We start from the raw sequence: 40,982 nt of genomic DNA, 5'->3' as shown, positions 1-40,982 counted from the left end.
CCAGGCGGGCTCAGGCGCGGGCGCTCGCCTCGTGCACGTAGGACACCAGATCCGTCAGGGCCTGCGGATCGGTGTCCGGCAGGACACCGTGGCCGAGGTTGAAGATGTGGCCCTCCAGCCCGCGCGCCGCCTCCAGCACCCGGCCGGCCGCACGCTCGACGGCGCCCCTGGGGGCGAAGAGGACCGCGGGGTCGAGGTTGCCCTGGATCGCCTTGCCGGGGCCGACGCGCCGGGCCGCCTCGTCCACGGGCACCCGCCAGTCGGCGCCGACCACATCGGCGCCCGCCTCGCCCATGAGCCGCAGCAGCTCGCCGGTGCCCACCCCGAAGTGGATACGGGGCACGCCGTAGGGGGCGACGGCCTCGAAGACCTTCGCCGAGGCGGGCAGCACGCTGCGGCGGTAGTCCTCGGGAGCGAGCGCGCCGGCCCAGGAGTCGAAGAGCTGCACGGCGCTCGCCCCGGCCTCGATCTGCACCTTGAGGAAGGCGGCGGTGATACCGGCGAGCCGGTCCAGCAGCTCGGCCCACAGCTCGGGGTCGCCGTACATGAGCGCCTTGGTGTGCTCATGGTTCTTGGAGGGGCCGCCCTCGACGAGATAGCTGGCCAGGGTGAAGGGCGCGCCCGCGAAGCCGATCAGCGGAGTGGGCCCCAGCTCGCGGGTGAGGATGCCGACGGCCTCCGTCACGTACGCGACGTCCTCGGGGTCGAGCGGGCGCAGGCGCTCCAGGTCGGCGCGGCAGCGGATCGGCTTCTCGACGACGGGGCCGACGCCCGGCTTGATGTCGAGGTCGACGCCGATGGCCTTGAGCGGAACGACGATGTCGCTGTAGTAGACGGCGGCGTCCACCTTGTGGCGGCGCACCGGCTGGAGGGTGATCTCGGCGACGAGGTCGGGCCGCGTGCACGAGTCCAGCATGCCGATGCCCTCGCGCACCTTGCGGTACTCGGGCAGCGAGCGGCCCGCCTGCCGCATGAACCACACCGGCGTGTGCGGCACCGGTTCGCGGCGGCACGCGCGCAGGAACGCCGAGTCGTGGGCGGCGTTCGGCGCGGCGGCACCGCTCGGCGCGGCGTCGTGGGTCTGCGTAGGCTGGATCGGCTTGCCCGTAGGGCGGTCGTTTCCACTCACGCGGAGAAGTCTCCCACGGCCGAACGGGGTGTCCCTACCGGCCTGAAGCGCGGCCTCCGCCTACTCTTCGGGCCATGACTGCGGCGCGGGCGGCGAAGGCGGGAGGCTTCGACGGAGTGGGAGGCACCGGCGGAACGGGCGGCTCAGGTGGCGGCGGCGGGGACTCCTTCCCGCCCCCTTTCCAGGCGGCCGTGACCGCCCTGAGCGAGACGCGGCCGCGTCCGGAGGTCCGCCTCACACCGCTGCCGCCGCCCAAGCGGCTGGCACCGTTCGCCTTCGCCCTGGAGGCGACCGTGAACGAGCCGGAGGACGAGGCGGTCGAGCTGGCCGACGGACGGTTCGTGCTGCTGCACGACCCGCAGGGCCAGGACGGCTGGCGCGGCACCTTCCGGGTCGTCACGCTGTGCCGGGCCGAGCTGGAGCCGGAGATCGCGGGCGATCCGCTGCTGCCCGAGGTGACCTGGTCGTGGCTGACCGGGGCGCTGGAGGCGCGGAGCGCCGGTTACACGGAGCCGAGCGGGACGGTGACCCGGTCCAGCTCGGCGTTCTTCGGCGGGCTCGCCGAGCGTGCCGCCGAGGAGGTGCTGGAGATCCGCGCGAGCTGGACCCCCGAGGGCACCGCCCCGGACGCCGCGGCACATCTGACGGCCTGGTGCGAACTGCTCTGCCAGTGCGCGGGGTTGCCGCCGGAGACGGGCGAGGGCACCTCGGTCGTGCAGCTGCCCCAGCGCCGGGGGCCGCGCTGACCCCGGCGGCCCGGCCGCCCGCCTGATCCCTCCGCGCTCCCCTCCCTCTCCCCTTCTCCCCTCCCCAGCCCCCTCGTCTCCCTCTTCCTCCACCGCACCGACGGGACCGGATCCCGCCGGTGCGGTGTTTTGTCTACAAAGAACCTCACTCAATTCACCCGGCCGCCCGGCCGGTCTCCGTGTAGACAAAGGAATGTTTTCCTCCGGAGGAAAATGCCGGAAACGGGATTGTGGAAATTCGGGTCACTAATTCGTGATCTTTCTCTAAAGAGGTGCGGAGAAGGTGCCGAAGGAGTCTGTGACCCTTCACACGGAATACCCGACTCGTTCGGTTCCGTCCCCCACAGCCACTCCCTGCAGGAGGCCCGGTGTCTGTTCTCCTCGAGCACCCCACAAGCCTGGTCGCCTACCGCCCGAACAAGCCGACGGCCATGGTCGTCGTGGCCGACCCCCGCGTCCGCTCCACCGTGACCCGCCATCTGTGGGCTCTCGGTGTCCGGGACGTGATCGAGGCGTCGTCCATCGCGGAGGCCCGTCCCCGCGTCGGAAACCCGCGCGACATCTGCGTGGCCGACGTGCACCTGCCCGACGGCTCCGGCCTGAGCCTGCTGTCGGAGACCAGAGCGGCGGGCTGGCCCAACGGGCTCGCCCTGTCCGCCGCCGACGACATCGGCGCCGTACGCAACGCACTGGCCGGCGGCGTCAAGGGCTACGTCGTCACCGGCACCCGTACCAACCTGGGCGGCCCGCTGCCGACCCGGCACGGTGCGGCCCCGATCGGTGCCGCCGCGGCGGCACGGATGCACCGCAGGCCGGGCGGCGGACCCGGCGGACCGGGGCACCCGGGCGGGTACCGGGAGCTGTCGGGCCGCGAGGTGGAGGTCCTGCGGCTGGTGGCCGAGGGGCAGTCCAACAAGGCCATCGGCGTGTCGATGGGCCTCTCGGCGCTCACCGTCAAGAGCCACCTCGCCCGCATCGCCCGCAAGCTGGGCACCGGCGACCGTGCGGGAATGGTGGCCGTCGCCCTGCGCACGGGCATCATCCACTGACCGCTCCCCCTCCCCTCCCGCCTCCTTCTCCCTCCGTCCGCCGTCCTCCGCTCCACTCCCCGTCCCCTCCGCGCCGTTCGGCTCCCGCACCGTTCGGCTTTCCGGGCGCCCGTCGAGGTAACGTTCCCTCGGCGGGCGCCCGGCTTCGTGCGCGCGCGGCTACTCTTGACTGGTGACCGACGCCCAAGAGACCGCATCAGCCCCCGCAGCTCAGGCCCCTGTCCAGGACTCCGCCCCGGCGCCGGTCCCACTCCTGGAACCGCGCGAGGGCATCCCGCCCGTCACCGCCACGGCCGAGCAGCTGGCCCGGGTGACCGAGGCGTTCGCGGCGGGCAGCGGGCCGGTGGCGGTGGACGCCGAGCGCGCCTCCGGTTACCGCTACGGACAGCGCGCCTATCTGGTGCAGCTGCGCCGCGCCGGCGCGGGCACCGCGCTGATCGACCCTGTCGCCTGCCCTGATCTGTCGGGCCTGGACGCGGCGCTGGCGGGCAGCGAGTGGGTGCTGCACGCGGCCACCCAGGACCTGCCGTGCCTGCGCGAGATAGGCATGCGGCCCACGCGGCTCTTCGACACCGAGCTGGCCGGGCGGCTCGCCGGGTTCGCCCGGGTGGGGCTCGGCGCGATGGTGGAGAACGTGCTCGGCTACGCCCTGGAGAAGGGGCACTCCGCCGTCGACTGGTCCACCCGCCCGCTGCCCGAGCCGTGGCTGCGCTACGCGGCGCTCGACGTCGAGCTGCTGGTGGACCTGCGGGACGCGCTGGAGGTGGAGCTGTCGCGGCAGGGCAAGCTGGAGTGGGCCCAGGAGGAGTTCGCGGCGATCGCCGCCGCCGCCCCGCCGCCGCCCCGCAAGGACCCGTGGCGCCGCACCTCGGGTATGCACAAGGTGCGGCGGCGCCGTCAGATGGCCGTCGTTCGGGAGTTGTGGCAGGCGCGGGACGCGGTGGCGCGCAAGCGGGACGTCTCGCCGGGCAAGGTGCTCTCGGACGCGGCGATCGTGGAGGCCGCGCTGGCCATGCCGACCAGCGCCCGGGCCCTGGCGGCGCTGCCCGGGTTCGGCCAGCGGATGGGCCGCCGGCAGCTCGACCAGTGGCACGCGGCGGTCGAGCGGGCGCGTGCCCTGCCCGAGGAGGAGCTGCCGCAGCAGAGCCAGGCCACCCACGGCCCGCCGCCGCCCCGCGCCTGGGCCGACAAGGACCCGGCGGCCGCGGCCCGGCTGTCGGCGGCCCGTGCCGCGGTGACCGAGCGCGCCGAGGAGCTGAATCTGCCGCAGGAGAACCTGCTGACCCCGGACACGGTGCGCCGGCTGTGCTGGGAGCCGCCTGCCGAGATCACGCTCGAGTCGGTCTCCGGGGCGCTGCGCGCGCTGGGGGCGCGCGAGTGGCAGATCGGGCAGACGGCTCAGCTGCTGCGGGCGGCGCTGACGGTCTCCGCGTAGACGTTCCGGTGTGACGTGCGCCCCTGCCCCAGGTCGGCCCTTGCCAGGTGGTTACCGGCAAGTAGCATGGGGGTCGACCGACCCCCGGCCGCACCTGGAGGAGAGCCAACGTGCCTCGTACCGCAAGGGACGTCGTCTTCGTCGACGGCGTTCGCACACCGTTCGGCAAGGCGGGCCCCAAGGGCATCTACCACGAGACCCGCGCGGACGACCTGGTCGTCAAGTGCATCCGCGAGCTGCTCCGCCGCAACCCCGACCTGCCTCCGGAGCGCATCGACGAGGTCGCCATCGCCGCGACCACGCAGATCGGCGACCAGGGCCTGACACTGGGCCGGACCGCCGGGATCCTGGCGGGGCTGCCGCCGACCGTGCCCGGCTACTCCATCGACCGGATGTGCGCGGGCGCGATGACGGCCGTCACGACGACCTCCGGGTCGATCGCCTTCGGCGCCTACGACCTGGTCGTCGCCGGCGGCGTCGAGCACATGGGCCGGCACCCGATGGGTGAGGGCGTGGACCCCAACCCGCGCTTCGTGTCGGAGAAGCTGGTCGACGAGTCCGCGATGTTCATGGGCATGACCGCCGAGAACCTGCACGACCGCTTCCCGCACCTGACCAAGGAGCGCGCCGACGCCTACGCGGTGCGCAGCCAGGAGAAGGCGGCCAAGGCGTACGCCAACGACAAGATCCAGCCGGATCTGGTGCCGATCTCCATCCGCCGCACCTCCCCCGAGGGCGGGGAGACGGGCTGGGGCCTGGCCACCGCCGACGAGCCGATGCGGCCGGGCACCACGCTGGAGAACCTCGCCGGGCTCAAGACGCCCTTCCGTGCGCACGGCCGCGTCACCCCGGGCAACGCCGCGGGCCTGAACGACGGTGCCACCGCCTCCCTCATCGCCGCCGAGGACGTGGCCCGCGAGCTGGGGCTGCCGGTCAAGATGCGGCTGGTCTCCTACGCGTTCGCCGGTGTGGAGCCGGAGGTCATGGGCATCGGCCCGGTCCCGGCCACCGAGAAGGCGCTGGCCAAGGCCGGTCTGTCCATCGACGACATCGGCCTGTTCGAGATCAACGAGGCGTTCGCCGTCCAGGTGCTCGCGCTGCTGGACCACTACGGCATCGCCGACGACGACCCGCGCGTCAACCAGTACGGCGGCGCCATCGCCTTCGGCCACCCGCTGGCCTCCTCCGGTGTGCGGCTGATGACTCAGCTCGCCCGCCAGTTCGAGGAGCAGCCGCACGTCCGCTACGGCCTGACCACCATGTGCGTCGGCTTCGGCATGGGCGGGACCGTCATCTGGGAGAACCCCCACTGGGAGGGCAAGTGAGCATGAGCACCGCTGAGCTGCTGAAGGGCGCGGCCGCGCTCTTCCCGGACGAGGTCGTCACGCAGGCGCACGTACGCCACCTCGACCTGCCCGGCGGGGCGGGGCGCTTCGCCCTCATCACGCTGGACAACGGGCTGGACCACACCAAGCCCACCACCTTCGGCCCGCAGTCGCTGGCCAACCTGGACGCGGCCCTCGACCAGGTGGAGAAGGAGGCCGCGGACGGCGAGATCAAGGGCGTCGGGCTCACCGGCAAGCCGTTCATCTTCGCCGTCGGTGCCGACCTCAAGGGCGTCGAGCTGCTGAAGCGGCACGAGGACGCGGTCGCCATCGGCAAGGGCGGCCACGACGTCTTCGTCCGGCTGGCCAACCTGGCCGTGCCCACGTTCGCGTACTACAACGGCGCGGCGATGGGCGGCGGCGTCGAGGTGGGTCTGCACTGCACCTACCGCACCGTCTCCGCCGCGCTGCCGGCCTTCTCACTGCCCGAGGTCTTCCTCGGCCTGGTGCCCGGCTGGGGCGGCTGCGCGCTGCTGCCGAATCTGATCGGCGCCGAGCGCGCGGTCAGCGTCATCATCGAGAACTCGCTCAACCAGAACCGGCAGCTCAAGGGCGAGCAGGTCTACGAACTGGGTATCGCCGACGCCCTGTTCGAGGGCGCCGACTTCCTGGAGGAGTCGCTGCGCTGGACGGCGGCCGTCCTCAAGGGCGAGATCGAGGTCGTGCGCGCCGAGGTGGACCGCGGCGAGGCGTGGGACGCGGCCGTCGAGCGCGGCAGGCAGATCGCCGACAGCAAGGTGCACGGCGCCGCCCCGGCCGCCTACCGGGCCCTCGACATCATCGCCGCCGCCAAGAACGGCGACCTGCGGCAGGGCTTCGAGGCCGAGACCCAGGCGCTGGCCGACCTGATCATGGGCGGCGAGCTGCGCAGCGGACTGTACGCCTTCAACCTGGTGCAGAAGCGCGCCAAGCGCCCGGCGGGTGCCCCGTCCAAGGACCTGGCGCGGCCGGTCACCAAGGTCGGGGTCGTCGGCGCCGGGCTGATGGCCTCGCAGCTCGGTCTGCTGTTCGCGCGCCGTCTGGAAGTGCCGGTCGTGCTGACCGACATCGACCAGGAGCGCGTCGACAAGGGCGTGGCCTACTGCCACGAGGAGATCGACAAACTGCTGCTCAAGGGCCGCATCAACCAGGACAAGGCCAACCGCCTCAAGGCGCTGGTGACCGGCTCGCTGGACAAGGCCGCCGCCTTCTCGGACGCCGACTTCGTGATCGAGGCCGTCTTCGAGGAGATGGGCGTCAAGCAGAAGGTGTTCGCCGAGGTCGAGGCGGTCGTGCCGGAGCACGCCATCCTCGCCACCAACACCTCCTCGCTGTCGGTCGGCGAGATGGCCTCGCAGCTCAAGCACCCCGAGCGGGTCGTGGGCTTCCACTTCTTCAACCCCGTCGCCGTCCTCCCGCTGCTGGAGATCGTGCGGGGCGTCAAGACCGACGACGCGGCGCTGGCCACCGCGTTCGGTGTCGCCAAGAAGCTGAAGAAGACCGCCGTGCTGGTCAAGGACGCGCCCGCGTTCGTCGTCAACCGGGTGCTGACCCGGTTCCTGGGCGAGGTGCTGCGCTCCATCGACGAGGGCACGCCGGTGGAGGTCGCCGACCGGGCGCTGGCCCCGCTGGGCCTGCCGATGTCGCCGATCCAGCTGCTGGAACTGGTCGGCCCGGCCGTCGCGCACCACGTCGCGGGCACTCTGCACGCCGCCTTCCCCGACCGGTTCGCCGTCTCGGAGAACCTCGGCCGCGTCGTCGAGGCGGGCAAGCGCAACCTGTACGTGCCCGGCACGCAGGAGCTGGATCCGGAGGTCGCCGGGCTCTTCCGGACCGGGGAGACGGTGCTGACCGAGGAGCAGGTGCGCGAGCGGGCGCTGAACGCCATCGCGGAAGAGATCCGGCTGATGCTGGACGACGGTGTGGTCGCCGAGGCGCAGGACATCGACCTGTGCCTGATCACCGGCGCCGGGTGGCCCTTCCACCTCGGCGGGGTGACGCCGTACCTGGACCGTGAGGGCGTCAGCGAGCGCGTCACCGGCCGCCGCTTCCTGGAGCCGGGCCTGGCGAGCGTCCCGGCGTGAGGAATCCCGGTCCCGCCCGTCCCGGCAGGAGACGGGACGGGCGGGGCACGGGTGGCGCTCACTTCACCTACGGTTCACGGCCCTCGTAGGCGTTGCCCTGGGGGCCGACGGCCAGGTATGTGCTCTTGATGTCGTCGGCGAGATCACCCGTCACGTCACCGCCGTGCCGGGAATCGATGAGGTACTTCTGTGCGGTGGCGCCCAAATCCCGCTCGCCGCGGGCGAAGAACTGGTCCTTGTTCTGCGGCGGGTCGGGATTTCGCGGTCCGCCGAAGACGGCGTCGTCGTGGAAGAGCTTCGCGAATTCCACCCCGCTCGCCTGCGCGATGGGGATCACCACTCCCCACGGCCCGCTCTTTCCCACCACATTGAGCACCCCATTGGCAATCGCCGGCGCCGAGGCGCTCATCCCGACCCGGGTCCAGTTCGCCGACTGCCGGTAGGAGTCCTGCGCGGCGGCGGACTCGGCGTCGTACCGGGCCTCGATCTGCCGGACGCGCGCGTGGTCGAGCGTCCCGCGCACCTCGGCCTCCGTCAGCAGCACGCGCCGTCCCGCCGTCCAGTTCTCCTCGCTCTCGGACGGCGGTTTTTCCGCCAACCGGTCGAGCGTGTAGAGGTGTTCGGCCTGGTTCATCAGCCCGTGCGAGGTCTCGTGCCGGCCGAGGACGCTGAGGAAGTCCACGGCCTGGTCGCGGCCGAAGCCGGCCGCGCCCCGGTACGCCGGCGGGAAGGCGCCGGTGTTCCGCAGCGAGTCGCCCACGCCGGAGACGCCGCGGTTGAGGTCGTCCACATAGGAGCCGCCCATCGCGCCGAGAGCCGGCGCCAGGGCGGCCTGCTCGTGCAGCAGCCGGGGGCCGTCCTCGCCGCCGTAGACGTGCACGACCTGCTCCATCACTCCCGCCGTCGCGGCGGTGCGCCGGTCCCCGCCGTGCGCGAAGATCTCCGGCTTCTCTCCGGTGAGCAGCGGATCGTCCCACGCGTAGCCGGTCGTCGCCGCGGTGAGCGCGTGGCCCAGCGCCTCGTGGCCCGCCAGTTCGCGGGGGCCGGCCCGGGTGTTGCCGTCGAAGACCCAGTTGCGCTCGCTCGTCAGACAGGCGAGGTGGCCGTTGAGTTCGCTGCCGCGGTCGACGGCACCGCTGACGCCGGCCGGCCGGGCGAAGAAGGTGGTCGCCGCCTCGGGGTTGCGGCCCAGCGCCTCCAGGAACCCGATGGCGGCGTCGTGGCCGGTGTCGCCTGCTCCCCGGCCGCCGCCGAGCAGGTCGAGGGTGTCGGAGTCGGCCGTGTTGGCCCAGTAGGCGTAGCCGTCACGGGTGTTGAGCTTCTCGTCCCAGGCGAGGAGCGTGTCGCCGTACCGGTTGAGGAAGCCCGCATCCCAGGTGCCCGAGCGCATCAGGTTGCTCATCAGCTGGAAGCCGAAGGGGTGGGTGGTTGCGAAGGTCGCCACGCGCCGGTCCCCCAGGGCGATGACCTCCTGCTGCCAGCGCCGTATCGCGGGGCTGTCGGCGTGCGAGGCGGTGGCCAGGGTGGTGCCGAGGGTTTTCTGGAGCGTGCAGGCCGACTTCCACCACTCCGTCTCGTCGATCTCGGTGTCCGGGTGGTCGAGGCTGCGCGGGTGGGTGGCGTTGTACCAGAGCTTCAGGGTGCGTTCGGCCCCGAGCGTGGTGGCGAACCGCTCGGCGAACTCGGCGTCACCGCTGTGCCGCGTCACCAGCATGGTGAGCCGCCCCAGCTGGTCGGAGGTCATCGTGCCCTGCTCGGCGCCGGCCAGGCGCAGTGCCTCCCTCAGATCGGCGGCCACCTGTGCGCGGGCCGCCTCCAGGCTGCCGTACGCGCGGTCGTTGAAGCCGCGTGCCGTACCGTTCACATCGGCGGTCAGCGCGTGGGCCAGGTCCCGGTCGGCGGTGTCGGCGCTCTCGAGGGCGGCGCGGGTGCGGTCCCGGTAGGAGGCGAGGGCCTCCTGGTACGCCTTGGTGCAGGCGGTGCGCTTCGGCTCCTCCTCGGCGGTCAGCTCCAGCCGCACCGAGCCGTCGCGCTGGTCGAGCTTCAGGTGCGCGTGCCCCTCCAGTTCGTCCTCGATGGCCTTGAGGTCCTCCTGGGCCGCCCGGAACTTCTCCAGCGCCTGGGAGAGCACCGTGTGGACCCGGCGGGCCTCCTCCTGGGCCGCCAGCAGCTGCGCCTTGACGAGACGGAATCTGCGCCACGCCGCCCGGGCCGTCTCGCCCTCCCAGCCGGAGTCGGCCAGGCCCTTGGTGACCTCGGTGCCGAAGTCGGTGGCGACCTGGGAGAGAGTGCCCGGTGCGTTCTTCCACTTGGTGACGGCCTCGTCCAGCGGGGTCAGGTTCGCGTGCCGGACGTCGGTGTAGCCGGGACCCCCGCTCATGGGCGGGCTCCGCGGTCGTCGCCGGATGCGCGGCCGTCACGGAGGGCGTCGATGTCCCGCTCGCGCCCGTGGTCCTCGGTGGTGAACAGCCTCGCGGCGTCCCGCAGCGCCGTGGCCGTGCCGGTGAACTGGTCCCTGACGTAGGCCATCTGGTCGCGCCAGCGCTCCTGGAAGACGGCGACGGCCGCGTCGGTGCGGAAGCCCTTGAGGCTGCCGGTGACCTGCCCGGTCTCGCGCATCACCTCGTCGTCGGCCTTGAGGAACCGCCCGCGGACGGCCTCCGTCCGGCCGGCGCGCCCCCGCAGCACGCCGGCCGTCACGTCGAGCTTCTTCCGCGGGCCCGGCACCCCGCCTCCCCCGCGGCGGCCCGCTCCGGCCGGCCGCATGCGGGCCGTACTGTCGGGCGCGTACGCGGCCTTGAGCCCGGCCCACTCCTCGTCGAACGACACGCTGTCCTCCTGCGGTTCGTGCTGTGCTGGGGCGCCGGCCGTGTGCGGAGTCCGGCGCACCCACGCGGAACGGCGACCGTAGCGGGCCCGGGAGAACAGCGGGCGAGCAGCCGGGGAGCGGAATCTTGACAGCCGGGGGCCGCGACGGGGCCCGGCGGGACGGCCGGTGGACGCGGACAGCAGCGGGAGGGGCGGCCACCATGGCGCGCGGCGGCCGGGGACGGCGCGACCGGAACGCTCAGCGCACGGCGGGGTCCGGGGTGCGCGGCGCCGGGGTGCGGGGCGTGGACGTACGCGGCGTGGACGTACGCGGGGACGGGGTGCGCTCCGTCGGCCGGGAGAGCAGATAGAACTCGGAGCCGTCGATGGTCGCCACCTTCTCGTAGTGGCGGCCCAGATGGCGGCGGAGAGTGGGGGTGCGCCGGACGCCGTACTCCTTGCCGCGCGAGTCGTCGACGATCAGCTCGGGCGGGCGGCGGCGCAGTTCCCTCTCGAACTGCGGCCAGGCGCCCTCCATCGCGTACCGCTCCCCCACCCGCGCCTCGCCCCGGCCGCCGCTGAAGTTGGTGAGGAACCCCGCCGTCAGGAAGCGGGAGGCGGGGGTGCGCCCGGCCAGCCAGTAGCCCTCCGGGTGCATGCCCCACAGCAGCACCCGGTCGCCGCGCTGGGTGTAGGAGCGCACCGTGTCGGCCAGCCGGTGCGCGTGGTCCAGCTCGGTGCGGCCGGCCGTGAAGCCCCAGCCGACGTAGCCGCAGGCCACCAGGGTGGTGGCGGCGAGCGCGGCGGTCGCGGCGCGGGCCGACAGCTCGTTCACGGCGGCGGCGCCCAGCACGGCCAGCGGCGGCACCAGCTGGAGGAAGTAGTGCCCGAAGAACTGGAGGCCGACGGTGGCGGCGGCGAGCGAGGCGGCGAGCCAGATCCACAGGTCGGCGGTGCCGGCGAGCGGGAGCCGGTCCTTGGAGCCGTCGCCCGGGTGCCCGCCTCCGGCGCGGTCCCCGTCGCCGTACCCGCTCCCGGGGGTGGCCCGCCCGGCCGAGCGGCGGCGTACGGCGTGGACGAGGGCCACGACGAGGGGCAGCGCGGACAGGGTGAGCAGGCCGAGCCCGCCGAGTGCGCGCAGCAGGGGCTTGAGCCCGGCTCCGTCGGCGGACAGGTAGGCGCCGGAGCCGGTGGCGATCCAGTACAGGAACCGCCCGGGGCCGAAGGCGAGGGCGGTGGCCACCAGGGGGAGCGCCGCGGCGCCGCAGACCCGCGCCAGCGCACCCCAGCCTGCCCGCTGCTGCCACAGCAGTACGAGCACCGGCAGCAGGACGGCTCCACCGGTCTGCTTCGAGAGCATCGCCGCGGCCACGGCGAGCCCGGCCCCCAGCCAGCGCGACCGCTCGGCGCACCAGAAGGCCGCCACCGTCCAGGGCAGCATGAAGACCTCGAACGTCGCCGCCTGGGTGTCCTCCGGATCGAGCCCCACCGACAGGAAGACGTAGCAGATGCCCGCCGTCCACGCCGCGCGCTCTCCCCAGCGGCGCGCCGCGACGGAGGCGGCCAGCAGCGCGCCGGCCAGCACCGCGAGGATCGCCACGACGCGCACCGGCCACAGCGAGTCGTCCCCGAAGGCGGCGAACGCGCCCCGGTAGAGCCAGGGGACCAGCGGCGGCTTCCGGTCGACGACGGTGTGGTACAGCTCGCCGCCGTCCGCGAGCTGCCGCGCCTGCGTGGCGAGGAACCCCTCGTCGGGGTTCCAGGGGGTGCGCACGAAGGAGGGCAGCCGGGTGAGCACCGTCAGCGCCGCCACGATGGCGACCAGCCGCGTCCAGTTCGGCTGTGTCACGGGCGCCGCGGTGCGTCGCTCGGCGGTACGGGACTGCGGCATGGGTCTCAATGTAGCGAGGGCCGCCACCGCGCCCGCGGCGGCCTCCCCTCCGCTCGTCGTGCGGCGGCGGAAGGGAGGCGCCGGCGAGGTGTCAGGAGGGTGTGGCGCCTTCCCAGGCGGACACCTGGGGGCCGCTCGGGCCGGTCCCGCGGCCGTCCAGCTTGGCGACTAGCCCCGTCACCTGGCGCGCGATGTCGGGCGCGGTGAGCCCGATCTCCGTCATGATCTCCTGGCGGGACCCGTGGTCCAGGAAGCGCTCGGGGATGCCGAAGTCCCGCAGCGGCACATCGACACCCGCGTCCCGCAGCGCCTGCGCGACGGCCGAACCGACGCCGCCCGCCCGGCTGTTGTCCTCGACCGTGACGACGACCCGGTGCTGCTCGGCCAGTGGCGGCAGCGCCTCGTCGACGGGCTTGACCCAGCGCGGGTCCACGACCGTGGTGGTGATGCCCTGCTTGTCGAGGAGGCCGGCGATCTCCAGGCACATCGGGGCGAGGGCGCCCACCGACACCAGCAGGACGTCCGCGCCCGCGTCGGCCGCCGGCTCCCGCAGCACGTCCATGCCGCCCACCCGGCGCACCGCGGGGACGGCCGGGCCCACGGCGCCCTTGGAGTAGCGCACCACCGTGGGCGCGTCGTCCACCTCGACGGCCTCGCGGAGCTGGGCGCGGACCTGGTCGGCGTCCCGGGGCGCGGCCAGCCGCAGTCCGGGCACGCACTGGAGGATGGACATGTCCCACATGCCGTTGTGGGAGGCGCCGTCGGAGCCGGTGACCCCGGCGCGGTCCAGCACGAAGGTGACGCCGCACCTGTGCAGGGCGACGTCCATCAGCAGCTGGTCGAAGGCGCGGTTGAGGAAGGTCGCGTAGACGGCGAAGACCGGGTGCAGCCCGCCGGTGGCCAGCCCGGCGGCGGAGACCGCGCCGTGCTGCTCGGCGATGCCGACGTCGTAGACGCGGTCGGGGAACTCCTGGGCGAAGGCGTGGAGTCCGACGGGCCGCATCATCGCCGCGGTGATGGCGACGATGTCCTCGCGTTCCCGGCCGAGCTTGACCATCTCGTCGCTGAAGACGGAAGTCCAGTCGGCGCCCGAGGTCTTGACGGGCAGGCCGGTGTCGGGGTGGATGACGCCGACGGCGTGGAACTGGTCGGCCTCGTCCTGGCGCGCGGGCTGGTAGCCGCGGCCCTTCTCGGTGAGGCAGTGCACCAGCACCGGCCCCCCGAACCGCTTCGCCCGCTGCAACGCCGACTCCACCGCCGCGATGTCATGCCCGTCGATCGGGCCCACATACTTCAGCCCCAGATCCTCGAACATCCCCTGCGGCGCGATGAAATCCTTCAACCCCTTCTTCGCCCCGTGCAACGTCTCATACAACGGCCTGCCCACCACCGGCGTCCGGTGCAGCACATCCTTCCCCCGCGCCAGAAACCGCTCATACCCGTCCGTCGTACGCAACGTCGCCAGATGATTCGCCAGACCCCCGATCGTCGGCGAATACGACCGCTCGTTGTCATTCACCACGATCACCAGCGGACGGTCCTTCGCCGCCGCGATGTTGTTCAACGCCTCCCACGCCATCCCACCGGTCAGCGCACCATCACCGATCACCGCCACCACATGGTCACCACGGCCCAGCACCTCATTCGCCTTCGCCAGACCATCCGCCCACCCCAGCACCGTCGACGCATGCGAATTCTCGATCACATCATGCGCCGACTCCGCCCGCGACGGATACCCCGACAACCCACCCCGCGCCCGCAACCGCGAAAAATCCTGCCGCCCCGTAAGCAGCTTGTGCACATACGACTGATGCCCCGTATCCCACAGAATCCGGTCCACCGGCGAATCGAAAACACGATGCAGGGCAATGGTCAGCTCGACCACACCGAGGTTCGGCCCCAGGTGACCGCCGGTCTTGGAGACCGCCTCCACCAGGAAGGTGCGGATCTCCTCGGCCAGCTCCTCCAGCTGCTCCGGGGTGAGCCGGTCCAGATCGCGTGGTCCCCTGATGCGGGTCAGCAACGCCACCCGTACCTCCTTGCTTCGAGCGTGATCGAACGCTATCGAGCCGTCGTTGTCGGACCGAGCCGATTCCTCCCCCGACCCTCGGCCTGGGGTACCACCCGGACGGAGTCTGGGGGCAGTGCCTCACGAGTCTAATGTTCCGCTGCCATCCGGACTCACCGACCGGTGCCTTCTCAGTCACACGAATGCCGTGCCCCGCCGGGGCGGGCGGGACTGGTACGGCGTTCCCCCGGACGGGGCGTTCCACACGTTCGCGGCGGCAGCTGCCACGTATCTCACACCGTCTCTACCGGCGGATACGCACCGTCCCGGCCACTGCGCGGGCGGCGTGGGCAAAGCCACCACGGCAGGTGCCCGGGGCCTGTCCGGGCCCCGGGCACGGGTGGAACGGCTACGGCGTGTGACGAGTCGACGGGCGTTTCCGCCAGGCGTTCGATTCCGCTTACGCCCGGCCCGCGGTCTTCTGAGTCCTCCGCGACACCGAGTCGATCACGACCGCCGCCAGCAGCACCGCGCCGGTGATCATGTCGCGGACGGCGGAGCCGGTCCCCAGCAGGGCCATGCCGGAGTTGATCGACTGGATGACCAGGGCACCCAGCAGTGCGGACCAGGTCTTGCCGCGCCCGCCGAAGAGGCTGGTGCCGCCGATCACGGCGGCGGCGATGCAGTTCATCAGCAGGCTGCCCGCGCCGGAGGACTGGTTGGCGGCGTTGATCTGGGAGGCGAAGAAGAGGCCCCCGACAGCGGCCATCGTCCCGGCGAGCGCGTACACCGTGATCCGCACCATCGGCACGTTGATGCCCGCCCGCGCGGCGGCCTCGCTGCTGCCGCCGACGGCGAAGACCTGCCGGCCGTAGGTGGTGCGGCGCAGCACGAAGTCGCCCGCCACCACGACGCCCACGAAGATGACGACGGCCAGGGGCAGCCCCTTGTAGGAGTTGAAGACGAAGGCGGCGGCGTACGCGGGTACCGCCAGCACCACGGTGCGCAGCACGATCTCGCTGAGCGGGCGGCTGGGCACGTCGGCCGCCTTGCGGCGCCTCGCGTCCAGCAGCGAGAAGCCGAGGAAGGCCAGCACGCAGACGGTGGCCAGGCCCAGGGCGGCGGCCTTGTCGGCGAAGTAGTGGTTGGTGAGCTGCGCGACGATGCCGTCGTCGTCGAGGTTGATGGTGCCGCTGGGCCCGAGGATCTGGAGCATCAGCCCGTTCCAGCCGAGCAGGCCCGCCAGGGTGACCACGAACGCGGGGACGCCGATCTTGGCGAAGAAGAAGCCGTGGACGGCGCCCGCGGCCATACCGGTGAGCACGGCCAGCAGGACGGCCAGCCCCTCGTCCACGCCGTGGTTGATATTGAGGACGGCGAGCACCGCGGCCGACATGCCGCTGACCGAGCCGACCGACAGGTCGATCTCGCCGAGGATCAGCACGAAGACGATGCCGACGGCGATCAGCCCGGTGCCGGCGCTCTGGACGAACAGGTCGCTGAGGTTGTTGGAGCTGAGGAAGGCCGAGTCCTGGAGCTGGAAGACGACGGCGATGATCAGCAGTCCGACGACGACCGGGACGGAGCCGAGTTCGCCGCTGCGCAGCCGGCGCAGCAGGTCGCCGAGGTAGCCGGCGAAGCCGCGCTGGCGCACCAGCAGCCGCGGGTCGACGGTGTCGACAGGGGCCGCCGCGGCGGCGGTGGCGTCCTCCGTCACCGCGGGGGCCTTCTCCACGTCCACCGCCTTGCCGGTGGGCGGCGTGCCTTCGGTGGGCGGCGTGCCGTCGGTGGGGGTGCCGGTGGTCACTGGTGCACCTCCGTGGTGCGCGCGTTGCGTGCGGTACGGGCGTTACGGCGGGTGACGACGTTGTCGGTCGCGCCGGTGATCGCGGAGACGATCTCCTCCTGGGTGGTCTCGCTCACCGTGAAGGTCCCGTTGTTGCGGCCCAGGCGCAGGACGGCGACCCGGTCGCTGACCGCGCGTACGTCGGCCATGTTGTGGCTGATCAGCAGCACCCCCAGCTCCCGCTCCCGGAGCCGCTCGACCAGGTCGAGGACCTGCGCGGTCTGCTCGACACCGAGCGCGGCGGTGGGCTCGTCGAGGATGACGACCCGGGGTTCGCCCAGCAGGGAGCGGGCGATGGCGACGGTCTGCCGCTGGCCGCCGGAGAGCGAGGCGACGGGGATGCGGACGCTGGGGATGCGGATGGAGAGGGTGGCCAGCAGTTCGCGGGCGCGGCGCTCCATCTCGACCTCGTCCAGCACCCCGCGCGCCTTCACCTCGTTGCCGAGGAAGAGGTTGCCGACGACATCGAGGTTGTCGCACAGCGCGAGGTCCTGGTAGACGGTCGCGATGCCCAGCGCCTGGGCGTCGTGCGGCCGTTCGATGCGGACGGGCCTGCCGTCCCACTCCAGGCGCCCCTCGTCGGCCGGGCTGACGCCCGCGATGGCCTTGACGAGCGTGGACTTCCCCGCGCCGTTGTCGCCGACCAGTGCGACGACCTCTCCGGGGTGGATCTCCAGATCGACGTCCGTGAGCGCCTGCACGGCGCCGAACCGCTTGGAGATCCCGCGCAACGCCAGCACGGGCGTAGCGGTCACGTGAATCACTCCTTCACCGCCTGGGGCGGGGTGTTCCTGCCGAGGGGCGGGATTACTTGATGCCCGCCTCGTCACATGCCTTCGCGAACTTGGCGGTGCAGATCTCCTTGGCCGTGAAGAAGCCGGACTTGCCGACGTACTTCTTGATGTCGTCCTTGACGAGCGGGAGCGGGGTGACGATCTTCGTCGGGACGTCCTTGGCGGACTCGCTGTCGGTCGTGGAGGAGGCGATCTTGTCCACCGACTCGCCGCGGGCCAGGGCGACGGCGAACTCGGCCGCCGCGGAGGTCTCGGGCACGTACGGCTTGTAGACGCTCATGAACTGCTCGCCCGACAGGATGCGCTGCACGGCGTTGAGTTCGGCGTCCTGGCCGGTGACCGGGGGCATCTCGTCCTTGCTGAAACCGGCGCCCTTGAGGGCGGTGATGATGCCGCCCGCCATGCCGTCGTTGGCGGAGTAGACGCCGACGATGTTCTTCTTGCCGAGCGAGGAGATGGCGCCCTTCATGTTCTCGTTGGCGTTCTCCGGCTTCCACTCCTTGGTGTCGTACTCCTTGCCGACCTTCACCTTGCCGTCGAGGACGGAGTGGGCGCCGTCCTTGTACATCTTGGCGTTCGGGTCGGTGACCGAGCCGTTCATCATGACGATCTTGCCCTTGCCGGCCTTGTCGCCCATCTCCTTGAGGAGCGAGGTGGCCTGGATCTTGCCGACCCGGGGGTTGTCGACGGACGTGTACGCCTTGATGGGGCCCTCGGCCAGCCGGTCGTAGGCGACGACGGGGATGTCAGCGCCTTCGGCCTTCTTCACCGAGCTGGAGATGGACTTGGCGTCCACCGCGTCCAGGATCAGCGCGTCGACCTTCTTGGTGATCATCGTGTCGACCTGCTGCTGCTGGAGATTGGCGTCCTGCTTGGCGTTGGCGTACAGGATCTTGGTGTCCTCGCCGGCCAGCTCCTTGAGCTTCTTCTCCATCAGCGGCTTGTCGAAGCGTTCGTAACGCGCCGTCTGGTTCTCCGGGAGCAGCAGCCCGATGGTCAGCGGCCCCTTCTTGTCCTTGCCGCTGTCCTTGCCGTCCGCCTGGTCGGCGCTGCCGCAGGCGGCCGTGGTGAGGGCGAGAGAGAGTGTGACGGTGCCGAAGACGATGCCGCGCAGCGCTGCGTGCATGGGGGACCTCCCTGACGGGGCCGGGGCCGGCCGGGTGGCCGGAGTCGCGGGAAGTCAACTCCGCCTCGGTACAGGGGGTCAATAAGCAAACACTTAACGAGATGACAACGATGCCATTCTTTGAAGGCGGGAAGCCAGGGCGCCCCGAAGGGGGCGCGGGGAACGGTGCTCTCAGCCACAGCGGTGGCGTACCCGGGGGCGGCGCGGGCCCTCAGCGGCGGCAGGGCGCAGGAGATGGAGCGGTCCCGCCGCTGTCGGTCGGCAAGGCCGGTGCGCGGGTGCGGCCGCGTGGTGGCTGGGCGCGCCGTTCCCCGCGCTCCTTTCCGGGGGCTCAGGCGGCAGTCGACGTGGCGTCCACCAGGCTGCTGTCGCCCATCTCGTCGAGGACCAGCGCCAGGGCGCCCAGCACCTCGGCGCGGCTGTCGAGTTCGCCGGGCAGGACCGTCAGCCGGCGGGCCGCGCTGGGGATGGCGTACCGGGCCACCGAGTCGCGCACCGGGTCGAGCACCAGGTCACCGGCCTCGGCCAGATCGCCGCCGAGGACGACCCGGGAGGGGTTGAGGAGGTTGCAGAGGCTGGCGACGCCGCTGCCGATGTGGCGTCCGATGTCGGCGATCACCCGTCGGCAGCCCGGGTCGCCCCCGGCGGCCAGCCGCACCACGCGCGCCATCGTCAGATCGGTGCCGTGGCTGGAGTGCAGCAGCGGCAGCACGTACCGCGCGGCGGTGAACGTCTCCAGGCAGCCGCGGTTGCCGCAGCGGCAGACCGGCCCCGACTCGTCCAGGGTGATGTGGCCGATCTCGCCCGCCGTGCCGCCGGGGCCGCGGTAGATCTGGCCGTTGATCACCAGTCCGGCGCCGACGCCGCTGGCTACCTTGATGTAGGCCAGGTCCCGGGCGCCGCGGCCGGCCCCCCACACCTGCTCGCCGAGCGCGCCGAGGTTGGCGTCGTTGTCGACGTAGACGGGGACGCCGAGCCGGGCGGCCAGCTCGTCGCGCGGGTTGGTGCCGGCCCAGCCGGGGAGGATGGCGGTGGAGCCGAGTACTCCCGTCTCGATGTCGATGGGGCCCGGCACGCCCAGCCCGATGCCGATGACCTTGCCGGGGCTGATGCCGCTCTCCGCCACCAGCCGGCGCACCAGGCGTTCGGCGCGGTCGAACCCCTGGTCGGCGGAGGCGTCCACGTCGATGGGCTCGGCGTCCTCGGCCAGCACGGTGTGGGCCAGGTTGCCGACGGCGACGCGCAGGTGGGAGTGGCCGAAGTCGACGCCGACGACGATGCCCGCCTCGGCGCTCAGCGAGACCGCGCGGGCCCGGCGGCCACCGGAGGAGGTCGGGGTGACCTCGACGGTCCCGGCCTCCTTCAGCTCACGGACGATGTTGGAGACGGTCGCGGCCGACAGCCCGGTGGTGCGGGCGATCTCCGCCTGGGTGAGGGACCCGGCCATCCGCACGGCCCGCACGACGCGTTCCAGGTTCGCCCTGTGCAGCGAGGACTGCGACCCCGGAGTCTCCACCACTGTTCACTCCCCGCTTGTCTCCAACATATGAATCCTAAGCAGAGCCCCGGCGGAAGTCCCCGTCAAGTCCCTCGAGCTCGATCGGCGGGGGCTGGTGCTCATTTGTGGCTCATCATACGGAGGTGAGCGGAGCGAACGCGCCAGGTCCCCGGCCCGGGAGGCCGGGGACCCGCACGATGTGCCATGGGCGGTGACCGCCCCGGCCCGCCTCATCCCTCGCGGCTCCGCCTCACTTGACGGAACCCGCCGTCAGGCCGGAGACCACGTGCCGCTCGATGAAGGCGAACAGCACGACCACCGGGATGATGGCGACAACGGACGCGGCGAACAGGTAGTTCCACTGCACCGTGTAGGCACCGATGAAGTTGTTGATCCCGACCGTCAGCGGCTGGCTGGACGGCTCGGTGGAGAGCGTCAGCCCCATCACGAACTCGTTCCAGGCCGAGATGAAGGTGAAGATCACGGCCGTGACGACGCCGGGCAGCGCCAGCGGAAGAGTCACCTTGATCATCGCCCCGAAGCGGCTGGTCCCGTCCACCATCGCCGCCTCCTCCAGCTCGGGAGGGATCGACCCGATGTAGGCGGTGAGGATCCACACGGCGAAGGCGAGGTTGAACGCGGCGTTGGTCAGGATCAGCGTCCAGACCGAGTTGAGCATGTCCAGCTGGTAGAACTCGCGGTAGAGGCCCACCAGCAGCGCCGTCGGCTGGAACATCTGGGTGACCAGCACCAGCAGCAGGAACCATTTGCGACCCTTGAACCGCATCCGTGCCGTGTAGTACGCCGCCGGGAGCGAGACGAGCAGCACCAGGAGCGTGGAGCCGCCCGCGACCAGCAGCGTGACCTGGAGGTTGTCCCCGAGCGAGGACTCCTTCCACACGTCGATGAAGTTCGACCAGTCCAGCTTGTCCGGCAGATAGGTGCGGTCCCGCAGCTCGTCGGCGGGCCGCAGCGCCGTGACGATCATCTCCAGGTACGGGGCCAGGAAGAGGGCGGCGAGCAACCACGCCACGGCGGTGATCACCAGGGTGCGCGGCCGGAAGGTGCGCCTGGGCGCCCGGGCGCCTCGCTTGCTGCCGCCGGCGGGCCCCTCCTTGACGGGGCCGGGCCCGGCGGTCCGGGTTGCGGTCGCCATCAGTCCTCCTCGTTCCAGCGGCTGACCTTCAGGAAGACCAGCACGAGCACGACGACCATCGCGAAGTTGACCACCGACATCGCCGCGGACTCGGCGAGGTCCGTCTCCTTGAGCTTGTACATGAACACGGTGGTCGTCGCGGTGTCGCTGCCCGGGCCGCCCTGCGTCATCGCCCAGATGATCGGGAACGAGTTGAAGACGTTGATCAGGTTGATGACCACACCGACCAGGAACGCCGGCCGCAGCAGCGGCAGCGTGATGCCCGTGTAGGTCTGCCAGGGCCCGGCGCCGTCGATCCGTGCCGCCTCGTACACCTCGCCGGGGATCGTCTGGAGCCCGGCCAGCAGGGTGTAGGTGGTGAAGGGCAGCGAGACGAAGACCGCCACGAACATCATCCAGGGCCAGGCCGTGCCCGCCGAGCCCAGCCAGTCCTTGGACTTGTCGATGATGCCGAGGTCCAGCATCACGGTGTTGAGGATGCCCGCGGTCTGGTTGAGCATCCACTTGAACCCGATGGCGGTCATCAGGACCGAGGCCGCCCAGGGCGCGATGAGGGCCCAGCGGGTGAGGCGGCGGCCGGGGAACTGCTGGTTGAACAGCTGGGCCAGCCCCAGCGAGACGAGCATCGTGACGCCGACCACCACGACCGTCCACAGGACGGTCCAGCCGATGACGTGCCCGAAGTCCGTCTCGTCGAGGAGCTTTCGGTACTTGTCGGTGCCGGCCGACCCGCGCACGATCCCCGCGATGCTGATGTTGAGGAACGAGGTCCTCACCAGCTCGATGACGGGCCAGACGACGACGGCGAGGATGAGCAGGACGACCGGGGCTATCCAGGGGAGCGGGCCGAGCCGGGCCAGCCCGCCGCGCGAGCGGGGGGCCGGCCGGGCGGGCTGCCCGCCCCGCCCCCGGCGCTCGCTGGCCGGGGACGGCGGGGCCTTCAGTGACACGGGGTCTCCTTGCGGTACGGAGGTGCGAAGCAGTGCGGGCCGCGGCTTACTTGGTGTTCGCCGCCGCTTCCTCCGCCTTCTTCTGCAGGTCCCCGAGGACCTTCTTCGGGTCCTCCTTCGCCGCCTTGCCGCCGGTCTTCTTCATCTCGGCGGAGACGACGTCCCAGGACGGGTCGCCCAGCGGGTAGAACTCGGCCTTCGGCAGCTCGTCGAAGAAGGGCTCCAGGTCCTTGTGCTTGCCGTTGGACTTCATCGTGGCGAGCGCGTCCTTGGTGACCGGCATGAAGTTGTACATCTCGTCGAACTTCAGCATCTTCTTCGCGTACACGAAGTCGAGGAAGGTCTTGATCTGCTTCTGCTTGCCGCCGTCCTTGAAGGCCATCATCCAGTCGGCGACGCCCAGCGTGGACTTCAGCGGGCCGTCCTTGCCGGGGATGGTGGTCACCCCGTAGTCGACCTTGCCCGACTTGGCCATCTGGACGAGGCTCGGGTGGCCGTTGAGCATGCCGGCCTTGCCCGCGGCGAAGTCCGCGAAGGCGGTCTTGCGTTCGGTGGTGGCCGGGTTGGAGTAGGTCAGACCGGGCTTGACCAGGTTGTCCTGGAGCCAGTGGAAGGTCTCGACGTTCTTCTTGCTGTCGATGGTGTACTTGCCGCTGCCGTCGGTGTAGCCACCGCCGTTGCCCAGCTCCCAGATCAGGCTCTCGCCCTGCGCCTCCTCGGGGCCCAGCGGAAGCGCGTAGGGGGTGTCGGCGGCCTTGGACTTCTTGATCTTCTCGGCCGCGTCGGCCAGCTCGTCCCAGGTCTTCGGCGGGTTCTTGATCCCCGCCTCCTTGAAGACCTTCTTGTTGTAGAAGAGGACACGGGTGGAGGAGACCCACGGGATGCCGTACTGGGTGCCCTTGACCTCGCCGGCCTTGGCGAACGAGGGTATGAGGTTCTCGCGGGTCTTGGCCGAGAGGACCTCGTCGGCCTTGTAGAGCAGGTCGTCGGCGACCTTGTCGGCGTAGCCGCCGGTCTGCAGCAGGTCCGGCACGTTGCCGGACTGGATCATCGTCTTGACCTGCTTGTCGATGTCGTTCCAGTTGATGACCTGGACGTCGACCTTGATGTCCTTGTGCTGCTTCTCGAAGTCCTTGACGACCGCGTCCCAGTAGATCTTGGACGCGTTGGACTTCTTGTCGCCGTAGTCGGCCGCCACGAGTTTGATGGTGTTCTTGTCCCCGGAGCTCCCGCTGTCACCGCCACAGGCGGTCACACTCAGTGCCATGGCGAGCGCCGCGGCACCGGCCGCCACTGCTCTCTTGTTCATGTTGCTCAACCCTTCGACATCGGTGTCGACTTGCTCGCAGTTGGTGCGTCACTCCGGCGCCACCCGGATCCCCCGCGCACCCCGGCGGAGGTGCTCTCGGCCGCTTCGCGCGGTGGTCCCCGTGCCGCTACGGCGCAGAGACTATCCATGGCACTTTCCGCCTCGACAGGTCTAGGCCACTTTCGTGGCCAACCTGAAATCACCGCTTCCGGCGCCCGGTTCGGCGGCCCGTCGGCCCCTACTTCAGGGCGCCGGCGGTCAGGCCCGCCTGCACCTGGCGCTGGAAGACGGCGTAGACGACGAGCACCGGCACCATGGCGAGGGTCAGCCCGGCGAACAGGGCCCCCCAGTCCCCCGCGTAGCCCTGGGAGACCGTGAGGGCCGCCAGCCCCTGCGGGAGGACGTAGGCGTTCTCGTCGTCGTTGTTGAGCAGCAGCGGCAGCAGGTACTGGTTCCACTGCCCCAGGAAGTTGAAGATCCCGATGCTGACCAGACCCGGCTTGGCCATCGGCAGCATGACCTGGAAGAACGTCCGGGTGTGCGAGGCACCGTCGATCATGGCTGCCTCCTGGACACCGGTGGGCAGTGTCCGGAAGAAGGAGGTCAGGAAGAAGGTGGTGAACGGCAGCGAGTAGGCGATGTACGCGACGATCAGCCCGGGCCTGGTGTCCAGCAGGGACATGTTGTCCATGATCGTGAACAGCGGGATCAGCGCCAGGATGACCGGGAACATCATGCCGCCCGCGAACAGCAGGAAGATGAACCGGTTGCCGGGGAAGGTGAAGCGGGCGATGACATAGGCGGCCATCGAGCCCAGCAGCATCGTCCCGGTCAGCGAGCCGGCCAGGATCACCAGCGAGTTGAGCGCGTACCGGCCGATCTTCGCGTCGGTCCAGGCGTGGACGAAGTTCTCCCAGTGCGGGGAGGTGGGCAGGCCCAGCGGGTCGTCCAGGAAGTCCGCCGTCGGCCGGAAGGCGGTCAGCGCCACCCACACCAGCGGGCCCGCCGCCATGACGACCCACACGAGCAGGAACACGTGCGAGAAGGCGTTCAGTGTTCTGTTCTCGCCGCGTCCGACGGGGGCGGCGCCCGAGGGGGCCGCCTTGCCGGTCACCGCGTCCGCACTCAGGGGTTCGGCACTCATCGCTTCCCGCTTCTCAGTACTCGATCTGGTCACGGCGCCCGATCCTCATCACGAGGAGTGTGAAGACCATGCTCAGCGCGAGGAGCACCACGCCGGTGGCCGTGGCGTAGCCGAACTGGCCCTCGCGGAAACGCTCGTAGAGGTAGACGGGCGTGACCTTCAGCGCGTGCTTGGGCACCATGATCAGCACCACGGCGAAGGCGTCGAGGGCCTGGATACCCATGTAGATCCAGCCGGTGCGCACCGTGTCCCAGATCAGCGGCAGCGTGACCCGGAAGAAGGTGGAGACCCGGCCGGCGCCGTCCAGCAGTGCCGCCTCGTAGATGTCCTTGGGGATGGCGCCCATGGCGGCGGAGAAGAGCACGACGTAGAAGCCGACGAAGCTCCAGGCGATCACCGCCATGGTGGAGAACAGCGCCAGCTTGTAGTCGCCGCCCAGCCACCGCTGCTCCAGCCCGTCGAGCCCCACCGCGCCGAGCGCCCCGTTCAGCAGGCCGCTGCGGGAGCTGTAGACCTGCTGCCACACCACCGCGATCAGCGCGATGGACAGCACCTGGGGGAAGAAGTAGACGATCTTGTAGAAGGAGGAGCCGGCGACTCCGGAGATCGCCTCCCCCCTGCGGTGCCGTCCGCCCGCGGTGATCATGTAGGCGAGGAAGACACCGAGCGCGAGGGTGATCAGCGGGACGATCACCAGCAGCAGGAGGCTGGACTTGAGCGACTCCCAGAACCGCTCGTCGTTCCACATCTTCACGTAGTTGTCGCCGCCGACGAAGTTCGCCGTCGCGCCGCCCGCCCAGTCCGTGAAGGAGTAGTAGATCGCCTGGAGGAACGGGGAGACGACGAAGACCGCGTAGAAGAGCAGCGGCAGGATCAGAAATCCGAGGATGAACCGATAGGTGTCCAGCGTCCGGTATCTGCGGTCGCAGCGAACGCGCGCCGGGGTGAACCGGGGCGGCAGCAGGACCGCGACCGTGAAGGCCAGTTTGTCGCGCGCCGGGAGTTTCCGCCACGGGACCATTCTCTGTGTCACCGGCCCGCCCCGGGCCGGCCGTTTGTCAGTCTTCACGCCGCTCCGCTTCTCCCCGGATCGCCCGCGTACGCCGTGCTGGTGGTCAGGACTTCTTGATCTTCTGGATGTCGAGGTCCTTGGCAACCCGGTCGGCGGCCTTCTGCATGGTGTCCATGGCCTCCTTTACGGAGGTCTCCCCGTTCATGAACTTGCCGATGACGGAGTTGAAGTCCTCATTCCACAGCTCGGTGTACCACTCCTTGAAGAAGGCGATGACGACGTTGTCGCCCGCCGTCTTGATGGCCTTCTGCGAACTGGCGACACCAGGGGGGAGGTCGAGGCCGTCGATGGCGCCCTTGACCACGGGCATGGAGGAGACCTCGCGGAAGAAGTTCCGCGCGGCCTTCTTGCTGTACATCATCCGCATCCACTCCAGGCCGCCCTGCCGGTTGGTGGCCTTTTCCGGGATGAGGAAGGGCTCACCGGGCGGGGCGTAAAGGGTGCCGAACGGCATGGCATCGCCCTTGTCGAGCGACGGGGTGGCGCCGACCCGCATCTCGAAGTTCTTCGGCGTGGTCGGTTTCGCCTCGTTCTCCACCCAGGATCCGTCGGGAATGAAGACGGCCTTGCCCTTGGTCCAGGCGGTCTGGGCCTCGATGTGCGCCTTCTCGCCGTCGAAACCCTGCAGCACGTACTTCTTGGCGCGCAGTTCCTCGTACGCCTCGAAGACGGCCTTGACCGCGTCGCTCTTCCAGGCGTTCGGCTCCAGGTAGTCCATGGCCTCCAACTGCTTGCGGCCGCCGGCCTGGCCGAACATGGCGTACATGCTGAAGAACATGTAGCGGGGGTGCCCTGCCGGATACGTCCAGCCGTGCAGGCCCTTCTTCTTCGCCTTCTTGCACAGCGCCAGCATCTCGTCCCAGGTCCTGGGGTATTCGGCCTCCAGCGTCTCGCGGAGCATGGTGTCCGAGTACCAGATGCCGTAGACGGTCTGGGCGACGTTGAGCTGGTGGACGGCGTCGGTGCCGAACTGCCCCATTTCCACGACGCCGGGCACCAGGATGTCGCGGACCTTGACGTCCGGGTCGTCCCAGCTGGGGGCGTCCAGCAGTTCGGTCACATCGGCGACCTGTTCGTTCTTGACCAGGGCCGAGATGTTCATGTTGTCGGCGCCGGAGTTGTTGATCACATCCGGGGGGTCGCCCTTGACGATCCGCGGCTGCGTCTGGGTGGCGATCTTCTCGGTCTTCTTCTGGTCGACCTCCGCCTCGGGGTACTTCTTCTCGTACATGTCGCTGACATAGCGCGCGTACTTGTCGTCGTACCCGCCGTTGAAGACGTAGACCTGGAGCGCGGCGTCCTTCTTGACCGACAGCGGATTACCGGCCGACTTCTCGCCCTTTTCCGCCTTGTTGTCCTCACTGCCGCCGGTCGCGCACGAGGCGAGTGAACCGATGCCGGGGACGGCGAGAAGAGAGGCCGCGCCGGCCCGTTTCACCACGGCCCTCCGGTTGACGCTGTTGGTTCCCATGCTGGGGTCCTCGCCTTCTCCAGGACTCAGGCGGTGTACCGGTCTCCCGTCAACTCGCCACCGGCGAAGGGCCCGACACCGCGGGTGAAGTGGAAGCTGGATGGTGCGGATCGTGCGATGGTGCGCCAGCGAAACGGCTCCCGCGCGCGGGGTACCGCTCAAGGTGGGACAGGTATAGTCCACTCTTCGCCATCTGGGCAAGATCGAGAACAGTACCCGCCGCCATCTTTCCCGAGTTGAGACCTGCGCTGCGAATTCCCTTTTTCCCCGGGCCCGTTCGGCCGCGACGGCACTCTTGACACCACTGGGCGGCAGGTAGATTACTGGTCGCTGAAAATTCCAACTGACAACGTTGTCGGCCGTTGAGAGGTCCGTGTGCGCCGCAGCCCGCTGCTGAGACTCCGTACGCCGTACCGCGAAAGACCCTCCCCTCCGGGCGCCCGTCCGCGCCCGGCCTCGGCCCGGCGGTCCGCCGTCGCTCTCGTCCTCGCCCTGGTGGCGGTCTCGACGGTGCAGGCGGCACACGCGACGGCCGCCGTCGCCCGGCCCGACCCCGGCTCCCCGGGCGCACCCACCCGGTTCGCCTCCTCCTTCGAACCCGGCACCCCGCCGCCCGACTGGAACGACACCGTCGAGACCGGCCGGGACGGCCGGCCCCGCGCCCACGGCGTCACCCACGACGGCGCACCGGGGCTCGGCACCCGCACCGGCACCGGTCCCGCCTCCTCCCCCACCGCCAGGACGGGTGCGGGCTTCACCGGCGCCCACGCCCTGCGCTTCACGGGCGACCACGCGGGCCCCGGCCGCGGCTTCGCCACCAACAAGGTGTTCGACGTCGATCTGACCGTCACCCGCGACACCGTCCTCTCCTACCGGCTGTTCCCCGAGATGCCCGACGGCGACCGCTCGTACGCCGCCACGCACGTCGCCGTCGACCTCGCCTTCACCGACGGCACCTACCTCAGCGAACTGCGCGCCACCGACCAGCACGGCAACCGGCTGACCCCGGCCGCGCAGGGCGCCGCCAAGACGCTGTACGCCAACCAGTGGAACAACACCGAGGCCCCTATCGGGCAGGTCGCCGAGGGCAGGACCGTCGACCGGGTGCTGCTCGGCTACGACGCGCCGAAGGGGCCCGAGGCCGGCTCCCGCCCCTTCAGCGGCTGGCTGGACGATGTGCGCATCGCCCCGCGCGAGCCGGCCGCGCCCAAGGCGCACCTGTCCGACCACGTGGTCACCACACGCGGCACCCACTCCAGCGGCTCCTTCTCGCGGGGCAACACCTTCCCCGCCACCGCCGTCCCGCACGGCTTCAACTTCTGGACGCCGGTGACCGACGCGGGCGCCAAGGACTGGCTGTACGAGTACGCGCGGAAGAACAACGACGACAACCTGCCCACGCTGCAGGCGTTCGCCGCCAGCCACGAGCCCAGCCCCTGGATGGGCGACCGGCAGACGTTCCAGGTGATGCCCTCGGCGGCGCACGGCACCCCGGACGCCTCCCGCAAGGCCCGCGCACTGCCCTTCCGGCACGCCGACGAGCGGGCCAGGCCGTACTCCTACGGCGTCACCTTCACCAACGGGCTGCGCACCGAGATCGCCCCCTCCGACCATGCCGCGGTGATGCGCTTCACCTTCCCCGAGCGGGATGCGGCCAGCCTCGTCTTCGACAACGTGGACGACCACGCGGGGCTCACCCTCGACACGCGGCGGGGCGTGGTGACCGGCTGGTCCGACGTCAAAAGCGGGTCGTCCACCGGTGCCACCCGGATGTTCGTCCACGCCGAGTTCGACGCGCCCGTCACCGGCGGCGGCAAGCTGACGGGCGGGGGCAGCAAGGACGCGGCCGGCTATCTGCGCTTCGCGCCGGGCGAGGACCGCACCGTCACGATGCGGATCGCGACCTCGCTGATCAGCGTCCCGCAGGCCCGTGCCAACCTGCGGGCCGAGATTCCGCGTTCCCGCTCCTTCGAACAGGTCGAGGACCGGGCGCGGGCGCGGTGGGACGACCTGCTCGGCGTCATCGAGGTCGAGGGCGCCACCCCCGACCAGCTCACCACGCTCTACTCCAACCTCTACCGGCTCTACCTCTACCCCAACGCGGGGCACGAGCAGGTCGGGGGCAGGGCGCGGTACGCCAGCCCGTTCTCGCCCGCCGAGAAGCCGGACACGCCCACCGAGACCGGCTCGAAGATCGTCGACGGTGAGGTCTACGTCAACAACGGCTTCTGGGACACCTACCGCACCACCTGGCCCGCCTACGCGCTGCTCGCCCCGAAGCAGGCGGCCAGGATGGCGGACGGCTTCGTGCAGCAGTACAAGGACGGCGGCTGGATCTCCCGCTGGTCCTCACCCGGTTACGCCGACCTGATGACCGGGACCTCCTCGGACGTCGCCTTCGCCGACGCCTACCTCAAGGGGGTCGGCCTCGACGCGAAGACCGCCTACGAGGCGGCCCTCAAGAACGCCACCGTCGCCCCGCCCCACCCGGGCGTGGGCCGCAAGGGCATGACCACCTCGCCCTTCCTCGGCTACACGAGCACCGACACCAAGGAGGGCATGTCCTGGGCGCTGGAGGGCTACCTCAACGACTTCGGCATCGCCCGCATGGGCAAGGCGCTGTACGGGAAGACGGGCGAGAAGCGGTACAAGGAGGAGTCGGACTACTTCCGGCAGCGCGCCCAGAACTACGTCCGCCTCTTCGACAAGCGGACCGGCTTCTTCCAGGGCCGGAAGCCCGACGGCTCCTGGCGGCTGGACCCCGGCGCCTACGACCCGCGGGTGTGGGGATACGACTACACCGAGACCAACGGCTGGAACTTCGCCTTCACCGCGCCCCAGGACACCCGTGGCCTGGCCAACCTCCACGGCGGCCGGTCGGGGCTCGCCAAGAAGCTGGACTCCTACTTCGCCACCCCCGAGACGGGCGAGGAGAAGTACGCCGGCAGCTACGGCGGGATCATCCACGAGATGACCGAGGCACGGGACGTGCGGATGGGCATGTACGGGCACAGCAACCAGCCCTCGCACCACATCGCCTACCTGTACGACGCGGCCGGGCAGCCGTGGAAGACGCAGCGGAAGGTCCGGGAGGTCCTCTCGCGGCTCTACGTCGGCAGCGAGATCGGCCAGGGCTACCCGGGCGACGAGGACAACGGTGAGATGTCCGCCTGGTACGTCTTCAGCGCCCTGGGCTTCTACCCGCTCGTGATGGGCGCCCCCGAGTACGCCGTCGGCTCCCCGCTGTTCACCAGGGCGACCGTGCACCTGGAAGGGGGCCGCGACCTGGTGGTCAAGGCGCCAAGGAACAGCGCGAAGAACATCTACGTGCAGGGGCTGAAGGTCAACGGCAAGCGCTGGCGCTCCACCGCCCTCCCGCACGAACTGCTGGCGAAGGGCGGCACCCTGGAGTTCGCCATGGGGCCGAAGCCGTCGAAGTGGGGCACGGGCCGCGACGCGGGACCCTCCTCCCTCACCAGGGGCGACGCCGTGCCCTCGCCCCAGGAGGACGTCACCGAGCCCGGCGACTCGGCACTGACCGACGACACCTCGCAGACGGCCGCCGACCTCACCGACGCGCCGGTCACCGTACGCGAGGGCGCCCGCGTCACCTCCTACACCCTCACCTCCGACGACCACCGGAAGGCACCCGGCGGCTGGCGACTGGAGGGCTCCGGCGACGGCAAGCGGTGGCACACCGTGGACCGCCGCGAGGGCGAGACCTTCCGCTGGGACAAGCAGACCCGGGTCTTCTCCCTCCCCCACCGCTCCGGCGACCGGCACTACCGGCTGGTGCCCGACCGCGCGGGGACGCGGTTGGCGGAGGTGGAGTTGCTGGGCTGAGCCGGGCGGAGGGAGCGGCGGGGCCGCAACGGGTGGCCGCCCGTTGCGGCCCCGCCGTGTGCCCGGACTTGTGCGCCCAGCGGAGTGCGCCCGCCGTACGCCCGGACGTTTCCGGCCTGAACGCCCTCTGGACAGCCCGGCGCGACTGCGGGATAACGAGTACATACTGTATGCGTCGACTGTATGCAATCTGGGATTGCCGGTCGCTACGGGAGGGAGCACTCCTCGTATGCCCCAGGACAACTCCGCACTCGTCTCCGGTGGCCACTTGGTGGCCAAGGCGCTCAAGGCCGAAGGCGTGGACGTGGTCTACACGCTGTGCGGCGGCCACATCATCGACATCTACGACGGCTGTGCCGACGAGGGGATCCAGCTCGTCGACGTACGGCACGAACAGGTCGCCGCCCACGCGGCGGACGCGTACGCGCGGCTGACGGGGCGCCCGGGCTGCGCGGTGGTCACCGCGGGGCCCGGCACCACCGACGCGGTCACCGGCGTTGCCAACGCCTTCCGCGCCGAGTCCCCGATGCTGCTGATCGGCGGTCAGGGGGCCCGCACCCAGCACAAGATGGGCTCCCTGCAGGACCTCCCGCACGTGGAGATGATGGCGCCGATCACCAAGTTCGCGGCGACCGTGCCGGATACGGCCCGCGTCGCGGACATGGTCTCGATGGCCTTCCGCGAATGCTGGCACGGCGCACCGGGCCCCTCCTTCCTGGAGATCCCGCGCGACGTGCTGGACGCCAAGGTGCCGGCCGAACAGGCCCGGGTGCCGCGGGCCGGGCGCTACCGGGCCTCCACCCGGCAGGCCGGCGATCCGGACGCGGTGCAGCGGCTGGCCGACCTGCTGGTCGCGGCGGAACGCCCGGCCGTCCTGCTGGGCGGTCAGGTGTGGACGACCCGTGCCACCGAGTCCGCCCGGGACCTGGTGCGGACGCTGGATGTGCCCGCCTACATGAACGGTGCCGGGCGCGGCACCCTGCCGCCCGGCGACCCGCACCACTTCCAGCTCTCCCGCAGGCACGCCTTCCAGCGCGCCGACCTCATCGTCGTGGTGGGGACGCCCTTCGACTTCCGCATGGGCTACGGCAAGCGGCTCTCCCCCGAGGCGACGGTGGTGCAGATCGACCTCGACTACCGCACCGTCGGCAAGAACAGGGACGTGGACCTGGGGATCGTCGGCTCCGCGGATCTGGTGCTGGCCGCGGTGGTGCGGGCCGCCGGCCGCCGGCCGGCCGAGCCGGCGGCGCGCAAGGCGTGGCTGGAGGAGCTGCGCCAGGTCGAGGAGCGGGCGCTGGCCAAGCGGGCCCCGCTGCTGCGCTCGGACGCCGCCCCCATCCACCCCTACCGCCTGGTCCACGAGATCAACGAGTTCCTGACGGACGATTCGCTGTTCATCGGCGACGGCGGGGACATCGTCACCTTCTCCGGGCAGGTGGTGCAGCCGCGCACCCCGGGCCACTGGATGGACCCGGGGCCGCTGGGGACGCTGGGGGTGGGCGTGCCGTTCGTGCTGGCGGCCAAGCAGGCCCGGCCGGAGTGCGAGGTCGTCGCCCTGTTCGGGGACGGCGCCTTCTCCCTGACCGGCTGGGACTTCGAGACGCTCGTCCGCTACGACCTGCCCTTCGTGGGGATCGTCGGCAACAACTCCTCGATGAACCAGATCCGTTACGGCCAGCGCGCCAAGTACGGCCCCGAGCGCGAACGGCTCGGCAACACGCTGGGCGATGTGCCCTACGACGCCTTCGCCCGGATGCTGGGCGGCCACGGCGAGGAGGTACGGGACCCCGCCGAGCTGCGTCCCGCCCTGGAGCGCGCCCGCGCGTCGGGCAAGCCGTCCCTGATCAACGTATGGATCGATCCGGACGCCTACGCCCCCGGAACCATGAACCAGACGATGTACAAGTGACCGGACCGAAGCGGCCGTCGCCCGACCGGTGGTCGCATGGCAGTGAGGTGACCCGCATGAGCGGCAAGGCACTGGACGGCGTGCGCGTCCTGGACATGACCCATGTGCAGTCGGGCCCCTCGGCAACCCAGTTGCTGGCCTGGCTGGGTGCCGACGTGGTCAAACTGGAGGCGCCGGGCGGCGACATCACCCGCCGCCAGCTGCGCGACCTGCCCGACGTCGACTCCCTCTACTTCACGATGCTCAACTGCAACAAGCGCAGCATCACCCTCAACACCAAGACCGATCGCGGCAAGGAACTGCTGGCCGAACTCATCCGGCGCAGCGATGTGCTGGTGGAGAACTTCGGCCCCGGCGCCGTCGACCGGATGGGCTTCCCCTGGGAACGCATCCAGGAACTCAACCCCCGTCTGGTGTACGCCTCGATCAAGGGGTTCGGCGACGGCCCGTACACCACGTACAAGGCGTACGAGGTCATCGCGCAGGCGATGGGCGGTTCCATGGCCACCACCGGGGAGGCGGACGGCCCGCCCCTGGCGACGGGTGCGCAGATCGGTGACTCGGGCTCAGGAGTGCATACAGTCGCCGGCATACTGGCGGCGCTCTACCAGCGCGAGCGCACCGGACGCGGCCAGCGGGTGCGGGTGGCCATGCAGCACGCGGTACTCAACCTGTGCCGCGTCAAACTCCGCGACCACCAGCGGCTGGCGCACGGGGCGCTGCCGGAGTACCCGGGCGCACCCCGCGGCGACGAGGTGCCCCGCTCGGGCAACGCCTCCGGCGGCGGACAGCCCGGCTGGGCGGTCCGGTGCGCACCCGGCGGCCCCAACGACTACGTCTATGTCATCGTCCAGCCGGCGTCCTGGGCGCCGCTGTGCTCCCTGATGGGGCGGCCTGAGCTGGCCGAGGCCGCGGAGTGGGCCACGCCCGAGGCCCGGCTGCCGAAGCTGGACAAGATGTTCCGGATGATCGAGGAGTGGTCCTCCCGGCTGCCCAAGTGGGAGGTGCTGGCGGCGCTCAACGCCCACAACATCCCGTGCGGCCCGATCCTGTCCACCAAGGAGCTGATCGAGGACCCGTCGCTGACCGACGACGGCATGATCGTCGAGGTGGAGCACCCCACTCGGGGCCGCTTCACCACCGTGGGGTCCCCGTTGAAGCTGTCCGACTCCCCCGTCGAGATCACCTCTTCCCCGCTGCTGGGCGAACACAACGAGGAGGTCTTCACCGGCGAACTCGGCCTGTCCGAGGCCGAGCTGGCGGCGCTGCGCACGGAAGGGGTGGTCTGAGTGGAGGAGCTGACAGCGGGCCGCTCGGCGGCCCGGGAGACGGTACGGGCGGTACTGGCGGCGGCGCGGGCCGCGGGACGTACGGCGCTGGACGCCGTGGAGGCCGCACAGGTCGCCACCGCCTACGGCATCCCCGTTCCGCCGCAGGCGCTCTCCCGCGACGCGGACGAGGCGGTGGAGCAGGCGGCCCGGATCGGCTGGCCGGTGGCGCTCAAGGTGGTCTCCCCCGACGTGCTGCACAAGACGGACGCCGGGGGCGTGGTCACCGGCGTCGGGGGGTCGGAGGAGCTGCGCACGGCGCACGCCCGGCTGCTGGCCGCCGTACGCGCCCACACCCCCGGTGCCCGTATCGACGGGGTGCTGGTGCAGGGCATGGTCTCCGGCGGCCAGGAGGTCCTGGTGGGCGCGGCCACCGACCCGACTTTCGGCAAGATCGTCGCCTTCGGGCTGGGCGGTGTGCTCGTCGAGGCGCTGGGCGACCTCACCTTCCGGCTGGCCCCGGCCACCCACCAGGAGGCCGCCGGCATGCTCGACTCGGTACGGGCCGCGCGGGTGCTGCGCGGGGTGCGCGGCACGCCGCCCGTCGACCGGGAAGCGCTGACGGGGCTGCTGGTGAACGTCTCGCACCTGGCGGCGGACTTCCCCGAGCTGACGGAGATCGACCTCAACCCGGTCTTCGCCGGGCCGGAGGGCGCGGTGGCGGCCGATGTGCGGCTGCTGCTGGGTGAGCCCGCCCCGGCGGACCGGCCCCGGTACGGCACCGAGGAGATCCTCGCCTCCATGCGCCGGCTGATGGAGCCGCGTTCGATCGCGGTGATCGGCGCGTCCAACGAGCCGGGGAAGATCGGCAACTCGGTGATGCGGAACCTGGTCGACGGTGGTTTCGCCGGTGAGATCCACCCCGTGAACCCGAAAGCCGGAACGGTACTGGACCGCAAGGCGTACGCCTCGGTGTGCGAGGTGCCCGGCGACATCGATGTCGCCGTCTTCGCGATCCCCGCACCGCTGGTGCCCGGCGCCCTGGCCGAGGCCGGGCGCAAGGGCGTGCCGAACGCGGTGCTCATCCCCTCGGGTTTCGCCGAGACCGGCGAACACGCCCTCCAGGAACAGGTGGTGTCCGTCGCGAGGGAGCACGGCATACGGCTGCTGGGTCCCAACATCTACGGCTACTACGCCCCCTGGCAGAACCTGTGCGCCACTTTCTGCACGCCCTACGACGTGCGCGGCGGGGTGGCGCTGACCTCGCAGTCGGGCGGGATCGGCATGGCGGTGCTCGGCTTCGCGCGGGCCACCGGCACGGGCGTCTCGGCCATCGTGGGACTGGGCAACAAGTCCGACCTGGACGAGGACGATCTGCTCACCTGGTTCGCACAGGACCCGCGGACCGACTGCGTGGCCATGCACCTGGAGGACCTCAAGGACGGGCGTGCGTTCGTCCGCGCGGCCCGCGAGACCGTGCGGACCAAGCCCGTCGTCGTCCTCAAGGCCGGTCGGACGGCCGCCGGTTCGCGGGCCGCCGGCTCGCACACCGGGGCGCTGGCCGGCGATGACGCCGTCTACGACGACATCCTCCGCCAGGCGGGCGTCATCCGCGCCCTGGGGCTCAACGAGATGCTGGAGTACGCACGCGCCCTCCCGGTCCTGCCCACCCCGCGGGGCGAGAACGTGGTGGTGATCACCGGCGCGGGCGGCTCCGGTGTGCTGCTGTCGGACGCGCTGGTGGACAACGGGCTGTCGCTGATGGAGATCCCCGAGGACCTGGACGCGGCGTTCCGCTCCCTCATCCCGCCGTTCGGTTCCGCCGGCAACCCCGTGGACATCACCGGAGGCGAGCCGCCCGCCACCTACGAGGCCGCCATCCGGCTGGGACTGACGGACCCGCGGGTGCACGCGCTGGTGCTGGGCTACTGGCACACCATCGTCACCCCGCCGATGGTGTTCGCCGAACTGACGGCGCGCCTGGTGGCCGAGGCCCGCGAGCAGGGCATCGACAAGCCCGTCGTCGCCTCGCTGGCGGGCGACACGGAGGTCGAGGACGCCTGCGCCCACCTGTTCGCGCACGGCGTGGTGGCCTACCCGTACACCACCGAGAAGCCGGTCGCGGTGCTCGGCGCCAAGTACCAGTGGGCGCGAGCCGCCGGACTGCTGCCCTGACCTTCCGCCCGCCGTCCCCGCCCACCGGCGCCCAGGGCGGCGGGCTCCCCACGGAGGAGAAACGGATGGCTCGACCTGAAGCCCCCGGCACACCGTTAGCCGCCTCGGCGGCGGGCGCCCCGGGGTACCGCGAACTGACCGACCACAACGGGCGCGTCTACCGGGTCGGCGAGACCGACCGGCAGATTCTCGGCCACTCCCGCAAGATCATGGTCTATCTGCCCTGGCTGGCGATGATGGCGATCAGCGTGTCCGAGTACGCCTACGGATCCGCCGAGGACACGCTCTCCCACGCCCACCACTGGAGTCGCAGCGACACCTTCTGGATCCTCAGCGTCTGGGTGTTCTTCCAGGCCGGAGTGGCCTTCCCGGCCGGCTGGCTGCGCGAGCGCGGACTGCTGACGGCGCGCAACGCGATGTACATCGGTGCCGGGCTGGTGCTGCTGGGCTTCCTCGCCCTCTCCCACGCGTCCGGAGTGCTGTGGGCCGTCGCCGGGTTCGGCGTGCTCGGCGGTGTGGGATCCGGTCTCATCTACGCCACGTGCATCAACAGTGTCGGCAAGTGGTTCCCCGAACGGCGCGGCGGCAAGACCGGCTTCGTCAACGGCGGTTTCGCCTACGGCGCCGTGCCCTTCATCTTCCTGTTCAACTACGGGTTCGACACGAGCAACTACCGCCAGGTGCTGGACGGGATCGGGGTGTACGTCCTCGTCCTGGTCGCCGTGTGCGCCTGGTTCTTCCGCGATCCGCCGAAGAACTGGTGGCCCGCCGACCACGACCCGCTGCGCCGCACCGGCCCGGCCAAGACGGTGGCGGCACTCGACAAGAACCCGCCGGCGACCCGCCAGTACACCCCGATGGAGGCGATACGTACCGGCATGCTGCCGCTGATGTGGGTGCTGATGGTGATGACGGCGGGCGTCTCCATCTTCGGCATCTCCTTCCAGGTGCCGTTCGCCAAAGAGGTCGGTTTCGGGCCCCTGGTGGCCGCCTCCTCGATGGGCATCATGTCCGTGATCAACGGGGTGGGCCGGGGCTGCATCGGCTGGCTGTCCGACCGCTGGGGCCGCAGGTCCACCCTGATCTTCGTGATCGTGGTGCTGGGCCTGGCCCAGTTCGGGGTGCTGTGGGCCGGGACGATCCGCAACCAGGCGCTCTTCCTCGTCTTCGCCTTCGTCTCCGGCTTCGGCAGCGGCGCCTTCTACCCGATGTTCGCGGCGCTGACCCCGGACTACTTCGGGGAGAACCACAACGCCACCAACTACGGCATCGCCTACAGCGGCAAGCTGGTGAGCGGGCTGTTCGGCGGCGGGCTGGGGGCGACGGCGGTGGACGCCTGGGGATACGACGGCGCCTACCTGCTGGCCGGCGGGATCTCACTGCTGGCCGCGCTGATGGCCCTCGCCCTGCGCCGGCCGGGCACCCCCCGCCGGCGCAGGATCGTGCCCAACCCGCACCCCATCAGCCGCGAGGCGGCCTGAGTTCCGGCGCCTCCCCGACGTGCGCACCGGGGCCGCCGAGCCGGGGAGGTCACCGGCGCGGCGGCCCCGGCAGGCGGCCCGGGCCGCGGAGGGCCGTAGCCGGTACGCCACAGGCTCGGACGGCCCGGCGCGGGCTGCCCGCAGGAGTCCGGCCTCACGGCCGCCTCAGCCGTCGCCGCGTTCGTGGTAGGAGCGGCGGGTGTGCTCGGTGTGCTCGCGCATCACCCGCATCGCCCTCTCCCCGTCCCCCGCGGCGACAGCCGCGATCAGCTGCCGGTGCTCCTCCCAGGAGCGGGCACCGCGCTGCCGTGCCACCGGCCGGTAGTACCACCGCACCCGGCGCTCCACCTGCCTCGACAGCTCGGTCAGTACCGCGTTGCCCGCCAGCTCCATCACCTGGGCGTGGAAGGCCGCGTTGGCGTCGACGACCGCGTCCACGTCGTCGTGCAGCAGCGCGGCCTCGCCGCGGTCGCACAGCTCCTCCAGCGCGGCGACTCCCTCCGGACCCGCGTGCTCCGCGGCCAGCCGGGCGGCCTCGGCCTCCAGCAGGGTGCGCACCGACAGCAGTTGGTCGGCCTCCTCCTCGGAGGGCTCGTGGACGAAAGCGCCCTGTGCCGGCCGCAGATCGACCCATCCGTCGGTGGCCAGCCGCTGGAGCGCCTCCCGCACGGGCTGGCGGGAGACGCCGAGCCGGTCGGCGAGTTCGCTCTCCACCAGGTGCTGGCCGGGTCGCAGCTGCCGTGTGGTGATCAGACCCAGCAACGCCTCGTACACCTGCTCGCGCAGCGGTCCCGGCCGCCTCAGCTTCGGTACCCCCGACAGCGACATCGCCACCCCGTTCCCTCGTCCCCTGGCCGGCCGGCCCGATTGTCTACAGTCTACGGATGCCCGTCGGCGGCGGGTCCGCAACGCGACGGCCGGCGGGCCGCACCCCGCGAAGGGCGCGGCCCGCCGGCCGTGGTGTGCGGATCGGCGCCAGGTGTCAGTCGCTGATCAGCGAGCGGAGCACGTACTGGAGGATGCCGCCGTTGCGGTAGTAGTCGGCCTCGCCGGGGGTGTCGATGCGGACGGTCGCGTCGAACTCACGGCGTACATTGTCGGCTTCGCCGGGGGCCGTGTCGGCGGTGACCTTGACCGTGGCGGGGATCTCACCGTCGTTGAGCGCGGTGATGCCGCTGATGGAGAAGGTCTCCTCGCCGGTCAGGCCGAGGTCGAGGGCCGAGCCGCCCTCCGGGAACTGCAGGGGGAGGACGCCCATGCCGATGAGGTTCGAGCGGTGGATGCGCTCGTACGACTCGGCGATGACGGCGCGCACGCCCAGCAGCGCGGTGCCCTTGGCCGCCCAGTCGCGGGACGAGCCGGAGCCGTACTCCTTGCCCGCGAGGATGACCAGCGGGGTGCCCTGCGCCTGGTAGTTCTGCGCGGCGTCGTAGATGTAGCTGACCGGGCCGCCTTCCTGGGTGAAGTCCCGGGTGAAGCCGCCCTCGGTGCCCGGCGCGATCTGGTTGCGCAGGCGGATGTTGGCGAAGGTGCCGCGGATCATGACCTCGTGGTTGCCGCGGCGGGAGCCGTAGCTGTTGAAGTCACGGCGGGCGACGCCGTGCTCGGTCAGGTACTTGCCGGCCGGGGTGTCGGCCTTGATGGCACCGGCCGGGGAGATGTGGTCGGTGGTGACCGAGTCGCCCAGCTTGGCCAGGACGCGGGCGCCGGAGATGTCCTCGACGGGGGCGGGCTCCTTGCCCATCCCCTCGAAGTACGGGGGCTTGCGCACGTAGGTGGACTCGGCGTCCCACTCGAAGATGTTGCCGGTCGGGACCGGGAGGGCCTGCCACTGGGCGTCGCCGGCGAAGACGTCGGCGTAGTCCTTGGTGAACATCTCCTGGCCGATGCAGGAGGCGACGACCTCCTCGATCTCCTGCTCGGAGGGCCACAGGTCCGACAGGTAGACGGGGTTGCCGTCCTGGTCGGTGCCCAGCGCCTCGGTGGTGATGTCCACCTTCATGGAACCGGCGATGGCGTAGGCGACCACCAGCGGCGGGGACGCCAGGTAGTTCATCTTGACGTCGGGGTTGATCCGGCCCTCGAAGTTGCGGTTGCCGGACAGCACCGAGACGACGGCCAGGTCGTTGTCGTTGACGGCCTTGGAGACCTCCTCCGGCAGCGGACCGGAGTTGCCGATGCAGGTGGTGCAGCCGTAGCCGACGAGGTTGAAGCCCAGCTTGTCCAGGTAGGGGGTCAGGCCCGCGCGGTCGTAGTAGTCCATGACGACCTGGGAGCCGGGGGCCAGGGTGGTCTTGACCCAGGGCTTGCGGGACAGGCCCTTCTCCACCGCCTTCTTGGCCAGCAGCGCGGCGCCGACCATGACGTACGGGTTGGAGGTGTTGGTGCAGGAGGTGATGGCCGCGACGGCGACAGCTCCGTGGTCCAGCTCGTAGGTCACCCCGTCGGGGCTGGTGACCTGGACCGGCTTGCTGGGCACGCCGTTGGAGACGGCCGGCGCGTCGGAGGCCGGGAAGGACTCCTTGCCGGCCTCGTCGGTGTCGGTCTCCGAGACGTAGTTGACGACGTCCAGGCCGAACTGGTGCGCGGCGTCGGAGAGCGCGATGCGGTCCTGCGGACGCTTCGGGCCGGCGATGGACGGGACGACCGTGGAGAGGTCCAGCTCCAGGTACTCGCTGTAGACCGGCTCCCGGGACGGGTCGTGCCACAGCCCCTGCGCCTTGGCGTACGCCTCGACCAGCGCCAGCTGCTCCTTGCTGCGGCCGGTCAGCGTCAGGTAGCTGATGGTCTCCTGGTCGATCGGGAAGATCGCCGCGGTGGAGCCGAACTCCGGCGACATGTTGCCGATCGTGGCGCGGTTGGCCAGCGGAACCGAGGCGACGCCCTCGCCGTAGAACTCCACGAACTTGCCGACGACGCCGTGCTTGCGCAGCATCTCGGTGATGGTGAGCACCAGGTCGGTGGCGGTGGTGCCGGTGGGCAGCTCACCGGTGAGCTTGAAGCCGACGACCCGCGGGATGAGCATCGAGACGGGCTGGCCCAGCATCGCGGCCTCGGCCTCGATACCGCCGACGCCCCAGCCCAGGACGCCGAGGCCGTTGACCATGGTGGTGTGCGAGTCGGTGCCGACCAGGGTGTCGGGGTAGGCCTTGCCGTCCCGGACCATCACGACGCGGGCCAGGTGCTCGATGTTCACCTGGTGCACGATGCCGGTGCCGGGCGGGACCACCTTGAACTCGTCGAAGGCGCCCTGACCCCAGCGCAGGAACTGGTACCGCTCGCGGTTGCGGCCGTACTCCAGCTCGACGTTCTTCTTGAAGGCGTCGGAGGTGCCGAAGGTGTCGGCGATGACGGAGTGGTCGATGACCAGCTCGGCCGGGGCCAGCGGGTTGATCCGGTTCGGGTCGCCGCCCAGCTCCTTGACGG

Annotated in this window: 27 protein-coding genes (1 of these 27 cut by a window edge); 10 read left to right on the top strand and 17 right to left on the bottom strand. The window is 70.9% G+C overall.

The window, feature by feature from the left end:
- Nucleotides 1-10 precede the first annotated feature (10 nt).
- Entirely contained in the window at nucleotides 11-1,129 is a 1,119-nt protein-coding gene (gene hemE / locus FM076_RS25945) for a uroporphyrinogen decarboxylase (protein WP_428815020.1), read from the bottom strand.
- A gap of 74 nt (nucleotides 1,130-1,203) precedes the next feature.
- On the opposite strand from hemE, the gene FM076_RS25940 reads away from it, so the two are divergent.
- The 5 genes from FM076_RS25940 (at nucleotide 1,204) to FM076_RS25920 (ending at nucleotide 7,807) form a co-directional block, all read left to right on the top strand.
- Nucleotides 1,204-1,875, top strand: a complete 672-nt coding sequence (locus FM076_RS25940) for a DUF3000 domain-containing protein (protein WP_173873322.1) — start codon at nucleotides 1,204-1,206, stop codon at nucleotides 1,873-1,875.
- A 368-nt stretch (nucleotides 1,876-2,243) separates the two neighbouring features.
- Entirely contained in the window at nucleotides 2,244-2,924 is a 681-nt protein-coding gene (locus FM076_RS25935; protein ID WP_173873321.1) for a LuxR C-terminal-related transcriptional regulator, read from the top strand.
- Between the two features lie 172 nt (nucleotides 2,925-3,096).
- The gene (locus tag FM076_RS25930; protein WP_173873320.1) at nucleotides 3,097-4,359 is read left to right on the top strand and encodes an HRDC domain-containing protein; all 1,263 of its coding nucleotides are present in this window, start codon (nucleotides 3,097-3,099) and stop codon (nucleotides 4,357-4,359) included.
- Between the two features lie 110 nt (nucleotides 4,360-4,469).
- Entirely contained in the window at nucleotides 4,470-5,684 is a 1,215-nt protein-coding gene (locus tag FM076_RS25925) for an acetyl-CoA C-acyltransferase (RefSeq protein WP_173873319.1), read from the top strand.
- 2 nt (nucleotides 5,685-5,686) lie between these two features.
- Nucleotides 5,687-7,807 carry a 3-hydroxyacyl-CoA dehydrogenase NAD-binding domain-containing protein gene (locus tag FM076_RS25920; protein ID WP_173873318.1) on the top strand — a complete coding sequence of 707 codons (2,121 nt, stop codon included), beginning with the start codon at nucleotides 5,687-5,689 and terminating at the stop codon, nucleotides 7,805-7,807.
- A gap of 67 nt (nucleotides 7,808-7,874) precedes the next feature.
- Here the strand turns inward: FM076_RS25920 and FM076_RS25915 are convergent, their stop codons facing one another.
- The 14 genes from FM076_RS25915 to ngcE all read right to left on the bottom strand — a co-directional run bounded on the left by FM076_RS25915 (nucleotide 7,875) and on the right by ngcE (nucleotide 26,880).
- Entirely contained in the window at nucleotides 7,875-10,187 is a 2,313-nt protein-coding gene (locus FM076_RS25915) for a hypothetical protein (RefSeq protein ID WP_173873317.1), read from the bottom strand.
- On the bottom strand, nucleotides 10,184-10,636 hold the full coding sequence (locus FM076_RS25910; protein WP_173873316.1) for a type VII secretion target: 453 nt from the start codon (nucleotides 10,634-10,636) through the stop codon (nucleotides 10,184-10,186). The genes FM076_RS25915 and FM076_RS25910 overlap by 4 nt, the downstream gene beginning before the upstream one ends.
- A 238-nt stretch (nucleotides 10,637-10,874) precedes the next feature.
- Nucleotides 10,875-12,506: an ArnT family glycosyltransferase gene (locus tag FM076_RS25905; protein WP_173873315.1), complete on the bottom strand. Its 1,632-nt coding sequence runs from the start codon at nucleotides 12,504-12,506 to the stop codon at nucleotides 10,875-10,877.
- Between the two features lie 91 nt (nucleotides 12,507-12,597).
- A complete protein-coding gene (dxs, locus tag FM076_RS25900) occupies nucleotides 12,598-14,535 on the bottom strand; it encodes a 1-deoxy-D-xylulose-5-phosphate synthase (protein ID WP_173873314.1) in 1,938 nt (645 codons plus the stop codon).
- A 439-nt stretch (nucleotides 14,536-14,974) separates the two neighbouring features.
- The gene (locus tag FM076_RS25895; RefSeq protein ID WP_428815172.1) at nucleotides 14,975-16,255 is read right to left on the bottom strand and encodes a sugar ABC transporter permease; all 1,281 of its coding nucleotides are present in this window, start codon (nucleotides 16,253-16,255) and stop codon (nucleotides 14,975-14,977) included.
- Between the two features lie 62 nt (nucleotides 16,256-16,317).
- Entirely contained in the window at nucleotides 16,318-17,124 is an 807-nt protein-coding gene (locus tag FM076_RS25890; RefSeq protein ID WP_173873312.1) for an ATP-binding cassette domain-containing protein, read from the bottom strand.
- Nucleotides 17,125-17,167: 43 nt separating this feature from the next.
- Complete coding sequence (locus FM076_RS25885; protein ID WP_173873311.1) at nucleotides 17,168-18,280, bottom strand: substrate-binding domain-containing protein; 1,113 nt, start codon at nucleotides 18,278-18,280, stop codon at nucleotides 17,168-17,170.
- A gap of 331 nt (nucleotides 18,281-18,611) precedes the next feature.
- Nucleotides 18,612-19,796, bottom strand: a complete 1,185-nt coding sequence (locus FM076_RS25880) for an ROK family protein (RefSeq protein WP_173875015.1) — start codon at nucleotides 19,794-19,796, stop codon at nucleotides 18,612-18,614.
- A 232-nt stretch (nucleotides 19,797-20,028) separates the two neighbouring features.
- On the bottom strand, nucleotides 20,029-20,934 hold the full coding sequence (locus FM076_RS25875; protein WP_173873310.1) for a carbohydrate ABC transporter permease: 906 nt from the start codon (nucleotides 20,932-20,934) through the stop codon (nucleotides 20,029-20,031).
- Entirely contained in the window at nucleotides 20,934-21,878 is a 945-nt protein-coding gene (locus FM076_RS25870; RefSeq protein ID WP_180218686.1) for a carbohydrate ABC transporter permease, read from the bottom strand. The genes FM076_RS25875 and FM076_RS25870 overlap by 1 nt, the downstream gene beginning before the upstream one ends.
- A 52-nt stretch (nucleotides 21,879-21,930) precedes the next feature.
- On the bottom strand, nucleotides 21,931-23,193 hold the full coding sequence (locus FM076_RS25865; RefSeq protein ID WP_173873308.1) for an extracellular solute-binding protein: 1,263 nt from the start codon (nucleotides 23,191-23,193) through the stop codon (nucleotides 21,931-21,933).
- Between the two features lie 238 nt (nucleotides 23,194-23,431).
- The gene (locus tag FM076_RS25860) at nucleotides 23,432-24,337 is read right to left on the bottom strand and encodes a carbohydrate ABC transporter permease (protein ID WP_173873307.1); all 906 of its coding nucleotides are present in this window, start codon (nucleotides 24,335-24,337) and stop codon (nucleotides 23,432-23,434) included.
- A 13-nt stretch (nucleotides 24,338-24,350) separates the two neighbouring features.
- Entirely contained in the window at nucleotides 24,351-25,358 is a 1,008-nt protein-coding gene (locus tag FM076_RS25855) for a carbohydrate ABC transporter permease (RefSeq protein WP_173875014.1), read from the bottom strand.
- Between the two features lie 94 nt (nucleotides 25,359-25,452).
- Nucleotides 25,453-26,880, bottom strand: coding sequence for an N-acetylglucosamine/diacetylchitobiose ABC transporter substrate-binding protein (ngcE, locus tag FM076_RS25850; protein ID WP_173873306.1), 1,428 nt, complete (start codon nucleotides 26,878-26,880; stop codon nucleotides 25,453-25,455).
- Between the two features lie 375 nt (nucleotides 26,881-27,255).
- Between ngcE and FM076_RS25845 the strand changes: the two genes are divergently transcribed.
- The 5 genes from FM076_RS25845 to FM076_RS25825 all read left to right on the top strand — a co-directional run bounded on the left by FM076_RS25845 (nucleotide 27,256) and on the right by FM076_RS25825 (nucleotide 37,556).
- Entirely contained in the window at nucleotides 27,256-30,723 is a 3,468-nt protein-coding gene (locus FM076_RS25845) for a GH92 family glycosyl hydrolase (protein WP_345945230.1), read from the top strand.
- 229 nt (nucleotides 30,724-30,952) lie between these two features.
- On the top strand, nucleotides 30,953-32,632 hold the full coding sequence (locus tag FM076_RS25840; protein ID WP_173873305.1) for a thiamine pyrophosphate-binding protein: 1,680 nt from the start codon (nucleotides 30,953-30,955) through the stop codon (nucleotides 32,630-32,632).
- Between the two features lie 56 nt (nucleotides 32,633-32,688).
- Entirely contained in the window at nucleotides 32,689-33,921 is a 1,233-nt protein-coding gene (gene frc / locus FM076_RS25835) for a formyl-CoA transferase (protein ID WP_173873304.1), read from the top strand.
- Entirely contained in the window at nucleotides 33,922-36,075 is a 2,154-nt protein-coding gene (locus FM076_RS25830; RefSeq protein ID WP_173873303.1) for an acetate--CoA ligase family protein, read from the top strand.
- Nucleotides 36,076-36,140: 65 nt separating this feature from the next.
- On the top strand, nucleotides 36,141-37,556 hold the full coding sequence (locus FM076_RS25825) for an OFA family MFS transporter (RefSeq protein WP_173873302.1): 1,416 nt from the start codon (nucleotides 36,141-36,143) through the stop codon (nucleotides 37,554-37,556).
- 165 nt (nucleotides 37,557-37,721) lie between these two features.
- Here the strand turns inward: FM076_RS25825 and FM076_RS25820 are convergent, their stop codons facing one another.
- Both FM076_RS25820 and acnA read right to left on the bottom strand, forming a co-directional pair.
- Nucleotides 37,722-38,384, bottom strand: coding sequence for a GntR family transcriptional regulator (locus FM076_RS25820; RefSeq protein WP_173873301.1), 663 nt, complete (start codon nucleotides 38,382-38,384; stop codon nucleotides 37,722-37,724).
- A 154-nt stretch (nucleotides 38,385-38,538) separates the two neighbouring features.
- On the bottom strand, nucleotides 38,539-40,982 hold the 3' portion of the coding sequence (gene acnA / locus FM076_RS25815) for an aconitate hydratase AcnA (protein ID WP_173873300.1). It continues 301 nt past the right edge of the window; only the last 2,444 of its 2,745 coding nucleotides appear in the window; the start codon falls outside the window, past its right edge — the gene reads right to left on this strand; it ends in the stop codon at nucleotides 38,539-38,541.

Source organism: Streptomyces albus subsp. chlorinus, assembly GCF_013302895.1.
GTDB lineage: Bacteria > Actinomycetota > Actinomycetes > Streptomycetales > Streptomycetaceae > Streptomyces > Streptomyces chlorinus.
The sequence above is the reverse complement of the archived record's forward strand: the minus strand, read 5'-3'. Positions and strand labels throughout refer to the sequence as shown.

What these genes read in the sequence shown, in the direction of transcription:
- ngcE (WP_173873306.1), bottom strand. Translation starts at nt 26,880, where the DNA reads ATGGGAACCAACAGCGTCAACCGGAGGGCCGTGGTGAAACGGGCCGGC.
- FM076_RS25825 (WP_173873302.1), top strand. Translation starts at nt 36,141, where the DNA reads ATGGCTCGACCTGAAGCCCCCGGCACACCGTTAGCCGCCTCGGCGGCG.
- FM076_RS25885 (WP_173873311.1), bottom strand. Translation starts at nt 18,280, where the DNA reads ATGCACGCAGCGCTGCGCGGCATCGTCTTCGGCACCGTCACACTCTCT.
- FM076_RS25940 (WP_173873322.1), top strand. Translation starts at nt 1,204, where the DNA reads ATGACTGCGGCGCGGGCGGCGAAGGCGGGAGGCTTCGACGGAGTGGGA.
- FM076_RS25905 (WP_173873315.1), bottom strand. Translation starts at nt 12,506, where the DNA reads ATGCCGCAGTCCCGTACCGCCGAGCGACGCACCGCGGCGCCCGTGACA.
- FM076_RS25860 (WP_173873307.1), bottom strand. Translation starts at nt 24,337, where the DNA reads ATGAGTGCCGAACCCCTGAGTGCGGACGCGGTGACCGGCAAGGCGGCC.
- FM076_RS25920 (WP_173873318.1), top strand. Translation starts at nt 5,687, where the DNA reads ATGAGCACCGCTGAGCTGCTGAAGGGCGCGGCCGCGCTCTTCCCGGAC.
- FM076_RS25915 (WP_173873317.1), bottom strand. Translation starts at nt 10,187, where the DNA reads ATGAGCGGGGGTCCCGGCTACACCGACGTCCGGCACGCGAACCTGACC.
- FM076_RS25840 (WP_173873305.1), top strand. Translation starts at nt 30,953, where the DNA reads ATGCCCCAGGACAACTCCGCACTCGTCTCCGGTGGCCACTTGGTGGCC.
- FM076_RS25865 (WP_173873308.1), bottom strand. Translation starts at nt 23,193, where the DNA reads ATGAACAAGAGAGCAGTGGCGGCCGGTGCCGCGGCGCTCGCCATGGCA.
- frc (WP_173873304.1), top strand. Translation starts at nt 32,689, where the DNA reads ATGAGCGGCAAGGCACTGGACGGCGTGCGCGTCCTGGACATGACCCAT.
- FM076_RS25855 (WP_173875014.1), bottom strand. Translation starts at nt 25,358, where the DNA reads ATGGTCCCGTGGCGGAAACTCCCGGCGCGCGACAAACTGGCCTTCACG.
- FM076_RS25820 (WP_173873301.1), bottom strand. Translation starts at nt 38,384, where the DNA reads ATGTCGCTGTCGGGGGTACCGAAGCTGAGGCGGCCGGGACCGCTGCGC.
- FM076_RS25875 (WP_173873310.1), bottom strand. Translation starts at nt 20,934, where the DNA reads ATGGCGACCGCAACCCGGACCGCCGGGCCCGGCCCCGTCAAGGAGGGG.